52 protein-coding genes and 1 riboswitch (1 of these 53 running past the window's edge) are annotated in these 56,226 nt (G+C 61.8%); of the genes, 17 read left to right on the plus strand and 35 right to left on the minus strand.

What is annotated here, in order from left to right; translation table 11 throughout:
* Positions 1-336, plus strand: partial view of a methionine ABC transporter permease gene (locus tag OIU37_RS32785; protein WP_168307838.1) — the 3' portion only. Its footprint begins 318 nt before the window's first position; 336 of the gene's 654 nt are visible here — the last part of the coding sequence; its start codon lies off the left edge, out of view; it ends in the stop codon at positions 334-336.
* Between the two features lies 1 nt (position 337).
* On the opposite strand, the gene OIU37_RS32790 is transcribed toward OIU37_RS32785, so the two are convergent.
* On the minus strand, positions 338-1,696 hold the full coding sequence (locus OIU37_RS32790) for an LLM class flavin-dependent oxidoreductase (RefSeq protein ID WP_168307837.1): 1,359 nt from the start codon (positions 1,694-1,696) through the stop codon (positions 338-340).
* Between the two features lie 98 nt (positions 1,697-1,794).
* On the opposite strand from OIU37_RS32790, the gene scpA reads away from it, so the two are divergent.
* A complete protein-coding gene (gene scpA / locus OIU37_RS32795; protein WP_168307836.1) occupies positions 1,795-3,933 on the plus strand; it encodes a methylmalonyl-CoA mutase in 2,139 nt (712 codons plus the stop codon).
* Position 3,934: 1 nt separating this feature from the next.
* Here scpA and OIU37_RS32800 read toward each other — a convergent pair whose 3' ends face one another.
* On the minus strand, positions 3,935-5,095 hold the full coding sequence (locus tag OIU37_RS32800; RefSeq protein ID WP_168307835.1) for a fumarylacetoacetate hydrolase family protein: 1,161 nt from the start codon (positions 5,093-5,095) through the stop codon (positions 3,935-3,937).
* 366 nt (positions 5,096-5,461) lie between these two features.
* Here OIU37_RS32800 and OIU37_RS32805 point away from each other — a divergent pair, with 366 nt between their 5' ends.
* From OIU37_RS32805 to OIU37_RS32815, 3 genes are read left to right on the plus strand one after another with little or no spacing between them, the layout of a single operon-like run.
* Entirely contained in the window at positions 5,462-6,472 is a 1,011-nt protein-coding gene (locus OIU37_RS32805) for a Gfo/Idh/MocA family protein (protein WP_171376438.1), read from the plus strand.
* A gap of 10 nt (positions 6,473-6,482) precedes the next feature.
* The gene (locus OIU37_RS32810) at positions 6,483-7,580 is read left to right on the plus strand and encodes a Gfo/Idh/MocA family protein (RefSeq protein WP_168316097.1); all 1,098 of its coding nucleotides are present in this window, start codon (positions 6,483-6,485) and stop codon (positions 7,578-7,580) included.
* Positions 7,581-7,598: 18 nt separating this feature from the next.
* Positions 7,599-8,009, plus strand: coding sequence for a VOC family protein (locus tag OIU37_RS32815; RefSeq protein WP_168307832.1), 411 nt, complete (start codon positions 7,599-7,601; stop codon positions 8,007-8,009).
* Between the two features lie 67 nt (positions 8,010-8,076).
* Here the strand turns inward: OIU37_RS32815 and speB are convergent, their stop codons facing one another.
* Positions 8,077-9,132 carry an agmatinase gene (gene speB, locus OIU37_RS32820; protein ID WP_168316098.1) on the minus strand — a complete coding sequence of 352 codons (1,056 nt, stop codon included), beginning with the start codon at positions 9,130-9,132 and terminating at the stop codon, positions 8,077-8,079.
* Positions 9,133-9,228: 96 nt separating this feature from the next.
* On the opposite strand from speB, the gene OIU37_RS32825 reads away from it, so the two are divergent.
* Entirely contained in the window at positions 9,229-10,392 is a 1,164-nt protein-coding gene (locus tag OIU37_RS32825; protein ID WP_168316099.1) for an aminotransferase, read from the plus strand.
* Here the strand turns inward: OIU37_RS32825 and OIU37_RS32830 are convergent.
* From OIU37_RS32830 to hutC, 4 genes are all read right to left on the minus strand, one after another.
* Positions 10,372-10,908 carry a flavin reductase family protein gene (locus OIU37_RS32830; protein ID WP_168316100.1) on the minus strand — a complete coding sequence of 179 codons (537 nt, stop codon included), beginning with the start codon at positions 10,906-10,908 and terminating at the stop codon, positions 10,372-10,374. The genes OIU37_RS32825 and OIU37_RS32830 overlap by 21 nt on opposite strands.
* Entirely contained in the window at positions 10,905-12,260 is a 1,356-nt protein-coding gene (locus OIU37_RS32835; RefSeq protein ID WP_168307829.1) for an LLM class flavin-dependent oxidoreductase, read from the minus strand. Before OIU37_RS32835 ends, OIU37_RS32830 begins: the two co-directional genes overlap by 4 nt.
* Positions 12,261-12,370: 110 nt before the next feature.
* Positions 12,371-13,309 carry a LysR family transcriptional regulator gene (locus tag OIU37_RS32840; RefSeq protein ID WP_168307828.1) on the minus strand — a complete coding sequence of 313 codons (939 nt, stop codon included), beginning with the start codon at positions 13,307-13,309 and terminating at the stop codon, positions 12,371-12,373.
* 30 nt (positions 13,310-13,339) lie between these two features.
* Positions 13,340-14,047 (minus strand): histidine utilization repressor, encoded by a 708-nt coding sequence (hutC, locus tag OIU37_RS32845; RefSeq protein ID WP_168308102.1) that lies wholly within the window; start codon positions 14,045-14,047, stop codon positions 13,340-13,342.
* A 225-nt stretch (positions 14,048-14,272) separates the two neighbouring features.
* On the opposite strand from hutC, the gene OIU37_RS32850 reads away from it, so the two are divergent.
* The 4 genes from OIU37_RS32850 (at position 14,273) to OIU37_RS32865 (ending at position 17,293) form a co-directional block, all read left to right on the plus strand.
* Positions 14,273-15,100, plus strand: a complete 828-nt coding sequence (locus tag OIU37_RS32850; protein WP_168316101.1) for a transporter substrate-binding domain-containing protein — start codon at positions 14,273-14,275, stop codon at positions 15,098-15,100.
* A 98-nt stretch (positions 15,101-15,198) separates the two neighbouring features.
* Positions 15,199-15,840, plus strand: coding sequence for an amino acid ABC transporter permease (locus OIU37_RS32855; protein WP_168307826.1), 642 nt, complete (start codon positions 15,199-15,201; stop codon positions 15,838-15,840).
* Positions 15,837-16,505 (plus strand): amino acid ABC transporter permease, encoded by a 669-nt coding sequence (locus tag OIU37_RS32860; protein WP_168307825.1) that lies wholly within the window; start codon positions 15,837-15,839, stop codon positions 16,503-16,505. Before OIU37_RS32855 ends, OIU37_RS32860 begins: the two co-directional genes overlap by 4 nt.
* A complete protein-coding gene (locus OIU37_RS32865) occupies positions 16,502-17,293 on the plus strand; it encodes an amino acid ABC transporter ATP-binding protein (protein WP_168307824.1) in 792 nt (263 codons plus the stop codon). The genes OIU37_RS32860 and OIU37_RS32865 overlap by 4 nt, the downstream gene beginning before the upstream one ends.
* A gap of 48 nt (positions 17,294-17,341) precedes the next feature.
* On the opposite strand, the gene OIU37_RS32870 is transcribed toward OIU37_RS32865, so the two are convergent.
* Genes OIU37_RS32870 through OIU37_RS32910 form a run of 9 tightly spaced genes read right to left on the minus strand, consistent with a single transcriptional unit; the run spans position 17,342 to position 25,906 of the window.
* Positions 17,342-17,695: a cupin domain-containing protein gene (locus OIU37_RS32870; RefSeq protein ID WP_168307823.1), complete on the minus strand. Its 354-nt coding sequence runs from the start codon at positions 17,693-17,695 to the stop codon at positions 17,342-17,344.
* Positions 17,688-18,356: a cysteine hydrolase family protein gene (locus tag OIU37_RS32875; RefSeq protein ID WP_168307822.1), complete on the minus strand. Its 669-nt coding sequence runs from the start codon at positions 18,354-18,356 to the stop codon at positions 17,688-17,690. The genes OIU37_RS32870 and OIU37_RS32875 overlap by 8 nt, the downstream gene beginning before the upstream one ends.
* On the minus strand, positions 18,356-19,906 hold the full coding sequence (locus tag OIU37_RS32880) for an ABC transporter ATP-binding protein (RefSeq protein WP_168307821.1): 1,551 nt from the start codon (positions 19,904-19,906) through the stop codon (positions 18,356-18,358). The genes OIU37_RS32875 and OIU37_RS32880 overlap by 1 nt, the downstream gene beginning before the upstream one ends.
* A gap of 1 nt (position 19,907) precedes the next feature.
* Positions 19,908-20,963: a cyanuric acid amidohydrolase gene (atzD, locus tag OIU37_RS32885; protein WP_168307820.1), complete on the minus strand. Its 1,056-nt coding sequence runs from the start codon at positions 20,961-20,963 to the stop codon at positions 19,908-19,910.
* The gene (locus tag OIU37_RS32890) at positions 20,963-21,664 is read right to left on the minus strand and encodes a cysteine hydrolase family protein (protein WP_168308101.1); all 702 of its coding nucleotides are present in this window, start codon (positions 21,662-21,664) and stop codon (positions 20,963-20,965) included. The genes atzD and OIU37_RS32890 overlap by 1 nt, the downstream gene beginning before the upstream one ends.
* A gap of 11 nt (positions 21,665-21,675) precedes the next feature.
* Complete coding sequence (locus tag OIU37_RS32895) at positions 21,676-22,692, minus strand: formamidase (protein ID WP_168316103.1); 1,017 nt, start codon at positions 22,690-22,692, stop codon at positions 21,676-21,678.
* A gap of 12 nt (positions 22,693-22,704) precedes the next feature.
* The gene (locus OIU37_RS32900; RefSeq protein ID WP_064654449.1) at positions 22,705-23,631 is read right to left on the minus strand and encodes an ABC transporter permease; all 927 of its coding nucleotides are present in this window, start codon (positions 23,629-23,631) and stop codon (positions 22,705-22,707) included.
* The gene (locus OIU37_RS32905) at positions 23,631-24,758 is read right to left on the minus strand and encodes an ABC transporter permease (RefSeq protein ID WP_264259891.1); all 1,128 of its coding nucleotides are present in this window, start codon (positions 24,756-24,758) and stop codon (positions 23,631-23,633) included. The genes OIU37_RS32900 and OIU37_RS32905 overlap by 1 nt, the downstream gene beginning before the upstream one ends.
* A gap of 20 nt (positions 24,759-24,778) precedes the next feature.
* Positions 24,779-25,906 carry a BMP family ABC transporter substrate-binding protein gene (locus OIU37_RS32910; protein ID WP_168307817.1) on the minus strand — a complete coding sequence of 376 codons (1,128 nt, stop codon included), beginning with the start codon at positions 25,904-25,906 and terminating at the stop codon, positions 24,779-24,781.
* Positions 25,907-26,244: 338 nt separating this feature from the next.
* On the opposite strand from OIU37_RS32910, the gene OIU37_RS32915 reads away from it, so the two are divergent.
* Positions 26,245-26,919, plus strand: a complete 675-nt coding sequence (locus tag OIU37_RS32915) for a GntR family transcriptional regulator (RefSeq protein WP_180695573.1) — start codon at positions 26,245-26,247, stop codon at positions 26,917-26,919.
* A 324-nt stretch (positions 26,920-27,243) separates the two neighbouring features.
* Here OIU37_RS32915 and atzF read toward each other — a convergent pair whose 3' ends face one another.
* The 8 genes from atzF to OIU37_RS32955 form a co-directional block, all read right to left on the minus strand.
* Positions 27,244-29,052 carry an allophanate hydrolase gene (gene atzF / locus OIU37_RS32920; RefSeq protein WP_264259892.1) on the minus strand — a complete coding sequence of 603 codons (1,809 nt, stop codon included), beginning with the start codon at positions 29,050-29,052 and terminating at the stop codon, positions 27,244-27,246.
* Between the two features lies 1 nt (position 29,053).
* Positions 29,054-32,593 (minus strand): urea carboxylase, encoded by a 3,540-nt coding sequence (gene uca, locus OIU37_RS32925; RefSeq protein ID WP_264259893.1) that lies wholly within the window; start codon positions 32,591-32,593, stop codon positions 29,054-29,056.
* Positions 32,594-32,596: 3 nt separating this feature from the next.
* Complete coding sequence (locus OIU37_RS32930) at positions 32,597-33,247, minus strand: urea amidolyase associated protein UAAP2 (protein ID WP_264259894.1); 651 nt, start codon at positions 33,245-33,247, stop codon at positions 32,597-32,599.
* 12 nt (positions 33,248-33,259) lie between these two features.
* Complete coding sequence (locus OIU37_RS32935; protein ID WP_264259895.1) at positions 33,260-34,081, minus strand: urea amidolyase associated protein UAAP1; 822 nt, start codon at positions 34,079-34,081, stop codon at positions 33,260-33,262.
* Complete coding sequence (locus OIU37_RS32940) at positions 34,078-34,908, minus strand: ABC transporter ATP-binding protein (RefSeq protein WP_264259896.1); 831 nt, start codon at positions 34,906-34,908, stop codon at positions 34,078-34,080. The genes OIU37_RS32935 and OIU37_RS32940 overlap by 4 nt, the downstream gene beginning before the upstream one ends.
* Positions 34,905-35,723: an ABC transporter permease gene (locus OIU37_RS32945; RefSeq protein ID WP_264259897.1), complete on the minus strand. Its 819-nt coding sequence runs from the start codon at positions 35,721-35,723 to the stop codon at positions 34,905-34,907. Before OIU37_RS32945 ends, OIU37_RS32940 begins: the two co-directional genes overlap by 4 nt.
* A 65-nt stretch (positions 35,724-35,788) precedes the next feature.
* On the minus strand, positions 35,789-36,862 hold the full coding sequence (locus OIU37_RS32950; RefSeq protein ID WP_264259898.1) for a putative urea ABC transporter substrate-binding protein: 1,074 nt from the start codon (positions 36,860-36,862) through the stop codon (positions 35,789-35,791).
* Between the two features lie 74 nt (positions 36,863-36,936).
* Positions 36,937-37,045: riboswitch (guanidine-I (ykkC/yxkD leader) on the minus strand.
* Positions 37,046-37,246: 201 nt separating this feature from the next.
* Positions 37,247-38,164, minus strand: a complete 918-nt coding sequence (locus OIU37_RS32955) for a helix-turn-helix domain-containing protein (protein ID WP_168307808.1) — start codon at positions 38,162-38,164, stop codon at positions 37,247-37,249.
* A gap of 86 nt (positions 38,165-38,250) precedes the next feature.
* Between OIU37_RS32955 and OIU37_RS32960 the strand changes: the two genes are divergently transcribed.
* The 5 genes from OIU37_RS32960 (at position 38,251) to OIU37_RS32980 (ending at position 44,441) form a co-directional block, all read left to right on the plus strand.
* Entirely contained in the window at positions 38,251-39,525 is a 1,275-nt protein-coding gene (locus OIU37_RS32960; protein WP_168307807.1) for an extracellular solute-binding protein, read from the plus strand.
* An 87-nt stretch (positions 39,526-39,612) separates the two neighbouring features.
* A complete protein-coding gene (locus OIU37_RS32965) occupies positions 39,613-40,473 on the plus strand; it encodes a carbohydrate ABC transporter permease (RefSeq protein WP_129416998.1) in 861 nt (286 codons plus the stop codon).
* Positions 40,470-41,306: a carbohydrate ABC transporter permease gene (locus OIU37_RS32970; protein ID WP_011649800.1), complete on the plus strand. Its 837-nt coding sequence runs from the start codon at positions 40,470-40,472 to the stop codon at positions 41,304-41,306. Before OIU37_RS32965 ends, OIU37_RS32970 begins: the two co-directional genes overlap by 4 nt.
* Positions 41,307-41,318: 12 nt before the next feature.
* A complete protein-coding gene (locus OIU37_RS32975) occupies positions 41,319-42,401 on the plus strand; it encodes an ABC transporter ATP-binding protein (RefSeq protein WP_264259899.1) in 1,083 nt (360 codons plus the stop codon).
* A gap of 36 nt (positions 42,402-42,437) precedes the next feature.
* Positions 42,438-44,441, plus strand: coding sequence for an aldo/keto reductase (locus OIU37_RS32980; RefSeq protein WP_264259900.1), 2,004 nt, complete (start codon positions 42,438-42,440; stop codon positions 44,439-44,441).
* Between the two features lie 79 nt (positions 44,442-44,520).
* On the opposite strand, the gene OIU37_RS32985 is transcribed toward OIU37_RS32980, so the two are convergent.
* The 9 genes from OIU37_RS32985 to OIU37_RS33025 all read right to left on the minus strand — a co-directional run bounded on the left by OIU37_RS32985 (position 44,521) and on the right by OIU37_RS33025 (position 53,245).
* Positions 44,521-44,856 (minus strand): type II toxin-antitoxin system RelE/ParE family toxin, encoded by a 336-nt coding sequence (locus OIU37_RS32985; RefSeq protein ID WP_264259901.1) that lies wholly within the window; start codon positions 44,854-44,856, stop codon positions 44,521-44,523.
* Entirely contained in the window at positions 44,856-45,134 is a 279-nt protein-coding gene (locus OIU37_RS32990; protein WP_171605188.1) for a CopG family ribbon-helix-helix protein, read from the minus strand. Before OIU37_RS32990 ends, OIU37_RS32985 begins: the two co-directional genes overlap by 1 nt.
* A 160-nt stretch (positions 45,135-45,294) precedes the next feature.
* Entirely contained in the window at positions 45,295-45,417 is a 123-nt protein-coding gene (cydX, locus tag OIU37_RS32995; RefSeq protein WP_024320108.1) for a cytochrome bd-I oxidase subunit CydX, read from the minus strand.
* 98 nt (positions 45,418-45,515) lie between these two features.
* Positions 45,516-46,670, minus strand: a complete 1,155-nt coding sequence (cydB, locus tag OIU37_RS33000) for a cytochrome d ubiquinol oxidase subunit II (protein WP_264259902.1) — start codon at positions 46,668-46,670, stop codon at positions 45,516-45,518.
* A 5-nt stretch (positions 46,671-46,675) separates the two neighbouring features.
* Positions 46,676-48,256 (minus strand): cytochrome ubiquinol oxidase subunit I, encoded by a 1,581-nt coding sequence (locus OIU37_RS33005; protein WP_264259903.1) that lies wholly within the window; start codon positions 48,254-48,256, stop codon positions 46,676-46,678.
* Positions 48,257-48,332: 76 nt separating this feature from the next.
* Positions 48,333-50,024 (minus strand): amino acid ABC transporter ATP-binding/permease protein, encoded by a 1,692-nt coding sequence (locus OIU37_RS33010; protein ID WP_264259904.1) that lies wholly within the window; start codon positions 50,022-50,024, stop codon positions 48,333-48,335.
* On the minus strand, positions 50,021-51,766 hold the full coding sequence (gene cydD / locus OIU37_RS33015; RefSeq protein ID WP_264259905.1) for a thiol reductant ABC exporter subunit CydD: 1,746 nt from the start codon (positions 51,764-51,766) through the stop codon (positions 50,021-50,023). Before cydD ends, OIU37_RS33010 begins: the two co-directional genes overlap by 4 nt.
* A 4-nt stretch (positions 51,767-51,770) precedes the next feature.
* The gene (locus tag OIU37_RS33020; RefSeq protein ID WP_024320112.1) at positions 51,771-52,349 is read right to left on the minus strand and encodes a GbsR/MarR family transcriptional regulator; all 579 of its coding nucleotides are present in this window, start codon (positions 52,347-52,349) and stop codon (positions 51,771-51,773) included.
* A 296-nt stretch (positions 52,350-52,645) separates the two neighbouring features.
* A complete protein-coding gene (locus OIU37_RS33025; protein WP_264259906.1) occupies positions 52,646-53,245 on the minus strand; it encodes a HupE/UreJ family protein in 600 nt (199 codons plus the stop codon).
* 274 nt (positions 53,246-53,519) lie between these two features.
* Here OIU37_RS33025 and OIU37_RS33030 point away from each other — a divergent pair, with 274 nt between their 5' ends.
* Positions 53,520-54,551, plus strand: a complete 1,032-nt coding sequence (locus OIU37_RS33030) for a hydroxyacid dehydrogenase (protein WP_264259907.1) — start codon at positions 53,520-53,522, stop codon at positions 54,549-54,551.
* 24 nt (positions 54,552-54,575) lie between these two features.
* Here the strand turns inward: OIU37_RS33030 and OIU37_RS33035 are convergent, their stop codons facing one another.
* Entirely contained in the window at positions 54,576-55,598 is a 1,023-nt protein-coding gene (locus tag OIU37_RS33035; RefSeq protein ID WP_264259908.1) for a Tim44 domain-containing protein, read from the minus strand.
* An 84-nt stretch (positions 55,599-55,682) separates the two neighbouring features.
* The gene (locus tag OIU37_RS33040; protein ID WP_168307795.1) at positions 55,683-56,141 is read right to left on the minus strand and encodes a YbaK/EbsC family protein; all 459 of its coding nucleotides are present in this window, start codon (positions 56,139-56,141) and stop codon (positions 55,683-55,685) included.
* Positions 56,142-56,226: the final 85 nt, after the last annotated feature.

The raw sequence follows: 56,226 nt of genomic DNA on the forward strand, positions 1-56,226 counted from the left end.
ATCGCCGAAGTGTCGCTGCGTGAGGTCGACCGCGGGCTGATCGACGCCGTGCGCGCCATGGGTGGCAACCGCTGGACGATCATCCGCGAGGTGCTGGTGCCTGAAGCGCTGCCGGGCATCGTCGCCGGTTTCACCGTCACGCTGGTGACGCTGATCGGCGCCTCGGCCATGGCGGGCGCGATCGGCGCCGGCGGCCTCGGCGACCTCGCTATCCGCTATGGTTATCAACGTTTCGAAACCAGTGTGATGATCGCGGTGGTGGCCGTCCTCATCGTGCTCGTTTGCGGCATCCAGTGGCTTGGCGACCGGCTGGTTGCCAGGCTGGACCACCGATAAATCAGCGCCGGAACTGGGCTGCGGGATGAGCGGCGGGCAACCTGCCGTTCCCGCCGCCGAAAAGCTTCTGCCGCAAGGGTCCTGCAGCATAGTCCGCCTTGAAGACGCCGCGCTCCTGCAGCACTGGGACGACCAGGTCGACGAAATCGCGCAGGCTTTCCGGCGCCACTGTCCGCGCCAGATTGAAGCCGTCGATGCCACCCTCCTCGATCCATGTCGTGAGATGATCGGCGATCTGGTCGGGCGAGCCCACCATCGGTTTCATCCGGCTGCCGAGCACCATCTGGTCGATGATGTCACGCAGCGTCACCGGCTTCGCTGCCTGTTTCGTGATGGCCGCGAGTGCGGATTGGTTGGCGTTGGTCGAGCTCTGGTCAATGACGTCGTCCAATCCATACTTCGAAAAATCGATGCCGACGGAAGCGGAGTAATGCGCAAGCGAGGCCTCGACGCTCGCATGGCGGCGATAGTCCTCTAGCTTGTCCCGTGCTTCCTTCTCCGTCCGCCCGACGACGATGGTGACCAGGCTCAGAATTTTGAGTGCGTCGGCGCCGCGGCCGAATTCCTCCGCCTTTCCCCGCAGCGCATCGACGGTCGGCTTGGCCGCCTTGGGATTCGGGCCGGCGATGAAGACGCATTCGGCGTGGCGTGCGGCGAAATCCTGCCCGCGTGCCGAGGCGCCGGCCTGGAAGAGCAGGGGCGTGCGCTGCGGCGAGGGCTCGGAAAGATGGATGCCTTCCATCCGGTAATATTTGCCGTCGTGACGGACCGTGCGTATTTTGGAGGGATCGGCATAGATGCCGCCCGCCTTGTCACGCAGCACCGCATCGTCGTCCCAGCTCCCTTCCCAGAGCTTGTAGAGGATCTCGAGATATTCCTCGGCCGCATCGTAACGCGCATCATGTTCCGGCAGCTTGTCGAAACCCATGCTGCGTGCGGCACTGTCGAGATAACCGGTGACGATGTTCCAGCCGATCCGTCCCTTGGTCAGATGATCGAGGGTCGACATGCGCCGTGCCAGCAGGAAGGGTGGCTCGTAGGTGGTGTTGACGGTGACGCCGAAACCCAGATGTTTCGTGACATAGGCCATCGCCGAAATCGGGATCAGCGGATCATTGACCGGGATCTGCGCACCCGTCTCGATCACCGGCGCCGGGCTAGCCTTATAGACGTCATAGACGCCGACGATATCGGCCAGGAAGATGCCGTCCAGCTTACCGCGTTCGGCGGTCTTGGCAAACTCCGTCCAGTAGTCGAGATCGGTATAATGCGCTGAGCGGTCGCGCGGATGCGTCCACAGGCCGTGGTTAATGTGCCCGACGCAGTTCATGTCGAAGGCATAGATCTGCATTGTCTTCATCGGACGGGTCCAGAGCTGGGAATAAAAATCAGGGATTTGTATCGCACGGCGATCCTGTGAAATGGTAGGGTGCGGATGAAATAAGCCGGAGGAAAGGTATGACGAAAAAGACGCTGTCGGATTGGGCGGAACTGGCGCAGAAGGAATTGCGCGCCTCGTCCGAAACGCTGACCTGGCAAACGCCGGAAGGCATTGCCGTCAAGCCGCTCTATACGGCCGAGGATATCGAAAGCGCCGAGCACCTCGGCTCGCTTCCCGGTTTTTCACCCTTCACCCGCGGCCCGCGGGCGACGATGTATGCCGGCCGTCCCTGGACGATCCGCCAATATGCCGGCTTCTCGACGGCAGAGGAATCGAACGCTTTCTATCGCCGCAACCTGGCCGCCGGCCAGAAGGGCCTGTCGGTCGCCTTCGATCTTGCCACCCATCGCGGTTATGACAGCGACCATCCCCGCGTCGAAGGCGATGTCGGCAAGGCCGGTGTGGCGATCGACAGCGTCGAGGACATGAAGATCCTGTTCGACGGCATTCCGCTCGGCGACATGTCGGTGTCGATGACCATGAACGGCGCCGTCATCCCGATCCTCGCTTCCTTCATCGTGGCCGGCGAGGAGCAGGGCGTCTCGCGGGCCGAGCTCTCGGGGACCATTCAGAACGACATCCTCAAGGAGTTCATGGTCCGCAACACCTATATCTATCCGCCGGAACCTTCGATGCGGATCGTTGCCGACATCATCGAATATACGGCAAGGGAGATGCCGAAATTCAATTCGATCTCCATCTCCGGCTATCACATGCAGGAGGCCGGCGCGACGCTGGTGCAGGAACTCGCCTTCACGCTGGCCGACGGGCGCGAATATGTCAGGGCGGCGATCGCCAAGGGCCTCAATGTCGATGATTTCGCCGGTAGGCTCTCCTTCTTCTTCGCGATCGGCATGAACTTCTTCATGGAGGCGGCAAAGCTTCGCGCCGCCCGCCTGCTTTGGACCCGCATCATGGAGGAGTTCCAGCCGAAGAAGGCTTCCTCGCTGATGCTGCGCACCCATTGCCAGACCTCCGGCGTCTCATTGCAGGAACAGGATCCTTATAACAACATCATCCGCACCGCTTTCGAGGCGATGTCGGCCGTGCTCGGCGGCACGCAGTCGCTCCACACCAATTCCTTCGACGAGGCGATCGCGCTGCCGACGGAGTTTTCCGCCCGCATCGCCCGCAACACCCAGCTGATCCTCCAGCATGAGACTGGCGTCACCAAGGTGGTCGATCCGCTGGCGGGCTCCTATTACGTCGAAAGCCTGACGAAGGAGCTTGCCGACAAGGCCTGGGCGCTGATCGAGGAGGTGGAGGCGCTGGGCGGCATGACGAAGGCCGTCAATAACGGCCTGCCGAAACGGCTGATCGAGGAAGCGGCCGCGCGCCGGCAGGCGGCCGTCGACAAGGGCGAGGAGGTCATCGTCGGCGTCAACCGCTACAGGCTCGACAACGAACAGCCGATCGACATTCTGGAGATCGACAATAGCGCGGTGCGCAAAGCGCAGATCAGACGTATCGAGGAAACGAAGCGGCGGCGCGATGGCGGAGCCGTGCGCGAGACGCTGGCGGCCCTGGCCGAGATCGCACAGAACGGCAATGGCAACCTGCTGGAAGCCGCCATCGAGGCGGCCCGAGCCCGCGCCACGGTCGGCGAGATATCGGATGCCATGCGCGATGCCTTCGGCGACCATGCCGCCACGCCTGTGGTGATCAAGGGCGTCTATGGCCAAGCGTATGAAAATGAGCCGGAGCTCGCCGTGCTCAAGACTCGCATGACCGAAGTGACGGAAGCCATGGGTCACCGGCCGAAGATCATGGTCGCCAAGCTCGGCCAGGACGGGCACGACCGAGGCGCCAAAGTGATCGCCTCGGCTTTCGGCGATATCGGCTTCGACGTGCTCGCCGGTCCCCTTTTCCAGACACCGGAGGAAGCCGCCGGTGTCGCACTCAGCGAAAAGGTCAACGTCGTCGGCGTCTCGTCATTGGCGGCCGGTCACAGGACGCTGCTACCACAGCTGATCGACAGGCTGAGGGAACAGGGCGGTGGTGATATCATTGTCGTCTGCGGCGGTGTCATCCCGCGGCAGGACTATGAATTCCTGCACGAACACGGCGTTGCAGCCGTGTTCGGCCCGGGGACAAACGTTCTCGAGGCGGCAAACTCCGTTCTCGACCTGCTGCAGGGCAGGCGACGGAATCAGTAATTTAGAGAAGACCGCGCTTCGCCAGATTGCTCATCAGCGCCGAAATGCCGAAGGTCCATGGCGGACATTCGGTGGAAAGGCGCACGGTGTTGACGAGCGCACCGAGGCCTGCCGAGGAAATCTCGACGACATCGCCGATCTTGTGGGTGAAGCCTTGCTTCGGCGCGTCGCGGTCCTGCGTCGGCGCAAACAGCGTGCCGAGGAAAAGCATGAAACCGTCGGGATACTGATGATGGGCGCCGACCGTCTGCTTGACGAGATCGGTCGGGTCGCGGCTGATCTGCGACATCGAACTCTTGCCGTGCAGCACGAAACCGTCCTTGCCTGACACCTTCAGGTCGAGTTCGGCCTTCCGTACATCATCGAGGCTGTAGCCGGCATCGAACAGGCGGATGAAAGGACCGATCGAGCACGAGGCGTTGTTATCCTTGGCCTTGCCGAGCAGCAGCGCCGAGCGGCCCTCGACGTCGCGCAGGTTGACGTCGTTGCCGAGCGTCGCACCCTTGATTTCGCCGCGGCTGTTGACCGCGAGCACGATTTCCGGCTCGGGGTTGTTCCAGGTCGAGATCGGATGCAGGCCGACATCCGCGCCCCAGCCGACGGAGGAGAGCACCGGCGACTTGGTGAAGACTTCGGCATCCGGCCCGATACCGACCTCGAGATATTGCGACCACATGCCCTCGTCGATCAGCGCCTGCTTGACCTTGGCGGCCTCCGGCGAGCCGGCCTTCAGATTGGTGAGGCTGCCGCCGATCAGCGTGCTGACTCGCTCGCGGATTGAGGCCGCACGCTCCGGACTGCCGGCCGCCTTCTCCTCGATGACGCGCTCGATCATCGACTGCGCAAAGGTGACGCCGCAGGCCTTGACTGCCTGCAGGTCGACGGGCGCAAGGAGATAAGGGCGCGTTTGATCCGGAGCACCGGTACTGTTGGCGGCGATGTCCGCCAGCGAGCCAACCGCCTTGCCACTTGCTGCACGGACGAAGGCGGCGGCATCCTGCCGCTCGAGCAGGGCGCTCAGCGTTGGCGTCTCGCGCGACGTGATGTCGACCAGCATGCCCTCGCGTAACGTCACAATGCTCGGTCCCTCCGCTTCGGGATTCCAGATGCGACCGACAAAAAGACCATCTGAAGCGGCGACATCGAGAAGAGCTTGAGACATGGTGATCTTCCATCAAGGCGAGCGAGAAGAGCTCTTTTAAAAATTGCGAGGTGTTGCCGCCCTCCGACCCGGCGACGACCAAAATCGATCACATTCATGATGACGGGGCAAGATGCGCGGGAGAAAAAGACCTTCGCCTGATCGGCTCAAGCGGCGGGCTTCCTCGGGAATCCAACTGCAAAAGCCCACAAAATAACTATTTAGATACAAAATAACTGTTAAATTTCAAATATTTAAATACAGGCGGTGACGATTTCGCCCTCCATCTCGCCTTGACAGGAGCCGGCTTTCGTTATCTGTTTTGCCCAACATGGAGGAGGCTGGCTTCAGCCGGCCGCACGAAAATCCCAGGAGGATATTGCAGCGATGTTGAGATTTGCCGTCGTCGGAATCGACCATGGGCACACGTTCGATCACGTGAAGGGATTGCTGGCCGCAGGCGGCGAATTCGTCGGCTATTGCCCGCAGACCTCGGTGCCGGCACTGCGCGAGGCCTTTGAGAAGACCTATCCTGACGCGCCGCAGGTCGATAGGGAAAAGCTGTTCGACGATCCGTCGATCGATGTCATTTGCATTTCCGCCATTCCGCGTGATCGTGCCGGGCTTGCCATCCGCGCAATGAGATCGGGCAAGGACGTGATGACCGACAAGCCGGGCGTGACGACCTTCGCCCAACTCGAGGACGTCAGGCGCACCGTTGCCGAGACCGGCAAGATCTTCTCGATCTGCTTTTCCGAGCGCCACTGCGTTCGCTCCGCCGTCAAGGCCGGCAAGCTTGTCGCCGAAGGCGCGATCGGCAAGGTGATCCAGACGCTCGGCGTCGGTCCACACCGGCTTCAACTGCCGACCCGGCCGGACTGGTTCTTCGATCCCGAAGCCTTCGGCGGCATCATCGTCGATATCGCCTCGCACCAGGTCGACCAGTTCCTGTTCTATACCGGCTCGACCACAGGCGAGGTCATCGCCAGCTCGATCGGCAATTTCGGCATGCCCGACAAGCCCGCCTTCGAGGATTTCGGCGAGGTGCTTCTGCGTTCCGACAAGGCGGCGGGCTATGTCCGTGTCGACTGGTTCACGCCGGAAGCGCTGCCGACCTGGGGGGACGGGCGCCTGACCATTCTCGGCACCGAAGGCTACATCGAACTGCGCAAATATATCGATATCACCGGCCGGCCGGGCAAGGATCACCTCTTCCTGGTCAACGGCAAGGAAATGACCCATATCGATTGCAGCGGCGAAAAACTCGATTACTTCGACGCTTTCACTACCGACGTCGGCAACCGCACGCAGACGGCGATGACCCAGGACCACGTTTTTGAAGTCTGCCGTCTTTCGCTTGAAGCCCAGGCGAAAGCCGCGCGCATCGGCGCTCGCTGAGGAGGATATCATGACCAGGAAATTGCGCGTCGGCGTCATCGGCGCAGGCATCGCTGCGCGGCATCTGGCCGGCTTCGGCTGGAACAAGGAGCTTTTCGAAGTCCCCGTGCTCTGCTCGCTCGACGAGGAACGCGGCAGGGCGCTGTGCGAGGAATACGGCATTGGCGAATATACGCAGGATGCGGATACGCTGTTTGCCCGTGACGATCTCGACATCATCGACATTTCGACGCCGCCGAGCTCGCATTTCGAACTCTGCCGCAAGGGTATCGAATCCGGCAAACACGTGATCTGCGAGAAGCCGCTCTTCGGCTCGATCGCCGAGGTCGACGAGATGGGTCGCATCCTCGATCGTTACCCCGGCAGGAAGCTGATGCCGATCTTCCAGTATCGCTACGGGTCCGGCCTGCAGAAGCTGAAGCTGCTGATCGAGCGCGGCATGGCCGGCAAGCCGTTCCTGACGACGATCGAAACCCATTGGTGGCGCGGTCCGGATTATTATGCCGTGCCTTGGCGCGGCAAATGGGCGAGCGAACTCGGCGGCGGCCTTCTCGGCCACGCCATCCACGCCCATGACATGCTGAACTATGTGCATGGCCCCTGCGCCGAGGTGTTTTCCTATGGCGCGACGCTGGTCAATCCGATCGAGGTCGAGGATACGGCAGCCCTTTCGGTGAAGATGCAGAATGGCTCGCTGGCGACGCTGTCGATGACGCTCGGTTCGCGCAAGGAAATCTCGCGGCTGCGCTTCTGCTTCAACGACCTCGTCGCCGAAAGCATCATCGAACCTTATACGATGGGCCGTGATCCGTGGACGTTCGTCGCCGGGACAGAGGAACATCAGGCGCGGATCGACGAAGTGCTCGCCGCCTATGTGCCCGGCGAGGATGGCTACACCCGTCAGTTCGAGCTCTTCCACAAGGCGATCGTCGAGGACATCGACCCACCGGTGACATTGCAGGATGCCCGCAATTCGCTGGAACTGGTAACGGCCGCCTATTTCTCGCAGCGAACGGGACAACCGACGCCTATGCCGATCGCCGCCGATCATCCGCTCTATCGCTCCTGGCTTCCGGCAGGGGAATGGCGTGCTGCGGCCACCGTCTGAACCGGGAAGGGCTCTCCCATGCTGAAATCCTTCGAGCATGTCGGCATGACGGTCAGCGACATGGATCGCACCGTCGATTTCTACTGTGGCCTGCTCGGCCTCAGTCTCGTGCTGCGCAAGACGATGGCGAATGGCATGCAGGTCGCGTTCCTCGATGCAGGCGGCGGCATGCTGGAGGTCTTTGCGCCGCCCGGCGGCGCGTCGAGGGCGGTCGACGTGCCTGACGATACGGCCGGTGTCCGGCACCTCACCTTCCATTTCGACAATGTCGACGAGGCCTTCACCCGCCTTGAACAGGCGGGCGTCGAGATCAAGGAGCGGCCGCGCTTCGCCGTCCACTCCGAGATGCTGAACAAGATCGCCTTCGTTCGCGATCCCGACGGCATCATCGTCGAGCTTTCCGAACGCTCTGAGACCCGCCAGGGCTGACGCAGGTGCTGCCGATTGCTTCGCTGCGGGCGGTCAGACCGTCCCGCAGCAGTACGCGAGGTCGGCCTTAGCGTTTGCCGATCGATGGACTAAACACCATGAGGCTCAGGATCTCAAAGAGCACCTGTGCTGCCGCGTGCGCTGTGTTGGTCGTTGCGTCATATTGCGGGGCAACTTCGACGACGTCACCACCGACCAGATTTATGCCTTTCAGCCCGCGTATCAGTTCAAGGACTTCACGCGTGGTCAATCCACCGACCTCGGGCGTGCCCGTGCCGGGCGCAAAACTTGGATCGAGGCTGTCGACGTCGAAGGAAAGATAAGTCGGGCCATCGCCGACGATGGATTTTGCCTTGGCAACGACAGCCGCAATCCCCATTCCGCTGATGTCCTCGGCATGGATCACAGTCATTCCTGACGCATAGGAGAATTCCCACAAATATTCCGCCGAACCACGGATACCAATCTGGATTGTCCTTGTCGGATCGAGCACGCCATCCAGCACCGCATTGCGGAACGGCCCCCCGTGATGAAACTTCGTCTGATCGAAGGCGCCGCTTGTATCGCAGTGGGCATCGATATGGATGAGGCCGACTGGTTGCTGCCGGCCGATCGCCTTCAAAATCGGATGGCTGATGGAATGATCGCCTCCGACCGAAAGCGGTGCGACACCGGCATCGACGATCTGGGTGATGCGCTTTTCGATGTCGTCGTGGCTGAGCTCCAGCCGATAACGGCTTTGGAACTGGATATCGCCGATGTCGGCGACCCGAAGATCGAAGACCGGCGCCGTGGCGAGAACGTGATTATAAGGGCCGATTCTTTCGATGGCGCGAAGCGCTCTCGGTCCGAAACGGGAGCCAGGGCGATTGGTGACACCAAGATCCATGGGGATTCCGGTGATCGCGACCTGGAGATTGCCGAAGTCCGGATCATCGGCCGCGACCTGCATGTAGGGTGCGCTGAGGAAGGTCGGTATTCCGGCGTATGGCGCCAGTCTCGTGCCGCTCTTGGAGATGATCTTCTCCGCCACTTTGCGAAACTTCTCATCGAATATCTCGCCGCCATTGGCATCTGCAAATTCTGTGCGCAGCTGTTCCAGCCGCGTTTTGTCCCACACCATGCGCACGTGTCTCCGCTTCAGGTCCGTCTCACCAGACAAAGAGGTTGAGAAAACAATTGGTATCGTTGTAGCAATCGGTATCAAAGAGAAATCGATATGATCGCTGCAAAACCCAATTCGCTCGTTGCCCGCCTCTCTGCCCCGCCCATTCCCTCCGTCGTCGCCTGGAGCCGCGAATACAAGGGCGAAAAAGGGCCGCTCATCGATTTGTCGCAAGCCGTGCCCGGCTATCCCGCGCATCCGGAGATGCTTCGGCTTCTTGCCGAGGCGGCCGGACAACAGGCGATGACGGGATACGGGCCGATCGAGGGCGAGCCTCTGTTACGCAAGACCTACGCGGCTCACCTCGCCGAGCTTTACGGCGCCGACCTTTCCGCCGGCAATATCCACGTTACCGCCGGCTGCAATCAGGCGTTCATGTGCGCAGCGATCGCGCTTGCGTGCGCCGGCGATACGGTGGCGCTCACCAATCCCTTCTATTTCAATTACGACACGACGCTGTCGATGCTGGGGATCGAGCGCCGATCGGTCGATTGCGACCCTGCCAATGGGTTTCTTCCCGATCCGCGTTCGGCCGAAGCGGCCCTTGCGGCCGGCGCGAAGGTGCTTGCCGTCGTCACACCCAACAATCCCACCGGGGCCGTGTATCCACCAAGCCTGCTTCACGAGCTTTTTGTTCTCTGTCGGAAATATGGCGCCTGGCTGATCCTCGATGAAACCTATCGCGACTTCCTCGGCGAGGATTATGGGCGGCCGCACTCTCTTCTCTCCGAGCCGGGCTGGGAGGACACGCTCGTCCTTCTCTACAGCTTCTCGAAATCCTTCTGCATCCCCGGTCACAGACTGGGGGCGATCACGGCAGGCCCCAAACTCGTCGCCGAGATCGCCAAGGTGATGGACAATATGCAGATCTGCGCGCCGCGCTCGCCTCAGGTCGCCGTTGCATCGGCGATCCCGGCGCTCGCTGACTGGCGGGCCGGCAACCGGCTGGAGATCGCCCGCCGGGCTCAGGCGTTGAGGCAGGTCTTTTCCGGGTTGCCGGATTGGGAGATCGGAGCGATCGGCGCCTATTTTGCCTTTGTCCGTCATCCCTATGCCGATCGATCGTCTTCAGAGGTCGCTGAAAAACTCGCCAAAGAGTCCGGCATCGTCTGTTTGCCCGGCGCCTATTTCGGCGAAGGTCAGGAGCGTTACCTCAGACTGGCCTTTGCCAATGCGGATGTCGCCTCGATCGGGCTATTATCCGAACGCCTTTGCTAGGCCGCTGCGATCAACCTCCGGCGGAAGTTCATGATAGCCACCGCGCCAGTAGAGTAGCGGCCCTATGCCCTGCCGGATTTCGATCGCGCAGATATGCCCGACCAAAATGGCGTGGGAATGGTAGTGGAATGCGGTTTCGAGCTTGCAGTCAAGCACCGTCAGGGCCCTTTCAAGGGCGGCGGCGCCAGTCTTGAGGCGATACCATCCCGCGTTGCCGTAGCGCTCCGTGCCCTTTCGCCCGTCAAGACCGGCAAAGGATTGCGCCACCTGCTGCTGGTCGGCGGCGAGCACGTTGACACAGAAGCAGCCGTATCGTTGCAGCGCCGGCCATGAGGAAGATGCGCGGTTGACGCTGACGATGACGGAAGGCCGCTCCGCCGAAAGCGAGGAGACCGACGTTGCGGTAAAACCGGTCCGGTCTTGACCGTCGCCGACCGTAATCACGCTGACGGCACCCGCCAGATGACGCATCGAAAGCTTGAAGTCCGCCTCACTGATCAAAGCCTCGACACTCATCGGGCTGGCTCTTTCGTTTTGGCAAAGCGGTTTACAGGCATTGAAAGACCGAGGTTTTCACGCAAGGTCTTGCCTTCGTATTCCTCACGGAACAGCCCGCGGCGTCGAAGCTCCGGCAGGACAAGCCGCACGAAGTCGTCGAGACTGGACGGCAAGGTCGGGAACATCAGGATGAAGCCGTCGGCGGCGCGCGTTTCGAACCATTCCTCCATGTAGTCGGCAATCTGGGCCGGCGTGCCTGTCATGCCATTGCCGGTATGCTTCTCGGCATAGTGCCGGATGAGTTCGCCGACGGTGCGGCCGCTTCTGACGAAATCGACCAGTTCGTCAAACAAAGCGCGCGATCCCTTGGGCGCCGGCGGCAGCCGATCCATGGGGAAAGGCTTGTCGAGAGCCACGTCGCGCAGGTCCGCTTCCAGGAATTCGGAAAGCATCAGCCGGCCGACATCAGGATGCATCTTGTCGATCAGATAATCCACCTTCGCCTTTGCCTCGGCTTCGGTTTCACCGACGTTGATGACGATGCCCGGCATGATTTTCAGATCGTCCGGATCGCGCCCATAGGCCGGCATCCGGTTCTTGACGTTTTCGTAGAAGGCGCGGTTGCGATCGATATTCGATGCGAGGCTGAAGACGATTTCGGCGGTGCGTGCCGCCATGTCCATTCCGGGTTCCGAACCGCCCGCCTGGGCGATGACGGGGCGGCCCTGGGGTGTTCGCGCGATGTTGAGGGGGCCGCGAACCTGGAAATGTTTGCCCTTGTGGTTAAGCGTGTGGTGCTTGTCCTTGTCATAGTAGACCCCGTTTTCACGGTCGAGAAGCAGTGCGCCATCCTCGAAGCTGTCCCAAAGGCCGAACACGACATCGACGAATTCGTTGCCGCGCTCATAGCGTAACGCATGCGGGTCGAGCCCCTCGCGATTGAAGTTGTAGCCGGTTTCGTCGTGATCGGAGGTGACGACATTCCAGCAGACGCGACCCTTGCTCAGATGGTCGATCGAGGCGAACAGACGCGCGACATTGTATGGCTCGTAATAACTCGTCGAGACCGTCGCCACCAGACCGAGATCATTGGTGGTAACCGCCAGAGCCGACAGCAGCGAGAGGGGTTCGAAACGGTTCATCTTGGTCGGAATGCGGGCAAGCGCATTGGCGTCGCCGACGGCAGCAGCGGGCGAATCCGCCATAAACATGAAATCGAATTTAGCCGCCTCGGATCGCTTGGCGACATCGAGCAGATGAGCGAAGTCGTTGGCCCCATTGACGTCGCTTGCCGGATGCAGCCAGGAGGCCGGATGAAAGCCGAACGTATAGACGAAAGTCCCGAGTTTCATCTTGTCGGTCCGCGCCATCGAGCTCTCCTGCTATGTCGGCCATGCCGCCAAGGAAAGGCGACTGCGCAAATTATCGCCAGGCGCAAATTTTCATCAATATCGCTCAGCTAGGTTCCGTTTTAGTTTTTCTAAAGTATCGACTTAGGCGCGGACGCCACGGCCTGCTGACGAGAAATAGCGACGAGCCAATCGCGGAATTCGCGCCCGTGGGGCTTCTGCAAGGCGGCCCGATCCCAGGCGAGAAAATAGCTTTCACGCAGTGCAATGCGCATGTCGACCGGAATGACGAGCGTTTGCGCCTCAAGCTCATCTGATATCATCGACATTTGTGCAAGCACGACGCCGCGCTTGTTGACGGCTGCGTCAATTGCACTGCTCGACAGGGTGAAGGAAAGGCCCGGTGTCGACGCATCGAAGGAGACACCGGCCTTGGCGGCAAAATCCGCCCAGCTGGGGTAGGGAGTGAAGTGCCGTTCCCACTCGACGTGGAGGAGGGGCTGCTCGAAAAGATCGCGAGCCGCATGCGCCCGATCCTGCATCAGCGCCGGCGAACAGGCAGGCACCACCCAATCGCGAAACAGTTCGGTATAATGTTCGTGCTGGAGGACGTCCGATCCATAGCTGACGCGGAAATCGACATCGTCGAAGCCGATCCGAGGCTCCCTGTCGCGTCCGATAATCCTCACTGGAACGTCGGGATGAAGCGCCTGCCAGTCGAAGATGCGCCTGCCGATCCATTTGTTGACGACGGAGGAAAGCGCACTGAGCACCAAGGCCGTCTCGTTGCGCGCCTTTTCCAACAGTTGCTGGGCGAGCGCAAATTGCTCGAACCCCTTCGATATCTCCTGATGGTAGAGCCGGCCCCAAGCAGTCAGCTCGACGGTTCGTCCGCTGCGCTCCAGAAGCGAAATTCCAAGAAAGCTCTCGATCTTGCGAATCTGCTGGCTGATGGCCCCCGGCGAAACGCTGAGGTCCAGTGCCGCGGCCGTCACGCCGCCACAGCGCCCCACCGCCTCGAACGCCTGCAAACTTTTCAGCGGGATCGCCTTGAGGCGCTCATCGGTCACTTGCAGAACCTCTCGTGATTTGCGTCGAACTCAATTTGCTGCCGGATGAAACGTCCCCGCAAACTGGAACCGGTCGCCTGGATGGGTAAACTCGACATATGTCACCGTACGACCGTTCTGCCAGGTCTGGCGGATGAGGCTAAGGCAGGCCTCGCCGCGTTCCGTCTGCAGGATCCGCGCCGTCGTGGTGTCGGCCGAGACAGCGCGAATGACATGTTTGGCCTTGGACCAGGGAACCTCGTCAAGCAGCCATTTGCCGGGCGGGATTGAAGCAAAGCTCTCCTCTCTCGCCCGTGGGACAGCATCGAGCATGATGATCCGCCGCTCGATGGCATTCGGCCTGCCATCGACGATATGCAGGCATTGGAGCCTGAGGACTTCCGCATCGGCTGGCTCCGACAGCTGCTGCGCCTCCGCCTCTCCAAGACGCTCGATCTTACGCGCGAGGATTTCGAAGCGGTGTTCGTGCCCGGCCAGTTCCGCTTCGGTGCTGATATCCTGGATATCCATCACCGTGCGGTCGATCTGGGGCGATGCGACAAACGAACCCGTCTTGCGCCGTCTGACGATCATGCCGCGCTCGGCGAGCGCCGACAGCGCCTTGCTGACGGTCATCCTCGAGCAGCGATATTCCGCCGCGAGTTCATGCTCGACGGGAATACGGTCACCGGGCCGCCAATCGCCGCTGATGATCTTCGTCTCGATATCCGTGAAAATACGCTGATAAATCGACACCAGGCCCGCACCTCATCCGGCGACAACGATCATAAATGCGGAACGGTCATGCCAGCGACATCGACGCCACCCGGCACAAATTTTGCGTTCCTCGTCTTTTACATTGACACTCTAGGCCCGCCTATATCTATTTGTATAGTCAAAAGCGGAACATAGAAATCCGCGCAGAGGAAATCGAAGTCGGAACCAAAACTCCTCCGCCGGGGGAATAAAACTGGAGAGATGATCATGAAGGCAAATTCACTGCTGAAGGGTCTGGTCGGCGCTGCGTTCCTCATCGGAGCAGCCGTTTCCGCCCACGCAGCCGACACGCTGGCAGCCGTCAAGGCAGCCGGAACCCTCAAGGTTGGCACCGAAACGGCTTTCGCACCGTTCGACTATATCGATGCCGGCGAACATACCGGCTTGAACGTCGATCTCTTTGCCGAGATCGGCAAGGAACTCGGCGTCAAGATCGAGTGGGTCGCCCTTCCCTGGGACGGCGTCTTCCCCGCGCTCGAGGCCGGCAAGTTCGATGTCGTCGCAGGTCCTGCAACAATCACCAAGAAGCGCTTGGAGCGCTATCGCTTCACGCCGCCGATCGCCGAAGCAACGATCGCCATTCTGAAGAAGGCTGGCGACACGACGATCAGCAAGCCGGAAGATATTGCCGGCAAAACGATCGGTGTCGGCAAGGCAACTGCCCAGCTCGACCAGTTGAAGGAATTCTCCGGCACCCTGCCTACCAAAGTCGACGTGCGCGAATATCCCGCCTTTACCGAATCCTACGCCGATCTCGCCGCCGGCCGCATTGCCGGCGTTGCCAACTCGCTGCCGAATATCGCCTTCGTCGCGAGCCAGCGAAAAGGCACGTTCGAAGTTGTTCTGCCGCCATTCGGCAAGAAGTCCTATTTCGGCTTCATCGGTCTCAAGGATGCCGATCATGCGCCCCTGATGGATGCAATCGATGCCGCTATGCTCAAGATCAAGGCAGACGGACGTATGGCAGAGCTGCAAAAGAAGTGGTTTGGTGCGTCTTTCGAGACGCCTGATGCTGTCAAGGATCCGGCATTCTGATTAGCCGCCGGTGAAACGAACGCGCCCCGCCTGTGGTCGGGGCGCAATCCGCCGTGGGATCAGAGTTCACGGCCGCAGCGCCCAGGCAAACACCGCCCATGTCCATCAAGCTATTCGAACTGCTTCTGCAAGCCTCGATCTACACGGTGACGATCAGCGTGGTTTCCATCTTGATCGGCTTTGCGATCGCGATCGTCATTTCAGCCATGCTGCTCTCACGGCAACGGCTTTTCATGCTGCCGGCGCAGATTTTCATCAGTTTCTTTCGTGGTGCACCGCTGCTGGTCCAGCTGTTGCTGATCTATAACCTGCTGCCGGCGATCGGCATCAACGTGCCGAGCCTCGTTGCGGCCATCGTTGGTCTTTCGCTGTGTACTGCAGCCTATCAGGCTGAAAATCTGCGCGGCGGTTTTTCCAGCGTTCCCGCGGGCTTGGTCGAGTCGGCTGAAATGGTCGGCATGACACCCGTTCAGATCTTCCGCCGCATCAAGGCGCCGATCGCCCTGCGCCTGACTTTCCCGGCACTCGTCAATGAAGCGATCCTTATTCTGAAGGCGTCTTCGCTCGTCTCCGTCGTCGGAATCGTCGAGCTGACACGCATGGCTCAGGACCTTGCTGGCAGCACCTTCCTGCCGCTCGAGATTTTCGCTTCCGCGGGTCTGATCTATCTCATCATCAATTGGATCGTTGCCCTTGCGGGCGGCCTGATCGAACGCTCCCTGCCAGGAGTGCCGCGATGACCTTCGACACCAATGTGATTTTCAGCAACTTGCCGGAGATCCTCAACGGTGCGTGGGTCACCATCCTCATCTGGATCGTCACCACTCTAGCCGCTGCCGTACTGGGTTTCTTTGTCGCTGTCGCGCGACGTTTTGGCGGCGTGCTGCTGGACAGAGCGTTCGGCATTGTCATCGCAGTGCTGCGCGGCACGCCCTTCCTGATTCAGATATTCCTCGTCTACTATGGCGGCCCCTTCATCGGATTGTCGCTCGATCCGATCCCGGCCGGCATCGTCGGCCTTTCCATCTACGGCGCGGCTTATTTCAGTGAGATCTTCCGCTCGGGCTTTGCCGCCGTCCCGAAGGGACATATCGAGGCCGGCCTGTGCGTTGGCCTGACACAAGGGCAGATCATCCGGCGCATATTGCTGCCGGAGATGACCATGCTGGTGCTGCCACCTTCGGTCAACATGACGATCATTCTCATGAAGGAGACGGCCGTTCTGTCCATCATCACCGTGCCGGAGTTGACGGCGACACTCAGCGCCATCGGCTCGCAGCAATATGCTTTCGTCGAGGCGCTCTTCGTCCTTGCGCTATTTTATTGGGTACTGGTCGAAATCACCGGCTGGCTCGGCCATCTCGCCGAAACGAAACTCACCAGATTCAGGTTTTTCAACATATGAGCGTTCCTGCGATCGCAGTCAAAAATCTTGTCAAGACGTTCGGCGGTTCCACCGTGTTGCACGGCATCGACCTCGAAATCGAGCAGGGACAAGTTTCCTGCGTCATCGGCCCATCGGGATCCGGCAAGAGTACGCTGCTGCGCTGCATGGCGTTTCTAGAGGAATCGACGAAGGGGACAATCACCGTCAACGGCGAGGTGCTTGGCTTTGCGGAAAACACCAAGGGCGTCCGGGAGCGGGTGCCGGCGCCGGTGAACCGGCAGATCCGATCGCAGATCGGGATGGTTTTTCAGCAGTTCAATCTCTGGCCGCACATGACGGCGCTCGGCAATGTCAGCGAGGCGCTGAAGACGGTTCACAAGATGAGCCGCAGGGATGCGGAGGAGCGGGCCATGGCCCAACTCGTCAAGGTCGGTCTCGAGGGCCGGGCGGGGCACTATCCCTCGCAGCTCTCGGGAGGGCAGCAGCAGCGCGTTGCCATCGCCCGCGCCCTTGCCCTCAACCCGAAGATCATGCTGTTTGACGAGCCAACCTCGTCACTCGATCCCGAGCTGACCGGCGAGGTGCTCAACGTCATGCGCGATCTCGCCGCCGAGGGCATGACGATGGTCGTCGTTTCCCACGAGATCGGATTTGCCGCGACGGTCGGCCAGCAGATCATCTTTCTCGATCACGGCAAGGTGCTGTTCACCGGCCCGCCGCAGGACGTCTTCAAACGACCGAGAAACCCCCGCCTCGAACAATTCCTGGACACCTATATCGATCGCGGGGCCTCGATGCTGCTGTGAAGCTCATGTCCTTCCGGATTGTCGGGCAGACCTCGGCGGATGTCGGGTTCAGCCAATTTCCTCTTCGAGTATTTTCACGGGCCGGTCCCACTGGATGAGCACGACACAGCCGGTATCGCTCCAGACCGAGTGTTCGCTGCCCGGCGCGTTGACGATATAACTGCCGCTGATGTAATCGCCCGTCTCGTCGGATTGAATGCCGTCGAGCACCAGGATGGTCTCGAGCCCCTCGTGGCGATGGCGGGGAACGGAGGCGCCGGGTTCATATTTCAACAGCGCCACGCCTGGCTGATCGCCCTCGAAGGGGCGAATCCAGTGAATGGTGACATCATCGCGGAAAGGGCCGAATTCCAGCTCCTTCCAGCCGCCTGACGTCAGGCGATGGCGGGTCGTTTCAGGCATGGGCGATGCTTTCCAGAATGTCGTCGACATGGGCGGTCCAGCCGATGATCGCACCCTGGGCGCGGATCATGGCGATGGCTGCGGCTTTGAATTCGGGAAAATAGCTTTCCGTCGCCTCTTCGGCGAGCAGGCATTCATAGCCGCGGTCGTTTGCTTCGCGCATCGTCGTCTGCACGCAGACTTCGGTGGTGACACCGGCAAAGACGAGCTGACGAATGCCCTTCTGCTGCAGCACGGTGCCGAGCTCGGTCGCGTAGAAGGCGCCCTTGCCGGGTTTTTCGATGACGACTTCGCCCTTCACAGGGGCGAGTTCCGGCAGGATTGCCGTGCCGGGTTCGCCTGAGATCAGGATGCGGCCCATCGGGCCTTCGTCGCCGATCCTGAGCGACGGGTTGCCGCGGTCGCGTTTGGCTGGCGGCAGGTCGGAAAGGTCCGGCCGGTGGCACTCCATCGTATGGATCACAGGCAGGCCGGCATTGCGGAAACCCTGGATGAGGCGTTTGACATCAGGCACGATCCTGGTGATGCGGCTGACATCATTGCCGAGGCTTGCACCGAAACCGCCCGGCTCGGCGAAATCCCGCTGCATGTCGATAACGATGAGGGCGAGCTCGTCGTGCTTCACCGGAAAGGCGAAAGGTTCGGCCTTGATCTCCATCATCAATGATGCCCCGCCATGTGGGCGCCGATCACGCCAATATCGGCCGAGCGCGCCGGTGTCTCGTAAACCAGCTTGCCTTCCGAAATGACCATGATGCGGTCGGACATCTCGAGCAGTTCGTCGAGGTCTTCGGACAGCAGCAGCACGGCGGCACCCAGATTGCGGGCTTTCATGATTCGGGCGCGGATTTCGGCAACGGCCGAGAAATCGAGGCCGAAACAGGGGTTCGAGACGATCAGCAGATCCACCTCGCCCGTCAGTTCGCGGGCGAGCACCGCCCGCTGCACGTTGCCGCCCGAAAGCGCTGCGATTGGCGAGGAGGAAGAGGCCGTCTTGACCTTGAAGTCGGAGATCAGCGCCGAGGCACGCTTCTTCATGCTGCCCTTGTTCAGCCAGATTGCGTCCTTGCCGTCCGACTTCAAGTCGAAGGTGCGAAACGCAAGGTTCTCGCTCACGGTCATTTTCGGCGCACAGGCATTCTGCAACGGTTCTTCGGGGATGAAACGCACCCTGTTCTTGCGGGTTTCATCGCGGGTGGCGCCGTAAGCCTCGCCATTGACCGTGACCTGGCCGCTATCCGTCGGGCGCTGGCCGGCCAGAATTTCCGTCAGCTCCTTCTGGCCGTTGCCCGATATGCCGGCAATGCCGACGATCTCGCCGGAGCGGACCGTCAGCGTGTCGATCTCGATCGTCTTCAGGCCGGAGCGATCCGGGGCCTTCACCTGGCTGACGGTCAAGACCGGTCTTGCCGCTTCTGCCACCGGCAGACGGCTGTCGAGCTCGGCGAGCTTGACGTCGCCGATCATCATCCCCGCCATCTCGGCGGTGGAGAGCTCGCCGACCTTGCCGGTGCCGACCAGCTTGCCGCGCCGCAGGATCGAGACGGCATCGGCGAACTTCGTCACCTCGTGGAACTTGTGGGAAATCATCAGCACCGTGAGCTCGCCGCGCTCGGTCATCCCGCGGACGATGCCGAGCATCTCATCGGCTTCGGCGGGCGTCAGCACCGAGGTCGGCTCGTCGAGAACGAGGAAGGAGCGGCCGAGATAGAGCTGCTTGACGATTTCGAGCTTCTGTTTTTCGCCGGCCGCGAGCTCGCTCACCGGTCTGTCGAGCGGGATCTTGAACGGCATGCGCTCCATGAAACCCGCCAGATCCTTGCGCTCCCTGGCCCAGTTGATCACCGCGGGCACTTCGCTACGGCTGATGACCAGATTTTCCGCGCCGGTCAGAGAGGGAACCAGTGTGAAATGCTGGTAGACCATGCCGAGCCCATAGGCCGCGGCATCCTTGGGTGAGGCCACCGCCACCTCGCGGCCGTCGACCGACAACGAGCCTGACGTTGCGTGATAGAAGCCCATGATGCATTTGACGAGTGTCGACTTGCCGGCGCCGTTTTCGCCGAGAAGCGCGTGAAAAGACCCGGCCGGAACGGCGATCGAGACGTTGTCGAGCGCGGTGAAGCTGCCGAAACGCATGGTCATATCGAGCGTCTCGATGCCGACGGCCTTGCCGGCTTGCGGAAGGGGCGTGTCGCGGACTGTGCTCACTTCATTGCTCCTTTTCGACGATGATGGCGACGGGACCGCCGCCGGGCGGACCCTGGTGTTCGGCGCCGCCGGACACATAGAGATCGGTAATGCCGAAGATGCCGGCGAGAACGCCGCCGACGAAGGCACGGGCATGGCGGGTGCCTGCAATATCCGAGTCATCGAGCATCGTGTGGCGCCTGCCGTCGATCCTGCCGGACGGGTCCGGCTCGGCCTTGGCGAGAACCGCCGCCAGCCGGCTGTTTTCCGGCAGGCGTTCGCGGGCTTTCCTGACGGAATGCGCGTCGATCGCATCCCGCATGACCGCGTGGTCGATCGACAGCGGACCGGACCATTTTGCGCTCATGCCGAGGACGATGATTTCGTGATCGGCGAGTTCGACCCCGGACGAGGTTGAGGCGCAGCGGGAAAAGAGATCGAAACGTGTGCAGATGTCGGCATCGCCGATCGATGTCGCATCTATCTCGCCGAGTGCCACGGCGACGCCGAGAGCCGAAGCGCCGCGCGAGAGGCCCATGGATTTCAGCGTGTCGTGGGTTGCGACCGTCCTGCCTGCTGCCTCGGCCTCGGCAATCCGGCGCGAGGTGAGCAGCGGACACTTGATCTGCACGAAATGGACATCGGCGGGATCATCGATGCCGGCATCCCTCATCGCGGACTTCACGCCTTCGGCAACGAGCAGGATCTGTTCCCGGCGCCCGAGATGTTCGGGGGGCAGCGCGGGGGTACGCGACACACCAATGGCCAGCGCCCGTTCGCCCGGGGTTTCTACGGTTTCACGCGCAAAAACCGTCCAATGCGGCGAGAGCGCCCCCTCGGTGCCGCCGGACATGATGATCGAGACGCCGTCGACGCCATATCTACTGAACAATGTCTCGAAGCTGCGGGTGGCATAACCGCGGGTAAAATCATTGACGCAGCCGTTGCCTTCCGTCTTGCCGAGAACGGCGACGACGTTGTTCGCCTGAAGGCCGCTGGCAAAGAGCGCCTCGACGCCGGCAACGTCATCGGGGCCGTCGGCTGGCACGCGAAAGACATGGGCACGCAATGACGGCATCAGGGCAGCGCCTCGACTAGAGCCGCGGAATTGGAGACCGAGCCGAAGACGCCGCCCTGCATCTTCACCATCTTGATCGCGGCGAGGTGGTTTCCGTAATCGGTCGCACCGCAGCAATCCTCCAGCAGCAAGCATTCGTAGCCGCGGTCGTTCGCCTCGCGCATCGTCGTCGAGACGCAAACATCGGTGGTGATCCCGGTGAGGATAATGTTCTCGATGCGCTTCTGGTTGAGGATGAGTTCGAGGTCAGTGGCGCAGAACGAACCCTTGCCGGGCTTGTCGATGATCGTCTCGCCTTCGATCGGGTAGAGTTCGGGAATGATGTCCCAGCCGGGTTCGCCCCGCGTCAGGATGCGGCCGCAGGGGCCGGGATCTCCGATGCCGGCGCCGATCCGCTGCGAGCGCCAGCGTTTGTTGGCCGGCAGATCGGCGAGGTCGGGGCGATGGCCCTCGCGGGTATGGATGATGTGGTAGCCCTTGGCCCGCATGGCGGAAAGCACGCGTTTGATGGGTTCGATCGGCGCCTGCACCAGCGACAGGTCGTAGCCCATATGGTCGACATAGCCGCCCTTGCCGCAGAAATCCGTCTGCATGTCGATGATGATGAGGGCGGTATTGTCAGGCCTCAGAGCGCCGTTATAGGGCCACGGATACGGATCGGCGTCGATAAAATGCCCTTCGGTTTCGACCATCGCGTCCATCATTCTCTCTCCTATTCCGCGGCAGGTTTGAGGGGTTCGCCGTAACGGCGCATCGGCTTGTCAAATCCGCAGGACGTGCCATCCTTGACCTTTATCTCGTCTTCCCAAGGCAGGCGGTATTTGCCGGCGACAAGGTCGTGCATGTAGGTGTAGGGCGCATCCTGCGCGCCCCCGGCAACGGCGACGTAGCCGCGATGGCCGAACTGGTAGATATTATTCTCCACACCCCAGCCGAGCCGGGCCTCGCGCACCAGATCAGGACGCACCTCGGCGGTGATGATCTCGTTGACGCGGCCGGATGTGCCGTGGGCGATGATCGTGCCGTCGAAATTGCAGATCATGCCTTCGCCCATGGAATCGAACGTGCCGTCCGAGCCGCACATGCAGACATTCGCGGTGACCATCAGGTTGCAGAAGGCGTTGGCCTGGTTGGTGAAGCGCCAGGCATCGCGGATCGGCGCCGTGTAGCCGGCTGTGCGGATCATGATTTCGGCGCCCTTATAGGCGCATTCGCGTGCCATCTCCGGGAACATGCCGTCATGGCAGATGATCAGTGCGAGCTTCGCGCCCCGTGGGCCTTCGATGACAGGGATGCCAAGATCGCCGGGCTCCCAGGGCTCGACGGGGATCCAGGGATGCATCTTGCGGTAATAGAGCTTCAACTGGCCCTGATCGTCGATGACGATGCCGGAATTGTAGGGCATGCCGCCAGGGTTCAGCTCCATGATCGAGAAGCAGCCCCAGATCCGGTTGTCCCTGCAGGCCTGCTTGAAGGCCGCGACCTCCGGCCCGTCGAGCGTGCACATGATCTCCGGATTGATGTCCATGGAAAGGCCATGCAGCGCGTATTCGGGAAAGACGACGAGGTCCATGCCCGGCTGATTGCGCCGTGCTTTGGCCACCAGATCGACGATCACCTGCGTCTGTTTTGCCAAGTCCGCTTTGGTGACGGTCACCGGCAGCTGGAGCTGAACGAGGCCGATACCGACGCCGTGTTCGGATTTGTTGAGACCGCCAAGTCCGTTCATCGGAATGCTCCGTTATTTCGTGAGCGACAGCGCACCCGGCGCACCCGCGAGCGAACGGGTGGGCGAGGACGTGGCGATCAGGATGATGAGGGTGAGCACGTAAGGCGCGGCGTAAAAAAGGTAGTAGCCTTGTGTGACGCCGACCGATTGCAGCGCCGGGCCGAGCGCGCCGGCGCCGCCGAAAAGCAGGGCAGCGAGAAAGCAGCCAATCGGATTCCAGCGAGCGAAGATGACGAGAGCCACGGCCATCAGGCCCTGGCCCGACGAGATGCCTTCGTTCCATGAGCCCGGATAATAGAGCGAGAGGTAGGCGCCGCCGATTGCCGCCAGCGAACCGCCCACTGCCGTTGCCAGCAAGCGAACCCGATCCGGGTGGATGCCCATGGCCCGGGCCGCGTCGGTGCTATCGCCGACGACGCGCAGGATCAGGCCGATGCGGGTGTTCTTGAAGGCCCAGAACAGGAAAAGGGCAAGTGCCGCGCCGATGAAGAACAGCACGTTGATATTGAGCGCCGCCTGGACCTGCGGAGTGCTCGACCAGCCGCCGAGCGGGATCGAGGGTAGTTTCGGGGCAACCGGCTGGATGAAGGATTTGCCGAGGAAGAACGCCATGCCGAGACCGAACTGCATCATGGCGATGCCGATGGCGATGTCGTTGACCTTGGGGAACTTGCAGATCCAGCCGTGGATGAGGCCGAAGATCGCGCCCGCCATCATGGCAGCCAGCACACCGAGGGTCGGCGAGCCGGTCATGACGGCCACCGCATAGGCCGTCATGGCGCCGAAGACGAGCGTGCCTTCGAGCCCGAGATTGATGCGGCCGGAGCGTTCGGTGATCGTCTCGCCGAGGCTGACGAAGATGAATGGGGTGGAAACGCGGATGGCGCCCGCGAAGATCGCCAGCGGCACGCCCCAGATGCCGATGCCTGTCTCTTCCATCAGAGGCTCCTTTTCCAGAGGTCGGGATTGAAGATCTTGAAGCGGCCGTAGAAGGTTTCGCAGAACAGAATGACGATGAAGAGCGTCCCCTGCAGCACCAGAACCGTCGCATCCGGCAGGCCCATGCGCCGCTGGATGAGGCCGCCCGAGGCGTCAATGCCGCCGAGCAGGATCGCGACCGGAATGATCGCCAGCGGATTGTGCCTGGCGAGGAAGGCGACGAGGATGCCGGTATAACCATAGCCGGCGGCAAGGGAGGCGTTGGCACTTCCCTGCACTGCCGCCACTTCGATCATGCCCGCCAGACCAGCAAAGCTGCCGGCAAGCGCGGTAAATCCGGCGATCAGCTTGCCGACCGGCAGTCCCTGTATCTGGGCGGCGCGCACGTTGCCGCCGGCGATGCGGGCGGCAAAACCGTAGCTCGTCGCTTCGATCACGATCCAGGAGACCATGCAGGCGAGGATGCCGATGACCAGGCCCCAATGCACGTCCATGCCGGGAATATTGCCGAGCATGTAGTCCGCCGGCAGCGGCCTGGTCGACGGCTTGTTGAGGCTTGCAGGATCGCGGAGCAGCCCTTCGACGAACTGGTTCATCAGGGCGATGGCGATATAGGAGAGCAGCAGTGAGGAGATGGTTTCGTTGACGCCGCGGTAGTGGCGCAGGAAACCGGCAAGGCCGATCCAGATGCCGCCGACCACCATGGCAGCGATTGCCATCAGAATGAGGGTGAGGAAAACAGGCGCGGTGCCGGCGAGCGGCAGAGCCATGGCTGCGGCAGCAACGCCGCCCAGCACGACCGCTCCTTCCCCGCCGATGATGACGAGGCCGAGACGGGCGGGCAGGGCGACGCAGAGTGCCGTCAGGAGAAGGGGTGCGGCACGACTTAAGCTGTTCTGCACCGAAAACCAGCTGCCGAAGCCGCCGGTATACATCAGTTGGAAGAGGGTGGCCGGCGACTTGCCGACCGCCAGGATGAAGAGGGAGAAGAGCGCAAGACCGATCAGGATGGCCGCGAGGCCGATGACAACAGGCTCGGCTCGCCGCGCGATCCATTCAAGGACGGGGCGCACCGAAGCCGGTTTTTCCACGATGGCTAGTGCGGGATCATTGGCCTCGATGGTCATGGCGCTTCTCCCTTTGTGGTTTACGCTGTGGACCCGACCACGCCCTCGACCAGATAATTCATGCTTTCGAGCTCGATCGCGTCTTCGGCGTAGCTCTTGTCGGCAGCCACGACGGTGTCGCCCTTATTGTCCTTCAACGGACCCTTGAAGACCGAGAAGCCGCCCTTCATCATCTCCGCCTGCGTGGTTTCGAAGGCCTTGCGGCCCTCCGCGGAGACGGCGGAGCCGAGCGCGCTCATCTTCACGAAGCCGTCCTTCAGGCCGCCACGCACGAAGTTGCCGAGCTTTTCGCCGGCCTGCGCCTTCTTGACGAAATCGCTATAGACGTTGCCCCAGGCCCATTCGGCACCGGTGAGATACTTTTCAGGAGCAAGCGGGCTCTGGTTGGCGTGATAGCCGCAGACGAAGGCGCCGCGGCCGGCAGCCGTCTCGACGACCACCTTGGGGCTGTCGACGTGGCAGGTGATGACGTCGGCGCCCTGATCGACCAGCGCATTGGTGGCTTCGGCCTCCTTGACGGCGAGCGACCATTCGCCGGTGAAGATCACCTGGCAGGTGATACCAGGATCGACTGTACGCGCGCCGAGCAGGAAGGCGTTGATATTCTGCAGAACCTGAGGGATCGGCTTGGCGGCGACAAAGCCGATCTTCTTGCTCTTCGTCGCATGGCCGGCGGCGATGCCGTTCAGATACTGGCCCTGGAAGATATAGCCGAAATAGGAGCCCGTATTGGCCGGGTTCTTGCCTTCCTGCCAGAGACCGCCGCAGTGGCGGAACTGGATGTCCGGATGTTTGGCGGCCATGGCCAGCATGTGCGGGTCGAAGTAGCCGAAGGAGGTCGGAAAGAGCAGGGTCGCGCCGTCCAGGTTGATCATGGATTCCATGGTCTTCTGGACATCGACGGTCTCCGGCACATTCTCTTCTTCGACCAACGTCACACCAGGCATCGCCTTGATAACGGCCGCACCTTCCGCATGCGCCTGGTTATAGCCGTAGTCGTCCTTGGGGCCGACATAGATGAAGCCGACGGTCAGCGCGGTTTGGGCTGCGGCGGAGGAGCCGATCAGGCCGGGCATGGCGCCGGCGAGCGCACCGGCAGCGGAAGCCTGGAGGAAATTGCGGCGGTTCATGGAAAGGAGTTTGGTCATCGGAATGCTCCTTGCGGCGCTGGGCCGGTTGCGAACGGTACAGAAAAGTGCATGCAATGTGCATGCCAGAAACCAATCTATTGGTTTTTATGATTTATTTCTCTGTGCAAAGTTTGCACGCTGCAAAGTGCATACAGATTATTCGAATTGCTGCGTAAAAAGTAATCAACAGGTATTTCTTATTCATTCTGCATTGTCAGGCAGTACTACGCCGCCCTTCTCAAGCTCTCTTACTCATCAGAAAGCGGAAATTTAACAATAGCTTCGCTCCTCGATTTGACTTATCGAGTCCCGAACGTCATCTGTATGCAGAGTGGTGATGTGAGCAGATTCGTATTGTGAAGCAGACGAGGCGCAAAGAAGTGATCCGTAGCGGAACCACCGTCGAACAGATGGTGCGGGCGATTGCCGATATGATCGTCACAGGTGAAATCCTGCCTGGCGCGAAGTTGGACGAGGTGTCGCTCGCGGTTCGTTTCGACGTTTCGCGCACACCGGTACGAGAGGCTCTGCGTGAGCTGGGCGCCATGGGATTGATTGCGCGCGAGCCAAACCGCAGTGCCCTCGTTACCAATGTCAGCGAGGCCTATCTGCATTCGATGTTCGAGGCGATGGCGGAGCTTGAAGCAATCTGCGCCAGGCTCTCGGCTGAGCGCATGACGGTGGATGAGCGGCGCGCGTTGGAGTTGGAGCATCTGGCATCAGTAAGGCTCGTGCATGCCGGCGCGGAAGAGGAATATTCGGCTTACAACACCCAATTCCATACCCGACTTTATCGCGGCGCGCATAACGATCATGTCTTCGAGATGGTGACGCAGACGCGGGCGCGGCTGGCGCCTTTTCGGCGGGCGCAGTTCCGTCTGCCCGGGCGTCTGGCGAAATCCTATGAGGAGCACAGCCGGATCGTGACCGCGATCATGCGCGCGGACGCCGCGGCTGCCGGGCAGGCGGCATATTCTCATGTGGAAATTGTCAGCGATGCCAGCGCGGTGTTTGCAGCGGCCGGGGAGTAACAAGGACACGGCGCCAAATATCAGGCGCTGCTAGAGCGGTTCAGCTTTTAACGGAAGCCCGAACAGCTCTATCCTTTTGTTTTTACGCAATTCCGGACGGAAAACCGCTTCGCACATTTTCCCGGAATTGCTTTGGGCCCGGCTACAAAGGACGAAAAAGCGCGCCCCGCCCCGGCACGGCCTCGTCACGTGATCCCGCGGCGAAGGGTTTGACCGATGGTCAATCACCTTCTTGCGCGACCGAACCGGCGCGCGTCGCTTCGCGCTTCAAGGCCCGCAAGTATCGCCAGGAGGATCTTTTTGAGATGATACTTCATGCTCATTTCATTTCGGGATCCTTTGATCCGTGACGTAGGCGCGCCAGCCTCCCAATTCAGTGATTTCGCGCGCCCCTTCGATTGCATGAGCCTCGCAGAGAAAACCTGAAATTTGGGAACCGTCATCGAGCGTTACCTTGCCTATGCCGAGCGGCGCCGGGATGTTCTGGACAAAGCGCCCGAAAGCTTCCGCGGTGACTTTCCAAACCTCAACCTCGAGGCCTTTGCCGTCAAAGCCGGGTTCGCGGATTAGGCCTGGCTTCGGCGGGACGGTATCGGGGAGGACGAAAAGGCGGTAATCCGGTGCAGTACGGCAGGATTTGATGCGCCTGCCGCCCGGTCGAGTCAGTTCGTGGTTGAGAGGCATACCGGTCAGATGCGCCCCAACGACGACGATCGGCACCAGGCCGTCATCGCCAGGCACAACAGGGCTTGCTTCGGGGATCGCAGCCTGCCGGTCGATGCCCATGCCGGAGCTTGCTGCGCGGTGAAGCGCATCGGCAAGCGGCGCCAGCGCATCGTCGGTGAAGGCAGGTGCAATGACGGTAACGCCGCCCGGCAGCCCACCTTTTCCGAAGCCGGCCGGAACGGCGATCGCCGCGCAATCGAGAAGGTTGACGAAATTGGTGTAACGGCCGAGGCGGCCGTTGAGCACGACGGGATTGGCCAGCATATCGGCGACCGTGTAGGTAGTCGGCGCCGTTGGCAGCAGAAGCACGTCGGCCGTTTCCCATTCGGCCTCGGTCTTGCGGCGCAATTCTTCCAGCCGGTATCGGCCGTTGAAGGCCTCGACTGCGGACTTCCCCTTGGCGCCCTCGATGATGCCTCTGACGGTCGGATCAAAATCGGCGGCATTCGTGGCGAGGAAGGTCTCGACCGCCGCCAGGCGCTCGGCGACCCACGGCCCGTCATAGAGAAGGGCGGCGGCCTCGCGGAATGGCGCGTAGTCGAACGGCACGATGGTCGCGCCGAGCGCTCTGGCCCGTTCGATCGCCTGATCGTAGAGCGCCTCCACTTCCTTGTCGCCGAAGAATTCCCGCTCGGCGTCGGCGAGGACGCCGATGCGCAACCCCGACACAGGCAGGTTCGCCGGCTTGGCGCGACGCGAGAAAGGATCGGCGGCATCATAGCCTTCGGCGACCTTGCGGATCGCAACACCGTCAGAGACGGTCGCAGCAAAAATCGTGATGCAGTCGACGCTCTTGCACGCCGGTATAGCGCCGGTATTCGGCAAGAGACCCGGGGTCGGCTTGATGCCCACCAGGTTGTTGAAGGCGGCAGGCACGCGGCCGGAGCCGGCCGTATCGGTGCCGAGTGCGAAGGTTGCGAGGCCTGAAGCCACCGTGACCGCCGATCCGGAACTCGAACCACCTGAGATATAGGCCGCATCGAAGACCGAACGCGGCGCTCCATAGGGCGAGCGCGTGCCATTGAGGCCGGTCGCGAACTGGTCGAGATTGGTCTTGCCGATGATGATGGCGCCGGCCGCCTTCAACCGTGCAACGACGGTGGAGTCGGCTTCTGGCCGATACTCATAGGCCGGGCAGGCGGCGGTCGTCGGCAAGCCGGCGGCATCGATATTGTCCTTCACGGCGAAGGGTACGCCCCAGAGCGGCAGGCTGTTTGCCTCAGGCGCGCGTGCCATCAAGGCTTTCGCGGCAGCGCGCAGTTGCTCATCCGGCACCGGGGTGATGAAGATTGCCGGATCTTTCGAGGCGGCTCGCCGCGCAATCACCTCTTCGATGGCATCGAGCGGCGTCAGGCCGGATTGATAGGCGGCGCGAAGGCTTGAGAGATCGAGGATGGTCGGCAGCATGTCAGCATTCCTCCAGGACGACGATGATATCGCCGGCTTTGACGTTTCGTCCCGGCCCGGCGCGCAGGTCGCGGACGCGGCCTGCCGCATGGGCGGTGACGTTGATTTCCATTTTCATCGATTCGATGATGGCAAGTGTATCGCCGGCCGCAACCGGGGCGCCCGGCTCGACCAGCAATTTCCAGATATTGCCGGGTACGGCGCTGGCAACCCCGAAGCAGCCGTCGGGAATATCCCCGTCCGGGCTTTCGCCCGTGCCCTCGTCAGTGACGAAGCTGTCGAGCCCGGCTTCCTTCCAGCGCTGGCGCTCAGTATCGAAGGCGGCTTGCTGTGTTGCCTTGAAGCAACCAATCGACGCCGCGTTCGCCTGCAATTCCTTCTCGTAGGCAGCATAGGAGAATTCCGTCTCCTCGATCCGAACGGGATAGCCCCCGTGCGGGAAGGCGGCGCGCGCCTCCGTCAGCTCCTGATTGCTGACCGGGAAGAAACGGATCTGGTCGAAGAAGTTGAGCAGCCAGGGTTTTCCCCTGGCAAAAGCCGGTGTCTCCCGCCATGTGTTCCAGACCTGGATCGTGCGGCCGAAGAGCTGGTAGCCGCCCGGTCCTTCCATGCCGTAGATGCACATATAGGCCCCGCCGATGCCGACGGCATTTTCCGGCGTCCAGGTGCGGGCCGGATTGTATTTCGTCGTCACGAGGCGATGGCGCGGATCGGTCGGGGTCGCAACCGGCGCACCGAGATAAACGTCGCCGAGACCAAGCACGAGGTAGCTGGCATCGAAGACGATATCGCGGACGGCCTGTTCGTCGGGAAGACCGTTGATGCGGCGGATGAACTCGATATTCGACGGGCACCAGGGCGCATTCGGGCGCACGAGCTCCTGATATTTGCGCATCGCAAGCTCCGCTTCCGGATCGTTCCAGGAAAGCGGCAGATGGACGATGCGGCTCGGCACCGTGACCTCCTGGGCTGCCGGAAGCGTCGCTTCGATCTCCGAGAGCAGCCCCAGCAGGCGCCGGCGCGTCAGCTGCGTGCCGTCGTAATGGATCTGCAGCGAGCGGATACCGGGGGTGAGGTCGACGACGCCGGGCAAGCGGCCCTCTATGACTGCCTGCATCAGCAAGTGCACCCGCAGCCGAAGGGCGATATCGAGCGTCATCGGCCCATATTCGACGAGCAGATTGTCGTCACCCTGGCGGCGATAGACGACAGAAACCGGGCCATCCTCGCTGATGCCAAGGATCGGCGAACCCGTCTCTTCCGTGGGCCGCCGCACCGCTGGACCGGCAATCGGGTCTTCCGGCCGCGCTACGGCATGAAAACGGATACGGTCGCCGGGCTTGAACTGACCCATCTTCCACTGCTCGTCGCGGGCAATCACCGCCGGGCAGACGAAGCCACCAAGGCTCGGACCGTCGGGACCGAGAATGATCGGCATATCACCGGTGAAATCGATCGCCCCGATCGCATAGGCATTGTCGTGCAGGTTGGAGGGATGCAGCCCCGCCTCGCCGCCGTCGCTGCGCGCCCAAAGCGGGGCCGGGCCGATGAGGCGCACACCGGTGCGGGCGCTGTTGAAATGCACCTCGTAAGCCGTCGAAAACAGCGTTTCGATATCGCTATCCTGAAAGAAATCCGGTGCGCCGTGCGGGCCATAAACCACGCCGACATCCCATTCGCGCGACAAGGCGACCGGCTCCACCGCGGGCGCGGCTGGTTCGGCCGGCACTTGGCGGGCAAAATGCAGCACATGCCCCGTCTTCAGCGTGCCGGTGGCGTTGCCGCCGAACTGGCCGAGGCCGAAGGTCGCCCGCGAGCCGAGCACGACGGGCGCGGCAAAACCACCGGCGACGGCGAGATAGGCGCGCTGTCCCGGTCCTTCGATCGTACCGATGGACAGAACCTGGCCGGCCCGGATCAGCACCGGCGCATCATGCGGCAGCCTTGTGCCGTCGCATGTCATCGCCATGCGAGCGCCGGCGAGCGCGATCGTCTGGTCGGCATAAAACCGCAGCGTCGGGCCAGAGACCGTCAGTTCCAGTGCGGCCGTCACATCGTCATTGCCGACCAGCCGGTTGGCATGGCGGAAGGAGCGCTCGTCCATCGGACCGCTCGGTGGCACGCCGACATGCCAGAGGCCGAGTCGTCCCGGCAGTTCCTGGATGCTCGACTGTGCGCCGGGGGCGAGAATCTCGACGACATCGGGAACGAAGGCGAAGTCGCGCAGCGCCGTCGTCGCCACCTTGGCGCTGGCAAGCAGTTCGGAAGCGGCAATAGTTCTCAGATAATCGAGATTGGTCTCGATGCCTGATATCGATGTCGCCGCAAGCGCGGCCTTCAGTTTCTCGATCGCCGCCGGCCGGTCTTCCGCCGCCACGATCAGCTTGGCGAGCATCGGGTCGTAGAAGGGCGTCACCTCGGTTCCCGTCTCGATCCAACCGTCGACGCGGGCACTCTCCGGAAAAATCACTTCGGTCAGCAGGCCGGCGCTCGGGCGGAAATCGGCATGCGGCATCTCGGCATAGATCCGCATCTCGATCGCCGCACCCTTCGGCGTCAGGCCTCTGGCGCCCGAGAGCACGTCTTCGCCGGCCGCCTGGCGGATCATCCATTCGACGAGATCGATGCCGAAGATGGCTTCCGTGACAGGATGCTCGACCTGCAGGCGGGTATTGACCTCGAGGAAATAGAATTCCTCGCGCTGGGGATCATAGATGAATTCGACAGTGCCGGCCGATTCATAGGAGACCGAGCTTCCCAAATCGACCGCCGCCTTGTGCAACTGCGCCCGTATCTCCGCGGAAAGGCCAGGCGCAGGCGTCTCCTCGACGACCTTCTGGTTTCGCCGCTGCAGCGAGCAGTCACGTTCGCCGAGCGCGATCACTCCGCCCTTGCCGTCGCCGAAGATCTGCACCTCGACATGGCGTGCGTCAGCAACGAAACGCTCGATGTAGACACGCGCATCACCGAAGCTGGCGCGCGCGGTCCGCTGCACGCTTTCGAAGAAGGTCGTGAGGCTTGCTGCATCGGCGCAGAGCTGCATGCCGATGCCGCCGCCGCCGGCCGTGCTTTTCAACATAACGGGATAACCGACGATCTCGGCCGCCGAAAGCGCCTCGTCGACGCTCTGCAGGAGATCGGTACCGGGCAGCAGCGGCACGCCGCTCGCTTTCGCCAATTCGCGCGCCGTGTGCTTCAGGCCGAAGGCCGACAGGTGCTCCGGACGCGGGCCGATGAAGGCGATACCTTCAGCGGCCAGCCGCTCGGCAAAGCCGATATTCTCCGAGAGGAAGCCGTAGCCTGGGTGCACGGCCTGAGCTCCCGTCGCCTTGCAGGCGGCTATGACGGCATCGACATTGAGATAGCTTTCGGCGGCCGGTGCCAGGCCGAGGCGGACGGCTTCATCGGCGGTCAGCGCCGGCTTCGAGAATCGATCGGCATCGGAATAGACGGCAACTGAGGCAATGCCCATCCTCTTCAATGTGCGGATGACGCGGACGGCGATTTCGCCGCGATTGGCGATAAGGACCTTGGTGAACATCGATCAGTCCTCGCCGTCCCAGATCAGCACCCGGATCGGTGTCGGATCGAAACCGTTACAGGGATTGTTGATCTGAGGGCAATTGGAGATGACGCAAAGCACGTCCATCTCCGCCACCAGCTCGACATAGTCACCAGGCGCGGAAATGCCGTCGACGATCGTCATCTCGCCATTCGGCTTGATCGGCACGTTCATGAAGAAATTGATGTTCGGCACGATGTCGCGCTTGCTCATGCCGTGTTTTGTCACCTCGATCACGAAATTGTCGCGGCAGGCATGCAGGTACTTCGTGCCGTGGCCGAAGCGCACTGTGTTGCTTTCGCAGGAGCAGGCGCCGGCTGAGGTATCATGGCGGCCGCAGCTGTCGGCGGTCATGACGAGCATGACGTTGCCCTCGTTCGAAATGATCTTCGTGCCGGTGCCGATATAGGCGCCACCTTGCGCCCGCATCGTATCCTGGTTGGAATAACGCTCGGCAAAGTCATCGGCACGATAAAACAGCGTATCGATTGCCTGTTGGCCGTAGCTGTCTTCGACGCGGATCGTCTGGCCCTTGCGTACGATGCCGGACCACGGCGCTTCGGCCGGGATGAAATGATCCTGCACAGCGTTTTCGAGGCTGCGCGAAGCTGAAGTCTTGGTGAAATCGGTCATCGCCATCCCTCCTCAGGCCAGCATCGAGGCGTTGTTCTCGAAGCCGCGAAGGGCTTCGGCGGTCGCCGTGCGCGAGAGATCGTCGGCTGCGGGTGCCGCCGCGCGAAAGCGCGTGACGATCACCGGCTTCGGCGCATAGACCGGGTCGGGATCAAGCGGATGCGGGCAATTGGAAAGGCCGACGATCATGTCCATCTCGGCGCGCAGCTCAGCATAATCGCCGCTGTTGGAAAGCTTGCCGCGCCAATGGAAGCCGCCGTCATCGTCGACGCGGACGGGGGCGAAGAGATTGAGAATCGCAGGAATATCGCGTCTGGTAAGACCAAGCTTGCCGGCGACGAGCACGAGATTGTCGCGGGTGTTGCGGGTCTTGACGCCAGGATATTTTGCGGCGTTCGAAGCTGCCGTCGAGCCACCCATCAGGCAGTCATGGGCGCCGGAGCTATCCTCGATCAACGAAAACATCACCCGGCCCATATCCGAGAAGATGACGCGCCCCCTGCCGAGGGCCGTCGTCCACTGCACCTTGACCGTATCGACGAGATTGAGCCTTTCGCTCGTGTCAGTGGCGTTCCAGGCGACGAGCGCCACGGTCGATCCGCCTTCGCCCTGATCGATGCGGAGCGCCTCGCCGCGCTTCAGCGCAGTCGACCAGTACCAGCCGCCGGGGATGGTCTCCTGATGGATGATCGCAGCCGCATCGATTGCGGGGGCGGGCAGGGGGCTTGGCGCCGGCAAGGCCTTCGGCGCAAATTCCAGCCCCTTCCTCTGATGTTCCTCATAACGCTGCCGGTTGGCGGCGATCTCTTCGGGCGAACGTCTGACATGCATCATGATTTTTCTCCTGACGGACTGGAAGCCGGGTCGTCCCGGCGAAGGCCCAGAGAAATGACCGGGCCGTCCCGGTCGGGGCTGAAGATGGTGGGCGCGCCGGCAAGCCTCGGCGGCCAGATGGAGATGTCCTTGGTAATCGTCGCGCCGTAGCGCTCCTTTTCCTCCGGGCGGTCACGCCGACGCTCGAAGGCGACGACGCGCGTCGCCAGCGTGAAGGCCTCACGCATATCGTGCGTCACCATGACGACGGTCATCTGGGTTTCGTGCCAGAGCCGCTTCATCAACGTGTGGATCTCGGCGCGAATGCCGGGGTCGAGTGCGCCAAAGGGCTCATCGAGCAGCAGCACCTTCGGCTTCATGATCAGCGCCTGGGCCAGCGCCAGGCGCTGCTGCATGCCGCCTGATAGTTGCGCCGGATATTTGCCCTCGGCGCCGGAAAGGCCGACCTCGCCGATCAGTCGCCGGGCTTCGTCGACGGCGTTGCGACGAGCAGCGCCGAAAAGCTTGGCTTTATAGCGAGACGTTGAGAGTTCCCGCCCAAGCAGCACATTGCCAAGGACGGTCAGATGCGGGAAGACGGAATAGCGCTGGAAGACGACGCCGCGATCCGGCCCCGGCTCCTGCGGCAGAGCTTCGCCGTCGAGCCGGATCGTGCCGCGCGTTGGCCGCTCCTGGCCAAGCAGCATGCGCAGGAACGTCGACTTGCCGCAGCCGGACGGGCCGACAAGCGCGACGAAGGCGCGCGAGGCGACGGTCAGCGACACGTCCTCAAGCACGATCTGGTCGCCATATTCCTTCCAGACCTTTTCGATCACCAGTTCGCTCATGCCTGCTTCTCCAGCTCCGACCAGGGGAAGACGGCGATGCGGATCTGATCGAGGATATAATTCATGATCACGGCGAGCAGCGTGATCCAGACGACATAGGGAAAGATGACGTCCATCGAGAGATAGCGGCGGACGAGGAATATGCGGTAGCCGAGGCCGGAATCCGACGAGATCGCTTCGGCGGCGATCAGGAACAGCCAGGCAGGACCGAGCTGAAGCCTGAGGCAGGTGATCAGCCGTGGCAGGATCTGCGGCAGCACGACACGAAGGCCGATCTGCCAGGAGGAGCCGCCGAGCGTTTCAGCCTTGACGATCTGCTCACGCGGCAGCTCCAGCGCCTTCAGCGCAAGGTCGCGGATCATCGTCGGCGCAACGCCGATGACGATGAGCGCGATCTTCGAGGCTTCGCCAAGCCCCATGGCGATGAAGAGGATTGGCAGCAGCGCCAGCGGCGGCACCATGGAAATGACCGCAACGAAAGGGGAGAGCAGCGCCCGGAGATAAGGCAGCATGCCGATCAGCATGCCGATGACGAGCGCGGTGATCGTGGAGATGCCAAGGCCGGCGAACAGGCGGACCAGGCTCGCACCCGTATCGGACCAGAGCAGGTATTGACCGGTGCGCGGATCGGCGATGAAGGCCATGCGGTCGACCGCATCGGCAAATCCGGCAAGACCGGGCAGCAGCTTGTCGTTGGCATTTTCCGCCAGCCGTGCCGCCGAGCCGAAAGTATAGGCAACGATCAGCAGCACGAAGGGCAGCAGCGTCAAGGCAAGCTGCGCGCCTCGGCTCGGCCTCGTGTTGATCCAGCGCATGAGGAAAGCTCCGCTGATGAAGTGTGGGCGGTGCAGTCAAGGCCGCACCGCTGCTTGGACATCGCTTAGAGCGAACCGTCGGCGGCCGCCTTCATGTAGGTCTCGGTAAAGCGCAGCTTGACGTTGCCGCTGTCGCCGAGAACCTTGCCGTCAGGCATTTCGATGCCGATAACGTCGGCCGATGGCGCGCCATTGCCGAGCAGGCCCTTTTCGAACAGGAAGTTACGAACGAGATCCATCGTCTTCGGCAGGCCGTCTGAGGCGGTGAAGGCAACGGCGTCGGCCGGCTTGTCGAAAAGCTTTGTGACGGCAAGCTGGGATTCGTAGCCTTTCAGATCAGTACCGGATGCCGAGCCCATTGCCTCGCGGGCAGCCTTGCCGTCGGCACTGTCGGCAGTCAGCAGTGCTGCGGTCTCATACCAGATGCCGGCGAGCGCCTTGCCGAAGTTCGGATTGTCCTTCAGCACACCGGTATTGGCGACCATCAGGTCGATGATCTCGCCCGGCACTTGCGAGCTGTCGAAGACCTTTTTGGCCGTAGGGTCCTCGAGGATGGTCGAGACCAGCGGGTTCCAGGTGACGACTGCGGTCACGTCAGCCGTCTTGTAGGCTGCGACCATATCCGCATCGGAGGTGTTGACCACCTTCACGTCGCGCTCGGTTATCTTGATGCTTTCGAGCGCGCGGGCCAGCAGATAGTGCGAGACGGAAAATTCGACGAGATTGACGTTTTGTCCCTTGACGTCGGCAAGGCTCGCCTTGTCCTTGAGAATGACGGCATCATTGCCGTTCGAGAAGTCGCCGACAATGACGGCTGTCGTATCGACGCCGCCGGCAGCCGGGATCGACAGGCCGTCCATATTGGTCAGCGTCACGGCATCGAAGGCGCCGGCGGTATACTGGTTCATCGATTCGACGTAGTCGTTGAACTGGGTGACCTCGATCTTGATGCCGTATTTGTCGGCCCATTTCTTGACGATGCCGTGATCGGCAGCGTAACCCCATGGCATCCAGCCGACATAGATCGACCAGGCGACCTTGAAATCGGTCTTCTGTTCGGCCTTGGCGATGGAGCCGAGCCCGAGCGCCAGGGACGCCGTCAGGGCGGTAATCGATAGGATTTTCGAAAAAGTCTGCATTGAAATTCCCCTTTTGCTTTTCTTCAAAAGGGATCGGCAATGACCATCGTGCCGCCAATCCCTTGGCTTACGAGGTCTCCCGGGCTTTTGTCCCGCCGTGCACCCGGCGGGATGTCTCCCCTACCGGTGGCAGCTCTCGGACCAGCCACGCCTTGCGACGCCGGAACCCTAGCCACCAACTCTGCAACTATCGAAGCAAAGTGCGTGCCAAATTATAAATCATTGATTTCGTTGAGAGGGCGATGGCCTCTATTCGCTTGAGGATGTATAGTGCATGCACTTGCCCAGAAAATGTGCGCATTCTGCCGCCGGCTTAGGCGCTGGTTCTTTTTTGCCCAGTTTAAGAACAAGCAACCGGCAGAGGACGCAAACGCCGAATTGCGGCTAGTTCCGGAAGGTGCCGGAGGGGATCGTCGTTACCAGTCGGATATCGCGGCGGAAATTCGATGGCGACATGCCGGCGATGTGGCGGAAGGATTTGTTGAAGGCGCTGATCGAGCCGAAGCCGCTGTCCATCGCCACCTGCAGCACGTTGGCGCCTTCGCTCATCAGCATCGCCTGGGCGCGCGACAGCCGTAGCAGCGTCACATATTTGCTGAGCGTCATGCCAGTCGATCGCTTGAACAGGTTCATCGCATATTTCGGATGCAGGTCGGCTGCGCGGGCGATATCGACCGAATCGATGTCTTGCAGGAAATTGGCGGCGATGAAATCGCACATGCGCGCGACGCTGCGCGAGGAATGCGGATGCGGGTGATCCCCTTCGAGATTGACGATCGCCTGCGACGTCATCGAATAGGGTTCGAGCGCGATCCGCTCGATGCGCAGCAGCAACTCGTCGACGGCGTGCTGGGCCTTGGCGGAATCGCCGGAATTGGCATAGCGGAACCAGCGGGTAAAGTTCTCGTTGTCGGCGGCATCCGTTGCCGAGGTCACCAGCGTCTCACCCTTCATCAGCCGGCTGGAAATACCGATCGGCAGGCGCAACCGGAAGAAATAGACGAGCGGCAGATGGGCGCCGGCATAGAGCGAATCGTCTGAGGATTCGTCCATTTGGTGCGGCTGACCACCCCAGAAGAGGCACATTTCGCCGGCGTTCAGCCGGAATTCGTGATCGCTCATCCGGTAATGCACGGTGCCGCGCATCACATAGTTGACCTCGACCTGCGCGTGCCAGTGCGGCATGGCCATGACGGGCGGATGGGCATGGAACATCTGCAGCGCCGTTGGCAATCCCTCAATGCTGCTCGCGCCGGGCTGATAGATTGCACGTGTGCCGACCTTACTTTCCGCCAAATTCATATTCCCTTTTTAGGAGACACCCGCTCCCTTGCAGATAGTCTAACCGCGTTCGTGAAAGATCGGCAATTGAAAAGGGAGGATTTTCAATGCGCTTCAAACTTCTCGCTGCGACCGCAGCTGTCGCAGTGCTTGCTTCCGGCTCCGCATTCGCGCAGTCGGCCAATCTCACCATCTGGAGCTGGAATGTCGCCGCGTCGGCATTGAAATCCACGCTTCCAGGCTTCAACAAACAGTTTCCCGATATCAAGATCACCGTCGAGGACCTTGGCAACGCCCAGGTCTTCGATAAGACGCTCGCGGCCTGCGCCGCCGGCGGCGACGGCTTGCCCGACATCGTCAGCATCGAGAATTTCGAAGCTGAAATCTTCTGGAGCCGTTTTCCCGATTGCTTCGCCAATCTGAAAGAGCTCGGTTACACACCCGAGATCCAGGCGAAATTCCCCGAATTCAAGCGCACCGAGCTTGAAGTCGGCGATGTCGCCTATGCCATGCCGTGGGATTCCGGTCCTGTCGCCGTCTTCTACCGCCGCGATCTCTACGAAAAGGCCGGCGTGGATCCGAGCACCATCAGCACCTGGGACGATTTCATCGCTGCAGGCAAAAAGATTTCCGCCGCCAATCCCGGCGTCGTCATGGCGCAGGCCGACTTTAACGGCGACAGCGAATGGTTTCGCATGATCGCCAACGAGCAGGGCTGCGGCTATTACTCGACCGACGGCCAGTCCATCACCATTAACCAGCCGGCCTGCGTCTCCTCGCTGCAAAAGGTGAAGGAAATGAAGGATGCCGGCACGCTGACGGCAGCCAATTGGGACGAAAAGATCCAGGCCAATACCGCCGGCAAAGCCGCGAGCCAACTGTATGGCGGCTGGTACGAGGGAACCGTTCGCTCGACCTCGCCCGATCTCAAGGGCAAGTGGGGCGTCTACAAGATGCCGAGCCTGACGGCCGATGGCCCGCATGCCGCCAATCTCGGCGGTTCGTCGCTCGCTATTTCGGCGACCTCCGCAAATAAGGAAGCGGCCTGGAAATTCGTCAACTACGCCCTCGGCACGAACGAGGGCCAGGTTACGATGCTGAAGGAATTCGGTCTGGTGCCATCGTTGCTCTCGGCCGTACAAGATCCCTTTGTCAACGAAGCGCAGCCCTATTGGGGCGGTCAGAAGGTCTGGGCCGATATCCTCGCGACGCTGCCGAAGATCGTGCCGAGCCGCGGCACCGCCTTCCAAAGCGATGCCGAAGCCATCTTCAAGGCGACGCAGACGAAGTTCTTCTCCGGCGGCTATCCCGATGCGAAGGCGGCTCTCGACGATGCCGCCAACCAGATCGCTTCGGCGACCGGCCTTCCGATCGCGCAGTGAATGACGAAGCCGGGCGCTTGACGCGCCCGGCTCTCCGTCCGCCGCAAGGCGGCTGGTCATTCGTTGGTTTTGTGAGGAGGAGGCTCGATGCCGTTCAGAACCCGGAGCGCCTATGCGTTCCTCGCCCCATATCTGCTGGTCTTTGCCACCTTCTGGGTCTGGCCGATCATCAATTCGTTCCTGATTTCCTTTCAGAACACCCGCATCAACCCGTGGAAATATAGTTTCCAGGCCAATTGGGGCCGGCTCTTTTACGACCCGGCCTTCTACAATGCCCTCTACAACACGCTGATCATCCTGGTGATCCAGGTGCCCGTCATGATCGCGCTTGCGACCGTTATGGCCGTAATGCTCAATTCGCCACTGCTGAAAGCGCGCCCGCTCTTCCGCTTCGCCTTCTTTGCCCCTGTCGTCGTCGGCGAAGTCGCCTATGCCGCGGTATTTCGGCTGATGTTCAGCCTCGATTTCGGCATCATCAACAAGCTGATCTCGGCCGTCGGTCTCAGCCCGGTCTCCTGGTTCGACAATGCGAATGCCGCCATGGCGCTGATCATCCTCGCCGTCACATGGCGCTGGGCCGGCTACAACGCCATCATCATCCTCGCCGGCCTGCAGTCGATTCCCGATGATGTCTACGAGGCAGCGACCCTCGACCGGGTGAGCAAGGTCCAGCAATTCTTTCATATCACCCTGCCGCTGCTGAAACCGATCATCCTCTTCTGCGTGGTTCTTTCTGTGATCGGCACCATGCAGCTCTTCACCGAGCCCTTCCTGATCACCAATCGTGGCGGTCCCGGCGGCGGCACCGAGACGCTCGGCCTGCTGCTTTATCGCCAGGGCTTCACCTCGCTGAACTTCGGCTATGCCTCGGCGATCGCCTATACGATGGCCGCCCTTGCCGTGGCGATCTCGCTTCTCAATCTCTGGGTCGGGAGGGATCCGAAATGAAATCCAAATCGCAATCCCTTCTGCTGCGCCAGATCGCGTTGCATGCCGCACTGGCACCGCTGGCACTGATCTGGCTGTTTCCGCTCTGGATGATGTTTGTCTTCTCGACAATGCCCGACAACGGCATCTTCAGCCCTGACATCGTGCTGTGGCCATCGACCAACTTCGTCGAGAATTTCAAAAACCTGCAGGCCGATACCGATTTCATCGGAGCAATGGTGATCTCCATCGGCGTGGCGCTCATCTATACAGTGCTCTCGGTGCTGCTGACCTCAATGGCCGGCTGGGCACTGGCACGTTACCGTTTCGTCGGCCGCTCCGTCGTCATCGCCATCATCCTCGGCACGATCACGCTTCCCTTCTCCGTGGTCGTCATCCCGCAATTCATCATGGTGGCGCGCGAGTTCAAGCTGGCAAACACCTGGGTGGCTCTGATCGTGCCGCCGCTATTCAATTCGCTCGGCGTGCTGTTCATGCGGCAATCCTTCTCGATGATGCCGGGCGAACTCTTCGATGCGGCCCGGGTCGAGGGCGTCAAGGAATGGCAGATCTTCCTGCGCATCGCCTTGCCGCTGGCACGCCCGACCATGGCGGCATTGGCGATCATTCTCTTCCTGCACTCGTGGAACAATTACCTCTGGCCGCTGCTGATCAATTCCAGACCGGGGATGATGACGGCGCCTGTGGCATTGGGAACGCTGATCGGCCTCACCAAAGTTTCCTGGGGCGGCATCATGGCTGGCGCGGTGCTGCTGACGGCGCCGATCCTCGTCATCTTCGTGGCTCTTCAGCGCCATTTCATCGCCGGCATCGCGGCCGGCGCAATTAAATAATCGGGAGGCTGCATGGCAGAGCTTTCACTCAGCAACATCGTCAAGCGCTTCGGCGGCTTTGAGATCATCCACGGCGCCAATCTGGAGGTGAAGGACGGCGAATTCGTTGTCTTCGTCGGCCCCTCCGGCTGCGGCAAGTCCACGCTGCTCAGAATGATCGCCGGCCTCGAGGACATTACTTCAGGCGAGCTTCAGATAGGCGGCAGGGTCGTCAACGATGTCGAGCCGGCCGATCGCGGCATCGCCATGGTCTTCCAGTCCTATGCGCTCTATCCGCATCTGACCGTCGAGGAAAATTTGAGCTTCGGCCTGCGCATGAACGGCAATCCGAAGGCCGACACCGAGCGGCGCGTGCGCCATGTCGCCGAGATCCTGCAGATTACCGAGTTGATGACGCGGCGGCCGAAGCAGCTTTCCGGGGGGCAGCGCCAGCGTGTCGCGATCGGCCGCGCCATCGTGCGCGAACCACAGGTCTTTCTGTTCGACGAACCTTTGTCGAACCTCGACGCCGAACTGCGGGTGCAGATGCGCGTCGAAATCTCCAGGCTGCACAAACAGCTGGGGACGACGATGATCTACGTCACCCACGACCAGACGGAAGCGATGACGCTCGCCGACAGGATCGTCGTGCTGCGCGCCGGCAATATCGAGCAGATCGGCGCACCGCTCGACCTCTACGATGATCCCGCCAATCAGTTCGTCGCCGGCTTCGTCGGCTCGCCGAAGATGAATTTCCTCAAGGCCGTGGTGGTTGAGACGCAGCCGGGCAGGGCGGTGATCGCACTGGAAAGTGACGCCAATACCCGCCTGACGCTGCCGGTCGCCGATCCCATCGAAGCCGGCGCAAAAGTGACGCTGGGCATCCGTCCCGAACATTTCGTCGATGCGGGCACGGGCGATTCCGACCTCACCGTCACCATCGACGTCGCCGAACACCTCGGCAATACCAGTTACATCTACGCCACCATTGGCCCCGAGCAACTGATCATCGAGCGGCCGGAATCGCGCGTCGCCGGCAATCGCGAAACGCTGACAGTCGGCCTTCCCGCCAACCGCACATTCCTTTTCGACGGCGCCGGCAAACGGCTTCGCTAAACGCAATCCCAAGGCAGAAAGACGAAAGAGGTTTCCATGACTTCCGATCAACCGATCCGCTGGGGCATCATCGGCCCCGGCACCATCGCCCGCACCTTTGCCGATGGCGTCGCCCATTCGCGTACCGGCAAACTGGTGGCGATCGCCACGCGCAATCCTTCCAAACCGGGACTTCAGGAAAACTTCCCCGGCGCCCGTATCGTCAACGGCTACGAGGCGCTGCTTTCCGACCCCGAGGTCGATGCGGTCTATATTTCCGTGCCCCATACCGGCCACGCCGAATGGGCGATCAAGGCCGCGCGCGCCGGCAAGCATATCCTGGTGGAAAAGCCGATCGCGCTTTCGGCCTATGATGCCGAAGCCGTTTATTACGAAGCCAAGAAGGCCGGCGTCTTTGCCGGTGAGGCCTTCATGTACCGCGTACATCCGCAAACGGAAAAACTGGTCGAGCTCGTTAAAAGCGGCGTCATCGGTAACGTCCGCATCATCCGCTCGAGCTTCGGCTTCAACATGGGCAGCTATAGGCCGGAACACCGGCTTTTCGCCAATGATACTGCCGGCGGCGGCATTCTCGATGTCGGCGGTTATCCGGTCTCGATGGCCCGGCTGATCGCCGGCGCCGCAGAGGGCAAGGCCTTCCTCGAACCGGAGAAGGTATCGGGCGTCGCCCATCTCGGAGAGAGCGGCGTCGATGAATGGGCCTCTGCCGTGCTGAAGTTCCCGAACGAGATCATCGCCGAAGTCTCCTGCTCGATCATGGCGAATCAGGACAATGTGCTACGCATCATCGGCTCGGAAGGCCGGATCGAGGTCCAGGACTTCTGGTTTGCCTCCGGCCACAAGGGCGGCGTCGGCAAGATCGAGATCTTCAAGGGCGGCAGTCGCGAGACCGTCGAGGTCAAAGAAGACCGCTGGCTCTATTCCTTCGAGGCCGACGCGGCGGGTGATGCGATCCGCGCCGGTAAGACGGAATTCAGCTCTCCCGGCATGAGCTGGGCAGATTCGATCGGAAACCTCAGGGTACTCGACCAGTGGCGCGCCTCAGTCGGGCTCGAATACGGTGTTGAGAAAGCCAGCAAACGCACGGCAAACATTGCCGGCGGAACGGTCGCGCGTGGCAACAGCGTTCCGCAGCGTCAGATTCCCGGCATTTCCAAGCCCGCCTCGGTCGTCACACTCGGCTTCGAGTTCTTCCCGAACTTCGCTTCGGCTTCGCTGACGCTCGACGCTTTCTACGAAGCCGGAGGCAATACCTTCGACACGGCCTATGTCTATGGCGGCGGCAAGACGGAGGCGATCTTCGGCGACTGGCACACGAGCCGCAAGGTGCCGCGCGACGAGATCGTGCTGATCGGCAAGGGCGCTCATTCGCCGCTCTGCTATCCCGATATGATCGCAAAGCAGCTCGACCAGTCGCTTGCCCGGCTGAAGACTGACTATGTCGACATCTATTTCATGCATCGCGACAATACCGACGTGCCCGTCGGCGAGTTCGTCGATGCCATGGATGCCGAGGTCAAGCGCGGACGCATCCGTGGCATATTCGGTGGCTCGAACTGGACGCGGGGCCGCTTCGACGAAGCGATCGCCTATGCCGAAAAGACCGGCAAGACGGCGCCAGCGGCACTTTCCAACAACTTCTCGCTCGCCGAGATGCTCGACCCGATCTGGGCCGGCTGCGTTGCCGCTTCCGATGACGATTGGAAGAAATGGCTGAACGAGAAGCAGATCCCGAACTTTGCCTGGTCGAGCCAGGGCCGCGGCTTCTTTACCGACCGCGCCGGCCGGGACAAACGGGACGATGAGGAGATCGTGCGGGTCTGGTATTCCGAGCGCAACTTCGGACGCCGCGACCGCGCTATCGAGCTTGCCAACAAGCTCGGCCGCAATCCGATCCACATCGCACTTGCCTATGTGATCGCCCAGCCTTTCCCGGTCATTCCGCTGATCGGTCCGCGCACCGTCGCCGAATTGGAAGACAGCCTCTCGGCGCTCGACATCAAGCTGACGCCTGAGCAGGTGAAGTGGCTTGAAGGCTGACGAGACAGGCAAGGGGCGCGGTGCGAGCCGCCAGCCCTCTTAGCCATTGCTTCATCAACACCCCTTGTAACCTCGGTTATCAGGGGTGTTTCGCATGGTGGATTTCATCATCGTCGTCTACGGACAGCATCTCGACTGGAGCGTAAGCATCCTTCTGCCGTGCATCTCTGATTGCCGCAATTTCAACAATACCGTCTCGCGAGCGAATTGTGAGCACCAAGGGAGGCATACTTACCTTGCGCGTTCCTTCCAGGATTCCCCTTTCGGTCGTTTGGGGAAACGATGAAAGAAGTTCTCTTTGCCTTTCCAGGCGTTCAACGAGTTTCTTTGCCGCGGCTGGGTTAACCTCTGCGAGTTCGGCAATCCTGCTCAAAAACCAGCGTTCTGCACTTTTGGAAAGGCGAACGCGAGGCATCAACGCACCCGCATACGGCGTCGATATTCGGCGGCATCGACGATTGCCCGAGCCTTCTCTAGCACGTCCTCCAGATCGACGCTGTCCCCTCGATCCAGTTCATCAAGGCCTTGAGCATCTGCAAGGATTTCGGCCCCTTCAATTGCAAGATATTGACTGAGCGCCTTCTGCATTACCCAGGTACGATCACGTTCGAGAATTGCGGCGATACGATCAAACTCCGAAACCAGCGACGTCGGCAGTCTCAGAGAAACTTGAGATTTTTCACTGTTCAGCATAATTATCGCTCCGTAATACAGCGAATTACACCGTAACCCAAACCCCGACGAAGTCAAGGCGCCGTGACCCTCGCGGTGGCGCGATCAGCTTCAGCTGCACCATCTCCGGGAAGGGCGATGCCGCCCATTCCGGCGCGGTTTGAGCCGCGCCCCTTACATTCTACTTGCGCGGCTCGGAAGCCTTCTTCCTGGCTGCGTCGTCCATCAGCTCATACCACATGGCGTTGAGAACGGCGAAGGCGGCGGCGAGCGGCAGGCCGAGCATCCATGCAAAATACCACATCGTTTTGTCTCCCTCAGAGCAATTCCAGGAAAAGTGCGAAGCGGTTTTCCGTCCGGAATTGCGTAAAAATAAAAGGTTAGAGCGGTTACTGAACCGCTCTAGTAGGCGTGGCTGTTCTTGTCGGTGATGGATTTCTCGTCGACCTTGCCCCACAGAACCTTGTAGACCCAGGCTGTGTAGGCAAAGATGATCGGCAGGAAGATGACCGTCACAATAAGCATGATGAACAGCGTCATGTGGCTGGAGGATGCATCCCAGACCGTCAGGCTCGATCGCGGATCAAGCGAGGAGGGCAGGATGAACGGGAACATCGAGAGGCCGACCGTCGAGATGATCCCGAAGATTGCGACCTTGCTGAAGAGCAGCGTCATGACCTCGCGTTTTGCCCGCATGGCAATGAAGGCCAATGCCGCGCCGACGAAGCCGAGGACGGGCGCGATGATCATCCACGAATGGGCGCTGTAGTTGGCGAACCATGCGCCCTCCTCCAGCGCCACGGTTTTCAGCAGCGGATTGGAAGGGCCGATTGGGCTGATATCGCTGGTGATGCGATAACCGCCGACGCCGATCCAAAGGAAGAGGCCGCCGAGCGCGAAAAGCACGATGGTCGCAAGAGCGGCGATGCTGCCATAACTTCTGGCACGTTCGGCAACCGGGCCGCTCGCCTTCAGCACCAGCCAGGCCGCACCGTGCATCGTCAGCATGGCGACGGAAAGCAGGCCGCAGAGCAGCGCATAGGGGTTGAGAAGGGCGAAGAACGAACCTTCGTAGAAGATCCGCATATCGTCGGCGAAGCGGAAGGGCACGCCCTGCAGCACGTTGCCGACAGCAACGCCGAAGATCAGCGACGGCACGAAGCCGCCGACAAAGAGCGCCCAGTCCCAGCCGTTGCGCCAATTGGCGCTTTCCCGCTTCGACCGATATTTGAAACCGACCGGGCGCAGGATGAGCGCGAAGAGGATCGCGAACATCGCCAGATAGAAGCCCGAGAAGGAGACCGCATAAAGCGGCGGCCAGGCGGCGAAGATGGCGCCGCCGCCGAGGATCAGCCAGACCTGGTTGCCTTCCCAGGTGGCGCCGATAGTGTTGATCGCCACGCGCCGTTCCGTATCGGTCCGGGCAACGAATGGCAGAAGCGTGCCGACACCGAGATCGAAGCCGCCCGTCGTTGCAAAAGCGATCAGCAGGACGCCGAGCAGCAGCCACCAGATGAGACGCAGCGTTTCATAGTCGATGAGTTCGTGAAGGATCATGGCAGTCACTCCGCGGCCGGGACGAGGGTTTCGGAAATCAGAATCGCCTCCGGCTCGTCGTCCGGCTCCGGTCCTTGCTTGATCGCCTTGATCATCAGGCTCATCTCGATGACGATCAGCGTCGTGTAGATCGCCGCAAAACCGATGATGGTCAGAAGCACGGTGCCGGCGCCGAGGCTGGAGACGGCGGCTGCCGTCGGCAGAACGCCTTCGATCACCCAGGGCTGGCGGCCGAACTCGGCGACGATCCAGCCGAGTTCGATCGCGACCCAGGGCAGGGGGATCGCCAGCACGGCGATCTGCAGAAGCAGCGGATACTTGTCGAGATGTCGGCGCGCCGACAGCCAGAAGAAGGTGGCGGTCAGCAGGATGAAGAAGATACCGAGACCGACCATGATGCGGAAAGACCAGAAGAGCGTCGGCACGTGCGGGATCGTATCGCGTGCGGCCTGAACGATCTGTTCCTCGGTCGCCTGACGCGGATCGTCGACATAGCGCTTCAGAAGAAGAGCATAACCGAGATCATGGCCGAGATCCTCGAAGGAGGTGCGCACTTCCTGAGCAACCTGATCTTGTGCCGGCGCCGAACGGATCTGCATCAGAGCGTCGTAGGCATTGATGCCGTCGCGAATGCGGGTTTCGGCCTGCTGTTCGAGCTTGTCGATGCCGGGGATTTCGGTCGTCAGCGACCGCGTGCCGATCAGGCCCATGACCCAGGGAATGTGCACGGTAAAATGCGTTTCGCGCGCCTCCTGGTCGGGGAAGCCGAAGGCGGTGAACGCCGCCGGCGCCGGTTCCGTCTTCCACATGCCCTCGATCGCGGCGAGCTTCATCTTCTGGTTTTCGGTGGCGAGATAACCGCTCTCGTCGCCAAGGACGACGACTGATAGAGCCGAGGCGAGGCCGAAGGAGGCCGCGACCGTCATCGAGCGCTTGGCAAGCTCGATATGCCGGCCCTTCAGCACATACCAGGCAGAAACGCCAAGCACGAAGATCGAGGCGCAGACGTATCCCGCCGATACCGTGTGGACGAATTTTGCCTGGGCAACCGGGTTGAAGACCACGTCGAAGAAGCTTGTGATCTCCATGCGCATCGTCTGCGGATTGAGCGCCGATCCCACGGGGTTCTGCATCCAGCCATTGGCGATCAGGATCCAGAGGGCGGAAAAATTCGAACCGAGCGCCACAGCCCAGGTGGCGACCAGATGGCCGACCTTCGACAGCTTGTCCCAGCCGAAGAAGAACAGGCCGACGAAGGTCGCCTCGAGGAAGAAGGCCATCAGGCCTTCGATCGCCAGCGGCGCACCGAAAATGTCGCCGACATAATAGCTGTAATAGCTCCAGTTCATGCCGAACTGGAATTCCATGACGATGCCGGTGGCAACGCCGAGCACGAAGTTGATGCCGAACAGCGTGCCCCAGAATTTCGCCATCTGCCGCCAGATCTGGCGGCCGGTCATCACATAGACGGTTTCCATGATCGCCAAGAGCACGGACAGACCGAGCGTCAAGGGCACGAATAGAAAGTGGTAAAGCGCCGTCAGCGCAAATTGGAAGCGCGATAACGCGACGATATCTAGTTCCATTGTCTTTCTCCCACGGTCCCACGGGGTACAGGGCGTTCCTCAGCGCCGACCGACGCGTGAGGGCATGCAGTCTTGCTCAGTCCGGCCGAAGCCGGTCGAGCGCCTTTTCGAACGCCGCCTCTCCGCGGCGCGAAATTTCTGTGATGCGACCGCCTTCGATGACGGCGATGCGGTCTGCGATCGCCGCCTCCCGGCGGATATGCGTGGCGATCACCAGCGAGCGGCCCGCCGCCATGGCCGACAGCCGGAGGAGCACGTCGCGAGCGGCGATGCCGTCAAGTCCCTCGGTCGGCTCATCGAGCAGCCAGAGCGGCGTATCGCGCAGGAAGAGCCGGGCAAGCGTCAGCCGGCGCGACTGGCCGCCGGAAAGTCCGAGCCCGCCTTCGCCGAGCGGCGTATCGATCCCCCGCGGCATGGCCTCGACATCGGCAAGCAGGCCGGCGGCAGCGAGCGCCTCGCGAAGACGAGCCTCACTCGCATCCGGGTTCGCAAGGAGCAGGTTGCCGCGCAGGCTGTCCTCGAAAAGTTCTGTCCGTTGCGTGAGCAGCGTCGCCGTCATCGCGGCAACATTTCCGGTCCTTGCTGGCAATTCGCCGGAAAGGAGAGCAAGCAGGCTCGACTTGCCGGCGCCGCTGCTGCCAATCACGGCCAGGTGTTCGCCTTTTGCAAGCGCAAGCTCGATGCCCTGGAGCGCCGGCACGGCGGAGTTTTCATGGAAGGCCGACACTTTCACCAGCGAAAAAGCGCATCCCGGCAACGGCGCCGCCAATGGTTCGGGTGCCGCCGCGACGGCAAGCTGCGGCGCGATGCGCCTTGCAGCAAGCAGCGTCCGCCCAAGTTCCAAGGCGCCACGGCGCAGCGCTGCGAAGGGTTCGACTGCCGCAAAGGCGACGAGCAGGCCGAGTGCGGCGACAGGAGCGGTAATCACCTTCGTTTCCGCAAGTGCCGCGACGGCAAGCAGTGATGCCGTGAGCAGCAGGGTGGATACGAGGCCGAAGCCGAATGTCAGGCCGGTCTCGACACGGTTCAGCCGGTCGTCGGCGCGGGCGCAGTATTGGTCTGCCGCGGCAATCGTCTCCCTCTGTGCGGCAAGCCGGCCGGCCATCAGCAGATCGGTCTGACCGGCGACGAGATCGATCGTCCGCGACCGCAGCGCCTCGATGCCATGGGCACGTTGGCGGGCGTGTTTGCGCGCCGCCCGGCCAGCGATCGACGGCAAGCCGAGGCCGGCACCGGCGAGAAAAAGGCCGAAGCACAAGCCGAACACGGGATGCATCAGCCCCAGCACGAGGCTTGCCGCCAGCGCTGCACCGATCGCGACGGCAGCCGGCACGAGGATGCGCAAGTAGAGGGAATCGAGCGCATCGATATCGGCCGTCAGCCGGAAGAGCAGCCGTGCGGGACGATGTGACAGCGCGCGGGCAGCACTCGGTTCGGCAAAACCGCGAAACAGCCTTTCGCGCAAGGCGGCGAGCACGCCGAGCGTTGCGTCATGGGTCGCAAGCCTTTCGCCGTAGCGCGCGGCCGTACGGACGATGGCGAGCAGGCGGATGCCGGCTGACGGCGCAAAAACGTCGAAGGTGATGGCGGCAGCGGCCGAAAGGCCGGCGAGCGAAGTGGCGGTGATGAACCAGCCGGACAGGCCGAGCAGCGCAATGCCGGCCGTCACCGTCGCCGCCGAAAGTGCTGCGCCGAGCAGCAGCGCACGCCGGCGCTCGGCAAGGAACAGGCGCAGGATCGGCTTGAGGTCGGCAGCAAATGTGCTCATTCGGCGGCCTCCCTCATAACGATGTCGCTATCGACGCGAATGATGCGATGCATGCGGGCGGCAAGCAGCGGATCGTGGGTCGCAACGATCAAAGTGCGGCCCCTGGCGAGCGAAAGCAGGTTCTCGGTCACCTCGGCGGCGGTGGCGGCATCGAGATGCGCGGTCGGCTCGTCGGCGAGGATGATCCGCAGATGCGGATTGCAGGCGGCCCGCGCGATCGCCAGCCGCAGCGCCTCGCCGCCGGAAAGTCCGATTCCGCCTTCGCCGAGCGGCCGGTTGCCATAGGCGGCTGCGACTTTTCCGAGCCTGGCGGCGTCGAGCGCATCCGTCACGTCGCCGCGCAGGATACCAGGCCTGCCGAGCGCGATATTGCCGGCGATGGTGCCTGCGAAAATATGCGGTCTTTGGCCGATCCATGCCATGTTAGCGCGCAAGGCATGGGCGGTGTCATCCGCAAGTTCGATGCCGCCGATGACGATGCGTCCGCCGGTACAGGGCGCCAGCCCTGATATGAGCGAAAGAAGAGTCGACTTGCCAGAACCACTGGCGCCAAGAAGCGCCAGATGTTCGCCCTCCGCGATATCGAGGTTGAAGTCGTCGAGGATCAACGGTTCGTCGGTGTTGTAACGGAAATCAACATTTTTAAGACGAATGGCCGGCGCTTCGGCGACGGCAGATACCGCTGGCGCGACGTCGGCTGCTCCTCGGATTGACAGACCGCCGGCAGCGAGGGCGTCCAGGGCTTTCAGCGCCGCTTCGCCGGCTGCCCGATCGTGCCAGACGGCCGAAAGTTCGCGCAGCGGCTCGAAGAAGGCCGGCGCCAGCAGCAGTATGAACAGTCCCTCGGTCAGATCGAGCCGGCCTACCCAGGTGCCGAAGCGGATCTCGCCGAGCAGGCTGAAACCGACATAGACGGCAATCATCGCCACGCCAAGGGCTGCGAAAAGCTCGAGCACCGCCGAGGACAGAAAGGCGATCTTCAGCACCGCCATGGTGCGCGCACGCAGCGACTCCGCTTCCAAGCGCAGCCGCAGGGCGGTTGTATCCACGGCGTCGAGCGCGCGGATGGTCGCCAGTCCGCGCAGCCGATCGAGCAGGAAGCCGTTGAGGCCGCCGGTCGCAACCAGCTGCCTTTCGCTGGCCGCCTGAGCACGCCAGCCGATCAGCGCCATGAAGATCGGGATCAATGGCGCGGCGAATAGCAAAACCAAAGCGGCGATCCAGGAGACCGGAAGGATAAAGGCAAGGATGACGAGCGGCACGAAGCTCGCCTTCATGCGCGCCGGCTGAAAACGGGCGAGGTAAGACACGATCAGTTCGGCCTGTTCGCCAATGACACTTGCTGCCTTGCCGGAGGCGGGCCGGCCGCGGTCGACCGGCGATGACATGGATACTGCCGCGACGGCGATCTGCCGCCTGCGGCTGAGTTCGGCGCGGGCGGCTTGAAAAGCCAGGCGGCCGCCGGCCGCGTCAAGACAGCTTCTTGCAAATCCGAAGGCGAGGATGCCGAGGGCTGGCCAGACAACGTCATGCAATCCACCGCCATCGGCGATGCGGCCGACCGAGATGGCCAGCAACCCGGCCTGCGGGATCCAGACGGCAGCGGCCAGCGCCTGCAGCATCGCCGCTCTGCGCAGCCCGCCTTTCGCATCACCTGGGTCGGTGACAGGCGAGACTGTATCGCCGTCCGGCAACGGCTCGGCCTCTTGTCCGTCCTTCGCGTCGAAGAAAGCAGTGCCCATGGCGCTAACTCTTGTTCGCAGGATTTGGCCGGCGGCTGCGGCCGAGCGAAACGACCCGGTCCTTGGCCTCCAGAAGCTTGGTCACTTTCGCGCCAAGCGAGAGTAATGTTGCGAGCCTTTCTGTTTCAAGTTGTTTTACGTCTTCATACCAATGTGTCAGCTGCTCGATCAGCGTGTGCATCTCGCTCATGCGTTGCTGCGCATGGCGCTCGGCGTCGCTGGCCGGCCGCTGCATCAGGATTTCGCGCAGGACCGACAGCGTCGGATCGACTTCGCGCTTCTTTCGCTCCTCGGCAAGCGTCCGCAATATGTGCCAGACATCATCCGGCGTGGTGAAGAAATCGCGGCGGTCGTCCGGCTTGTGTTTCAGGATGACGAGGTTCCAGGCCTGCAATTCGCGCAGGCTCATCGAAACATTCGAGCGCGAGATGCCGAGCGACTCGGCGATCTCCTCGGCGCAGACCGGAGCGGGCGAGACGAAGAGCAGGGCATAGATCTGGCCGACCGTGCGGTTGATTCCCCAGCGCGACCCCATTTCGCCGAAGTGGAGAACGAAGGACTGAACGAGAGGCGGAAGGTTCATGGTCGTTTCCGTTGCGTCTGTGATTTCAGAAATTTCTGAAATCACTATACTGACTTTCGCGTCTCGCCGGCAATCGGCAAGGCATGCCTGCGTCAATTTGGATGTCCGTTCGTTGATCGTTGGCTAGCTATAGCCGGGTGCGACGTGGCTGGGCTTGACTTGGGTCAAGTCAACAGCACTTTACCGCAATCACGCAGAAACGCCCGGCGATGCGCTTGCCTGCCGGGCGTTCTGGTCGGATTGAGATGTCTAGGCCGCCGCTGCTGCCCAGTTTTTGTTCAGGAATGCCGTCCGGCTCAGATCAAGCCGGCCAGGATGCCGACGCCAGCAATGGCGGCAATGCTACCTGCCGTGCGCGTCACGAAGACGCCCTGGCCTTCACCGGCGCGGCCGATGACGTAACCAAGGACGAGACCGGCGACATGCAGCAGCGCCGTCGCGGCCATGAAGCCGGCGGCATAGGCGGCACCGGCGGCATTTTCCGGCATTTCGGCGCCATGTGCATGACCGTGGAAGATGGCGAAGAGGCCGATCATGCCGAGTGCTGCGGCGAGCGGCGCCTTGACATTGAGCGCAACGACGGCGCCGAGGACGACGACGGAAAGCGCGATGCCAATTTCAACGAAGGGAACATTGATCCCGGCAACGCCGAGCGCACCGCCGAGTGCCATTACCAGAACGAAGGTCGTCGGCACGAGCCAGGTGGCGCGGCCACCGAGCTGAAATGCGAAAACACCGACCATCACCATGGCGAGGACATGATCGAGGCCAGAGATCGGATGGGCAAAGCCATGGCTGAAACCGGCAGCTTCGCCGATGGCGGGATGGGCATAGGCGACGGCTGGAAGCGCTGCGGCAGCCAAGGCAAGCAGACCGCTCTTGAGTGCTGATTTCATTGCTCATTCCCTCGTGAGTTCGAATATCCTGCGGCCGCCGAACAAAGGCATGGTTCCAAGTCGCGTGCATCACGCTAGTTCAAAGAATTCGCGCCGTCAACGAAAATGCCATGAAATACCGAGCCAATTCAATTGCTTATCTGATAGGCAGATGCCGCTTTCGATAGCGCCTCCCAGCGCCCCAGCGACTCAAGATCGAACTGGAAACGGTCCCCCACAGAGGCTATCAATCGTCCGGCAGAGACGGCGCAGACCGCCGTGATGGAGGGACGCCATGACGAATACCGAACGGCCGCTGGCGATCAGCGCGCCCGAGCCGCGCACGCTCGATCTGATTTTCAGCGACAAGGCGCGCGCCGAATTGCAGGCGAAATATGAGATCGTCGAGGCCGATCCCGAGAATATCGCCGGTCTCGGCGACGAAGTCCTCGGCAAGGCGCGTTACATCATCGGCCAGCCGCCACTTTCGGCGGAAACGCTGGCCAGAATGCCGGCCTTGCGTTCGATCCTCAATGTCGAAAGCAATCTTCTCAACAACATGCCCTATGAGGTGCTCTTTGAGCGCGGCATCCATGTGGTGACCACAGGCCAGGTCTTTGCCGAGCCGGTCGCCGAAATCGGTGTCGGTTTCGCGCTGGCCTTGGCGCGCGGCATCGTCGACGCGGATGTCGCTTTTCGCCAAGGCAACGAACTCTGGGGAGGGGAGGGGAATGCAAGTGCGCGGCTGATCGCCGGCTCCGAGATCGGCATCGTCGGCTTCGGTGATCTCGGCAAAGCGCTGCGGAGGCTGCTGTCCGGCTTCAGAGCCCGGATCAGGGTGTTCGACCCCTGGCTGCCACAATCGATCCTCGAGGAAAATGGCGTCGAGCCGGCAAGCCTGGAGGATGTCCTGACGAAGAGCGATTTCGTCTTCGTCGTCGCGGCCGTCACCAGCGAGAACAAGGGATTTCTCGGCGCGGAGGCCTTCGCCAGCATGCGCAAGGGCGCGGCCTTCATCCTGCTCAGCCGCGCCGATGTCGTCGATTTCGATGCGCTGATGGCCGCCGTCTCGTCAGGCCACATCGTCGCGGCGAGCGACGTCTACCCTGAGGAGCCGCTGCCTTCCGATCATCCGGTGCGGAGCCTGAAGGGCTTCATCCGCTCGGCGCACCGGGCCGGCGCGCTCGACAGCGCCTTCAAGAAGATGGGCGACATGGTGCTCGAAGACATGGACCTGATGGATCGCGGCCTGCCGCCGATGCGCTGCAAGCGGGCGGAACGCGAAACGGTTTCGCGCATGCGTTCCAAACCGGTCGCGGTGAATTAGGCCAGAAGAGGCGTGCCGCGCCACTCAGGCGGCGCGCTGCTCGGCGCCTTGGATCGCGGCGAGCTTCCAGTCGGCGCTCGGCTTGCGCACGAAGGTCCATACCTCGGTGCTTTCGCTCGGGTGGCGATCGTCGCCGGAAACGATCCGGCCGCTGTCGCGTTCGACCATGGCATCGATCGAGGAATAGCGCATGGCGAGCGTCGCATATTCCTGACCATCCTCGCGCCAGGCCTCGGCAATATCGCCCTGCAGCAGCTTGACGTCGGAGACGCGGTTGCGCACGCCGTTGGTGGCGTTTTCGCCGAGTTCCTCGGCAAGATAGGACATGGCCTCAGGCGTCGTCAAGCGACGCAACGTGCCGTAATCTTCGGCACCGTAGGCGGTCTGCACTTGGGTCAGCAGTTCCTCGAACTGATCGAGATCGGCCTGCGCCAGCCCGATCTCGTCGCTCGGGCGGTTGCCGCGCGAGGACGAAGCTGAACCGGCGCCCGAACCGATCGCCGGAATCTGGAAGGACGAGTTGCCGGCAGGCGACATGCCATAGGATGGCTGGCCATAGGATTGTGGAGAGGATCGGCTCTGGCCGCCGACGCCGTAGGAAGGCTGGCGGCGGTTGGCGAAATAACGCATGGCGAGCATGACGGCACCGCCGATCAAGGCGATCTGCAGCAACATGCCGAGAAAACCGAAGCCGCCGCCGAAACCGTGGCCGAGCAGCATGCCGAGAAGGCCGCCGGCAATCAGGCCGCCGATCATCGAACGGCCGAATCCGCCGAACATTCCAGGGCGCTGAGCGCCGAGGGGCTGTTGCGCAGTGGCGGGTGCCGTGGTCTGCGAACGTGGCGTCATCGATCGTTCGATCGGTGCTGCGGTCCCAGGCGCGGTGTTGGTGACGGGCGGCGCCTGGAAGGTGCGCGTGCCGCGGCTTCCGAAACCGCCGCTTCCGGCGCGGCGCGCCTCGGCATCGTCAAGGGAAGCAAAAACGGTAGCGCTCGTCAGAGCGGCAATGGCCGCGATCTTGGCAAAACGCGAAACGGCACTCGGCATTCCTGATCTCCTGTCATGCGCAATCACGGCATGTCGAGATGTAATATAGGGACTCTTTCCGCCGTGTGAAGCTCTTCGGCGCCATTACTGGCAGACGTCGACCCAGCTGGCGCCGGTCAGCTCCGCTAGCCGTCCGGTGGCGATGCGCACGGCCGAGTTCGTCGAGCCGGCCGCCGGCACGACTTCATCGAAGCGTTTCAGCGAGATGTCGCAATAGATCGGCAGCGGCGAGGGCAGGCCGAAAGGGCAGACGCCGCCGACCGGATGGCTGGTGACCGCCACCACCTCCTCTGCGTCGAGCATGCGCCCCTTGGCTCCGAACGTGTCCTTGAACTTGCGATTGTCGAGCCGCGCCGTGCCGCCGGCAACGACCAGCATCATCTGCTCGCCGACGCGCAGGCAGATCGTCTTGGCGATCTGGGCCGGCTCGACGCCATGGGCTTCGGCGGCAAGCGCCACCGTCGAGGAGCTTTCGGCGGTTTCGATGATTTCGATATCGGGTGCGTGGGCGTGCAGGAAGGCGCGGACGGATTCAAGGCTCATGACGGTGATGCTAGACCAGGAAACACGCGATTTGAAGCGTAAAAGATGACGATCGAAACCGCCGCTTGCAAGTCGTGCGGACATC

This window comes from Rhizobium sp. BT-226 (assembly GCF_025847085.2).
GTDB lineage: Bacteria > Pseudomonadota > Alphaproteobacteria > Rhizobiales > Rhizobiaceae > Rhizobium > Rhizobium sophorae.

Bases quoted from the DNA above. Each gene is read 5' to 3' on its own strand.
- OIU37_RS32860 (WP_168307825.1), top strand. From the start codon at position 15,837: ATGACCTTCGACACCAATGTGATTTTCAGCAACTTGCCGGAGATCCTC.
- OIU37_RS32960 (WP_168307807.1), top strand. From the start codon at position 38,251: ATGCGCTTCAAACTTCTCGCTGCGACCGCAGCTGTCGCAGTGCTTGCT.
- OIU37_RS32950 (WP_264259898.1), bottom strand. From the start codon at position 36,862: ATGCAGACTTTTTCGAAAATCCTATCGATTACCGCCCTGACGGCGTCC.
- OIU37_RS32935 (WP_264259895.1), bottom strand. From the start codon at position 34,081: ATGATGCATGTCAGACGTTCGCCCGAAGAGATCGCCGCCAACCGGCAG.
- cydD (WP_264259905.1), bottom strand. From the start codon at position 51,766: ATGGGCACTGCTTTCTTCGACGCGAAGGACGGACAAGAGGCCGAGCCG.
- OIU37_RS32790 (WP_168307837.1), bottom strand. From the start codon at position 1,696: ATGAAGACAATGCAGATCTATGCCTTCGACATGAACTGCGTCGGGCAC.
- OIU37_RS32825 (WP_168316099.1), top strand. From the start codon at position 9,229: ATGATCGCTGCAAAACCCAATTCGCTCGTTGCCCGCCTCTCTGCCCCG.
- speB (WP_168316098.1), bottom strand. From the start codon at position 9,132: ATGGTGTGGGACAAAACGCGGCTGGAACAGCTGCGCACAGAATTTGCA.
- OIU37_RS32910 (WP_168307817.1), bottom strand. From the start codon at position 25,906: ATGACCAAACTCCTTTCCATGAACCGCCGCAATTTCCTCCAGGCTTCC.
- OIU37_RS32870 (WP_168307823.1), bottom strand. From the start codon at position 17,695: ATGCCTGAAACGACCCGCCATCGCCTGACGTCAGGCGGCTGGAAGGAG.
- OIU37_RS32835 (WP_168307829.1), bottom strand. From the start codon at position 12,260: ATGGCGCGGACCGACAAGATGAAACTCGGGACTTTCGTCTATACGTTC.
- OIU37_RS32965 (WP_129416998.1), top strand. From the start codon at position 39,613: ATGCCGTTCAGAACCCGGAGCGCCTATGCGTTCCTCGCCCCATATCTG.
- OIU37_RS33030 (WP_264259907.1), top strand. From the start codon at position 53,520: ATGACGAATACCGAACGGCCGCTGGCGATCAGCGCGCCCGAGCCGCGC.
- OIU37_RS32800 (WP_168307835.1), bottom strand. From the start codon at position 5,095: ATGTCTCAAGCTCTTCTCGATGTCGCCGCTTCAGATGGTCTTTTTGTC.
- atzF (WP_264259892.1), bottom strand. From the start codon at position 29,052: ATGCTGCCGACCATCCTCGATCTCTCAAGCCTTCGCGCCGCCTATCAA.
- OIU37_RS32905 (WP_264259891.1), bottom strand. From the start codon at position 24,758: ATGACCATCGAGGCCAATGATCCCGCACTAGCCATCGTGGAAAAACCG.
- cydB (WP_264259902.1), bottom strand. From the start codon at position 46,670: ATGATCCTTCACGAACTCATCGACTATGAAACGCTGCGTCTCATCTGG.
- OIU37_RS32970 (WP_011649800.1), top strand. From the start codon at position 40,470: ATGAAATCCAAATCGCAATCCCTTCTGCTGCGCCAGATCGCGTTGCAT.
- OIU37_RS33040 (WP_168307795.1), bottom strand. From the start codon at position 56,141: ATGAGCCTTGAATCCGTCCGCGCCTTCCTGCACGCCCACGCACCCGAT.
- OIU37_RS33020 (WP_024320112.1), bottom strand. From the start codon at position 52,349: ATGAACCTTCCGCCTCTCGTTCAGTCCTTCGTTCTCCACTTCGGCGAA.
- OIU37_RS32940 (WP_264259896.1), bottom strand. From the start codon at position 34,908: ATGAGCGAACTGGTGATCGAAAAGGTCTGGAAGGAATATGGCGACCAG.
- OIU37_RS32955 (WP_168307808.1), bottom strand. From the start codon at position 38,164: ATGAATTTGGCGGAAAGTAAGGTCGGCACACGTGCAATCTATCAGCCC.
- OIU37_RS32980 (WP_264259900.1), top strand. From the start codon at position 42,438: ATGACTTCCGATCAACCGATCCGCTGGGGCATCATCGGCCCCGGCACC.
- atzD (WP_168307820.1), bottom strand. From the start codon at position 20,963: ATGCCGTCATTGCGTGCCCATGTCTTTCGCGTGCCAGCCGACGGCCCC.
- OIU37_RS32945 (WP_264259897.1), bottom strand. From the start codon at position 35,723: ATGCGCTGGATCAACACGAGGCCGAGCCGAGGCGCGCAGCTTGCCTTG.
- uca (WP_264259893.1), bottom strand. From the start codon at position 32,593: ATGTTCACCAAGGTCCTTATCGCCAATCGCGGCGAAATCGCCGTCCGC.
- OIU37_RS32875 (WP_168307822.1), bottom strand. From the start codon at position 18,356: ATGATGGAGATCAAGGCCGAACCTTTCGCCTTTCCGGTGAAGCACGAC.
- OIU37_RS32830 (WP_168316100.1), bottom strand. From the start codon at position 10,908: ATGAGTGTCGAGGCTTTGATCAGTGAGGCGGACTTCAAGCTTTCGATG.
- OIU37_RS33005 (WP_264259903.1), bottom strand. From the start codon at position 48,256: ATGGAACTAGATATCGTCGCGTTATCGCGCTTCCAATTTGCGCTGACG.
- OIU37_RS32815 (WP_168307832.1), top strand. From the start codon at position 7,599: ATGCTGAAATCCTTCGAGCATGTCGGCATGACGGTCAGCGACATGGAT.
- OIU37_RS33025 (WP_264259906.1), bottom strand. From the start codon at position 53,245: ATGAAATCAGCACTCAAGAGCGGTCTGCTTGCCTTGGCTGCCGCAGCG.
- OIU37_RS32990 (WP_171605188.1), bottom strand. From the start codon at position 45,134: ATGCTGAACAGTGAAAAATCTCAAGTTTCTCTGAGACTGCCGACGTCG.
- OIU37_RS32850 (WP_168316101.1), top strand. From the start codon at position 14,273: ATGAAGGCAAATTCACTGCTGAAGGGTCTGGTCGGCGCTGCGTTCCTC.
- OIU37_RS32975 (WP_264259899.1), top strand. From the start codon at position 41,319: ATGGCAGAGCTTTCACTCAGCAACATCGTCAAGCGCTTCGGCGGCTTT.
- OIU37_RS32930 (WP_264259894.1), bottom strand. From the start codon at position 33,247: ATGACCGATTTCACCAAGACTTCAGCTTCGCGCAGCCTCGAAAACGCT.
- OIU37_RS32890 (WP_168308101.1), bottom strand. From the start codon at position 21,664: ATGGACGCGATGGTCGAAACCGAAGGGCATTTTATCGACGCCGATCCG.
- OIU37_RS33035 (WP_264259908.1), bottom strand. From the start codon at position 55,598: ATGCCGAGTGCCGTTTCGCGTTTTGCCAAGATCGCGGCCATTGCCGCT.
- cydX (WP_024320108.1), bottom strand. From the start codon at position 45,417: ATGTGGTATTTTGCATGGATGCTCGGCCTGCCGCTCGCCGCCGCCTTC.
- OIU37_RS33010 (WP_264259904.1), bottom strand. From the start codon at position 50,024: ATGAGCACATTTGCTGCCGACCTCAAGCCGATCCTGCGCCTGTTCCTT.
- OIU37_RS32895 (WP_168316103.1), bottom strand. From the start codon at position 22,692: ATGAACGGACTTGGCGGTCTCAACAAATCCGAACACGGCGTCGGTATC.
- OIU37_RS32855 (WP_168307826.1), top strand. From the start codon at position 15,199: ATGTCCATCAAGCTATTCGAACTGCTTCTGCAAGCCTCGATCTACACG.
- OIU37_RS32985 (WP_264259901.1), bottom strand. From the start codon at position 44,856: ATGCCTCGCGTTCGCCTTTCCAAAAGTGCAGAACGCTGGTTTTTGAGC.
- OIU37_RS32805 (WP_171376438.1), top strand. From the start codon at position 5,462: ATGTTGAGATTTGCCGTCGTCGGAATCGACCATGGGCACACGTTCGAT.
- OIU37_RS32865 (WP_168307824.1), top strand. From the start codon at position 16,502: ATGAGCGTTCCTGCGATCGCAGTCAAAAATCTTGTCAAGACGTTCGGC.
- scpA (WP_168307836.1), top strand. From the start codon at position 1,795: ATGACGAAAAAGACGCTGTCGGATTGGGCGGAACTGGCGCAGAAGGAA.
- OIU37_RS32810 (WP_168316097.1), top strand. From the start codon at position 6,483: ATGACCAGGAAATTGCGCGTCGGCGTCATCGGCGCAGGCATCGCTGCG.
- OIU37_RS32900 (WP_064654449.1), bottom strand. From the start codon at position 23,631: ATGGAAGAGACAGGCATCGGCATCTGGGGCGTGCCGCTGGCGATCTTC.